Source organism: Agromyces sp. PvR057 (genome assembly GCF_040547485.1).
Taxonomy (GTDB): Bacteria; Actinomycetota; Actinomycetes; order Actinomycetales; family Microbacteriaceae; genus Agromyces.
Genome location: NZ_JBEPPT010000002.1, coordinates 55086 through 112756 on the forward strand (window position 1 = coordinate 55086; position 57671 = coordinate 112756).

Here is a 57671-nt window from a genome sequence, read left to right on the forward strand (position 1 = left end):
CTCGTGCCAGGTCCGGACCCCGATGAGCCGCCACTCGTGCCGCGAGATGCGGATCGGGGAGTCCTGGTGGGTCATCTGCGCCTTCCGCGATCAGCCGAGCTGCGCGTGCAGGAATGCCGCCACGCGCACCCTCATCGTCTCATCGAGGATGCCGATCGAGTGCTCGGCGCCGGTGCTCACCGCGAGTTCGGCGGAGACGCCGGCCTCGGTCAGGCTCGAGACGAAGCGCTGCGACTGGTCGAGCGGGATCACCTCGGCGTCGGCGTGGCCCACGAAGAAGGGCGGGTCGCTCCGGTCGATGTACGTCGAGGGGGACGCCTCCGCCGCCTGCGGGCACGCGTCGTCGTCGGCGCCCGAGCCGCAGCCGAGGTATTCGGCGACGATGCCCTGCAACCACGGCGAGGCGCCGTCGCCCGCGAGCTCGGCCGTCGTCAGGTCGACCGGACCCGAGATCTCGGCGACCGCCGCCACGCGCGAACCCGTGTCGAGCGGGCCCTCGCCGCGCGTGCCGAGCAGGGCGGCGAGGTTGCCGCCGGCCGAGCCGCCGAATACGCCGATGCGCGACGGGTCGAGGTCGAACCGCTCGAGCTGCTCGGGGTCGCGCAGCCATTCCACCGCGAGGGCCACGTCGTCGATCGCCGCCGGGAAGTGCACGTCGGGCACGAGACGGTAGTTGACGGATGCCGCGACGAAGCCCTCGCTCGCGAGCCAGAGGCAGACGTTGCGCCAATCGGCGTTCGCCTTGTCGCCGCGCGCCCAGCTGCCCCCGTGGATCGAGACGACCGCGGGCAGCAGGCCCTCGTCGTCGGCCGCGAACGCGGCGGCTGCCGCGGACGGACGGCAGATGTCCAGCGTCAGCACGGTGCCGTCGTCCTGCACGGCGTACTCGAGGTCCTCGTCGACGCGGATGCCGCTCGGGGCGTCGAACGTGCGGATGCCGACCTGCGCGATGGTGCCGGAGAGCTCGCTCGCGGCATCCGCCCCACGCGGGTCGATCTCGCGCAGTTCGCGGTGGAATCCGGAGAGCGCGGCCACGCCGACGACCGCCACGAGGGCGGCTGCGGCGGCCACCAGGATGCGTCGTGCGCGCCTGCGAGGACCGCCTGCGGTTCGGGTCGAGGTCACGGCGGGCTCCGGTCAGGGGTGGAGTGATGCTACCCCGCGCGCGGCCTGCGGCCGAATCGAAGCCGAGCGCGCCTCAGGATCCGCGGGAGGTCGGGGTTCGGACAGGGCTCGGATGGTGGCGCGCGGCAGCGGGTTCCGGCCGCTGCTCGGCGGTTTCCCAGCGGTATCCGCTACGCTGGAACCGTCGGTTCTGGACACCGCGCATGTCGCGCGGATGGGTTTGTGAGTCCAGGGGCCGGTTTCGGGGCAGTCGCCCTCGAATAGTCACCGTATGTGAACGGCCCCGGTCGACGATGTTCCGGGTTCTCAGCGCGCCGCCCCGCGGCGGATCTGCCATGTACTTGAAGGAACCCAGAAAGCATCGCCATGCCCAAGAACAAGAAGCCCGCCGGCGGACGCCCCGCCAAGAACTTCGACCCCTCGTACGCGAGCGGCGGAAAGGGCCGCCCGGCACGCGCCGGCGGCACCAAGCCCGGCTCGCGCAGCGCCGGACACCGCGGCTACCGCCCCGAAGAGGCCGACGCCCCCCGCGCCAAGGACCGCTGGTCGCGCGACGAGCGCGTCGCCACCGGCCGGAGCCCGCACCGCGCCGACCGTGACGGTCGCGACGCCGGCGCCACCCGTGCGCCCCGCGAGGGCGACCGCAACGACCGCCCGGCGCGTTCGTTCGACCGTGACGACCGTGCTCCCCGCTCGTTCGACCGGAATGACCGCAACGACCGCCCGGCGCGTTCGTTCGACCGCGATGACCGTGCTCCCCGCTCGTTCGACCGGAATGACCGCAACGACCGTCCCGCGCGCTCGTTCGACCGCAACGACCGCCCGGCGCGTTCGTTCGACCGCGATGACCGTGCTCCCCGTCGCGACTCCGACCGCAACGACCGCCCGGCTCGTTCGTTCGACCGGAACGACCGCACTGACCGTCCGGCGCGTTCGTTCGACCGTGATGACCGTGCTCCCCGTCGCGACTCCGACCGCAACGACCGTCCGGCTCGTTCGTTCGACCGCAACGACCGTCCGTCGCGCTCGTTCGACCGCGACGAGCGTGCTCCCCGTCGCGACTTCGATCGCAACGACCGCCCTGCGCGTTCGTTCGACCGCAACGACCGTGCCGAGCGGCCTGCACGTCGCGACGTCGACCGCGCCGGGTTCCAGGACTCCGAGCGTCGTCCGTCGAGCTTCTACCCGGCCAAGGACGCCGGCAGCCGCTTCACCCCGAACGACGACGTCGTGCTCGAGCGCCTCGAGGCGGAGGCCATCCAGGCCGGTGACGTCGACGGCGTGACCTTCGGCGACCTCGGCCTCGGCCAGAACGTCGTGCGCGCGCTCGCCGAGCTCGGCGCTGCGGCGCCGTTCCCGATCCAGGCCGCGACGATCCCCGTCGTGCTCGAGGGTCGCGACGTGCTCGGCCGCGGCAAGACCGGTTCGGGCAAGACCATCGCCTTCGGCGCACCGACGGTCGAGCGCCTCATGACGCTCTGGGCCCAGAGCGGCAAGGCCGGCGGCAAGCGCCAGATGGGCCGCAAGCCCCGCGCGCTCATCCTCGCGCCGACCCGTGAGCTCGCCCTGCAGATCGACCGCACCGTGCAGCCCATCGCGCAGAGCGTCGGCCTCTTCACCACGCAGATCTACGGCGGCGTGCCCCAGGGCCGCCAGGTCGGCGCGCTGCAGCGCGGCGTCGACATCGTGATCGGCACGCCCGGCCGCATCGAGGACCTCATCGAACAGGGCCGCCTCGACCTCAGCGAGATCGCCATCACGGTGCTCGACGAGGCCGACCACATGTGCGACCTCGGGTTCCTCGAGCCCGTGCAGCGCATCCTCCGCCGCACCGCGAAGGGCAGCCAGAAGCTCCTCTTCTCGGCCACGCTCGACCAGGGCGTCGCGACGCTCGTCGACGAGTTCCTCGTCGACCCGGCCGTGCACGAGGTCGCCGGCGAAGACCAGGCCTCCTCGACGATCGAGCACCGCGTGTTCGTGATCGAGAACCGTGAGAAGCGCGACATCGTCGCCCAGCTCGCGAACCGCAAGGGCAAGACCCTCGTCTTCAGCCGCACGCGTGCGTTCGCCGAGGACCTCACCGATCACCTCGAGGACTACGGCATCCGCGCCGTGGCGCTGCACGGCGACCTCAACCAGTCGCGCCGCACGCGCAACCTGCAGCAGCTCACCTCCGGCAAGGTCGACGTGCTCGTGGCGACGGATGTCGCGGCACGCGGCATCCACGTCGACGACATCGACCTCGTGATCCAGGCCGACGCGCCCGACGAGTACAAGACGTACCTGCACCGCGCCGGCCGCACCGGTCGTGCCGGCAAGGAGGGCCGCGTGGTCACCCTGATCCCGCGCAACCGCCAGCGTCGCATGACCGACCTGCTCGACCGCGCCGAGATCGACGCGCCGTTCGAGTTCCTCGCGTTCGGCGAGGAGGCGTTCCCCGAGGACGCGCCCGGCTACCGGGCCGAGGCCGTCGAGACCGTCGAGGTCGAGGATGCCGCGCCCGCCGCCGATGACGCGCCCGCCGCGTCCGGCCAGGAGCAGCCCGACACGGCCGACACCCCCGACGTGCTCGAGGAGGCCGACGAGTCGATCGAATCCGACGACGAGCAGGCGGCAGCCGAGGCATCCGCCGCCGACGAGAAGTCGGCCGTCTGAGGCATCCGCCCTCCGCAGTGAGCACAGGCCCCCGTCCGATTCGGACGGGGGCCTGTTCCCTGCCCGGCGCGCGCCGCTAGCATGAGCGCGACACGCCCCGTCGCCGTGCTCCCACGGTCGAGTCCGGGAGCGAGACGTGGAGGGGCACGACATGGTCGACGACGGCAACCCGCAGCAGACGCCTTCCGAACCGCCGACGCCGCCGGATCCGGCCGCGAGCGCTCCGACGCCCACGGGGGCGGATGCCGCGCCGGCGACGGGGGCGGCCACGACCGTGACATCGACCGACACGGGTCCGTCGGCGCCGGACACCGGGAAGAAGCCCGCAGGCGTGAGCGCGGCGACGCTCATCTGGGTCGGGATCGGCGTGGTGCTCCTCTCGTTCGTCGCCGCGTTCCTCGGCTCACTGCTCGCGAGCTCCGCAAGCACGGAGGCGGCCGCGCCGACGCCGACCCCGGTCGTGGTCGACGACGCGGCGTACGAGGAAGCCCTCGAGGAGATCCTCCCTGCCGGTTCCGCCGTCCGCGCGGGCACCGGGGCGCCCGAGGCGGGCAAGGGCTACGAGGGGGACGTCTACATCGACATCTCCAACTCCGACGTCCACCTGTTCCAGGACGGGGACTGGACGCTGGTGGGGAACATCCGCGCCTCCGCCGCCGAGAACCTCACCGGCGCGACGGGTGCGCAGGGCGAGACAGGGGCGACGGGGGAGACCGGCGCGACCGGCGACACCGGCGACACCGGCGCGACCGGCGAGGCCGGCGCACCGGGCACGCAGGTCCTGCTCGGCGTCGGCGAACCCGAAGCGCCGACCTGCACCGCCGACGGTGTCGGCGACATCTACATCGACACGACGACGGTGGCGTTCTACCAGTGCGCCGTGCCCGCAGCCGAGCCCGGCGGCGACCCCGTGTGGGTGCTGTTCGGTCCGCCGCCGGCCGAGCCCACGGACGCGGCCGGGGAGTGATCCGCCCGCGGCACTGACCGTGCCCGCGTCCGAATGGACGCGGGCACGGTCGATTTCGCACGGCGGATCGGGCGGCTCACGGCACCGGGGCGCGGCGCGCCACTGGCCGGCCCGGCGGGCGCGCCGGAGCCGCTGACCGGAGTCCGCCCCCGCTCTGCGTGACGGGGATCGGCCCGGCGACCCATCGACGGAGGTCCATCGGACGCCCGGACGCGCTGGGAGCGCGCACGGTGGACCACTCGCCGACTCTGCAACGTTTACTTCAACCGACATCCGAAAATCACTCGACAATGACCGTCGGTCTTCGATATGTTGACGTCAACATCTGAATGTTGACGTCAACATTCCTGATCGGAAGAGACAACGGTGTCCACTCAACACACACGCCCGCGCGTCATCCCTGCCGCCATCGCCGCCGCAGCCGTCGTAGCGGGTTCGCTGCAGTTCATGCCGCTCGCCGCCGCCGCCGCCGAGGCCGACGTCGTGCTCACCCCGAACCCGGCCGTCACCGGTCCGGCGTTCGAGGGCTGGGGAACCAGCCTGGTCTGGATGGCCAATGCCACCGGCGACTACCCCGAATCGCTCCGAACCGACCTGATCGACTCGGTGTTCGGCGACGAGGGGATGAATCTCAACATCGCCCGCTACAACATCGGCGGCGGAAACGCCTCCGATGTGACCGACTACCTGCGGCCCGGAGGCGCCGTGCCCGGGTGGTGGAACGCCGACGCCCCGCTGTCCGACGCGCAGGGCGAGATCACGTCGAATCATGCCGACCGGGACCGGTACCTCGCCGCATGGACCGGCGACGCGGCATCCGACTACGACTTCGACGCCGATGCCGCGCAGCTCGCCTGGGTCGACCAGATCAAGGACCGCGTCACCAAGTGGGAGGCGTTCAGCAACTCGCCGCCCTACTTCATGACCGAGAGCGGCTATGTCAGCGGCGGCTTCGACGCGAACGCCGAGCAGATCAAGCCCGCGGCCGTCGAGAAGTTCGCCACCTACCTCACGACGGTCGCCGAGCACGTCGAGGACGCCCACGGCATCGAGTTCGACACGATCGATCCCCTCAACGAGCCGAACACGAACTACTGGGGCACGACGCTCGGCGCCGGTGGCGCGCCGACCGGCGGACGCCAGGAGGGCGCGCATGTCGGGCCCGCGATGCAGTCGCAGGTGCTGACCGCGCTCGACGCGGAGCTCGCCGACGGCGCCTCGACCGGCGCCGGCGTCTCGGGACCAGACGAGACCAACCCGGGGCGGTTCGTCACCGACTGGGACGGCTGGACGCCAGAGGCGAAGCAGGCCGCCGACCAGCTCAACGTGCACACCTACGGCACGGACGACCGCCTGCGCGTGCGCGACATCGCCAAGGCGGCCGACAAGCCGCTCTGGATGAGCGAGGTCGAGGGCAACTGGGGCGGCAACTCCTGGAACCCCGCCTCGATCGAGAACGGACTCGGCATCGCCCAGCACATCACCGGCGACCTGCGGGAGCTCGACCCGTCGGCCTGGGTGCTCTGGCAGCCCGTCGAGGACCTCTACAACATGCAGAAGCAGGAGAAGCTCAACTGGGGCTCGGTCTTCATCGACTTCGACTGCAACGCCGATGGGAACTCCGAGCGACGCCTCGCCGACGGCGACGCAGACCCGTCGTGCAAGGTCGTGACGAACTCCAAGTTCGACGCGATCCGCAACTTCACGCACTACATCGAGCCCGGCGACCGCATCGTTCCCACGAACGACGCGCAGACGACGTCGGCCGTGAAGGGCGACGGCTCGGGGGCCGTGCTCGTGCACACGAACACCTCGGGCGACGAGCAGACCGTGCGCGTCGACCTCTCGCAGTTCGGCGAGCTCGCGGCCGGCGCGACCGTGACGCCGATCATCACGACGGAGTCGCCGGCCGGCGACCCTTCGGCGAACGCACTCGTCGAGGGCGCCCCCGTCGCCGTCGACCACGCCACGGGATCCGCCGACCTCACGGTGCCCGCGAAGTCGATCACGACGTTCGTGGTGACCGGGGCCTCCGGCGCCGCGGCCGACGCGTCCGCCGTCCGCGACGGCGAGACCTTCCGCCTCGTGGGCGTGCAGAGCAGCAAGCCGCTCGCCGCGACATCCGGAAGCCCGGCCACCGTGCTCGGCGATGCGGCGGCAGCGGATGCCGACGCCACCCAGCTCTGGACCGCCACGCGCCTGAGCGAGGGCGACGGCACCACGAGCGACCGGTTCGCGCTGCGACTGGCCGACGGCCGGACGCTCGCGGCCAACTCGAGCGGCACCGAGCTGCGCACGCTGACCGACGAGGAGGCGCGAGCGGATGCCTCGGCGCAGTGGGTCGCGAACACCACCGACGGCACCACCTTCACCCTGCTGAACCCGGCGCGCGAGCGCGTGCTCGACGTCGCCGGACAGTCGACGGCGGCCGGGGCATCCGTCGGCCTCTGGACCTCGAACGGCGGCGGCAACCAGCGGTTCACGATCGTCGAGCCCGAGGGGCCGGTCGGGCCGACCTCCACGAGCTTCCGACCAGGGCAGGAGTGGCTCGACACGAACGGCAACGTGATCCAGGCGCACGGCGGCCAGGTCGTGCCGTCGACCGACGACGAGGGCGAGACGATCTACTACCTCTACGGCGAGGACCGCACGAACGGGTACCACTCCGCGCCCGGCGTGCACGTCTACAGCTCGTACGACCTCTACAACTGGACCGATCAGGGGCTCGCGCTGCGCGCACTGTCGTCGACGGCGCAGTTCGACGAGCCGTACTTCGAGGCGCTCTACGGCGACTACACGCAGGCGCAGAAGGATGCCGTCTACCGCGACCTCGGCACCACGCCGGTGTCGGGTGTGACGCCGCCGATCATCGAGCGGCCGAAGGTGATCTACAACGAGAGCACCGGCAAGTGGGTCATGTGGGCGCACATGGACGGACCGAGCGAGACCTCGACCGCCCAGTACGCGAAGGCCAAGGCGGGCGTGGCGATCGCGGACTCCCCCTTCGGGCCGTTCCGCTACATCGACAGCTCCTACCTGAACTCCTCGCCCGACGGCTGGGACACTCCGGGCATGGCGCGCGACATGAACCTCTTCGTCGACGATGACGGCACCGGGTACATCATCTACTCGAGCGAAGGCAACGGGACGATGTACATCTCGAAGCTGGATGCCGCATACACCGATCTCGCCACGCCGGCCGATGAGGCCGTCGAAGGGGTCGACTTCAACCGGATCTTCGTCGGCTGGTCCCGCGAGGCGCCGGCGATGTTCAAGCACGACGAGCGCTACTTCCTGCTCACCTCCGGGACGAGCGGCTGGTCGCCGAACCCGACGAAGTACGCCTCGGCGACGGACCTCATGGGCGACTGGACCGAGATCGGCGACCCGTTCCCGTGGTGGGCGCAGTCGAACTCGTGGAACACGCAGCCGACCTCGGTGATCCCGGTCGACCGCGAGCACGGCAAGTACATCTACATGGGCGACCGCTGGAACGGCGGCACCGACCTGAAGAACGCGCAGCTGGTCTGGCTGCCGCTGAACATGGGCGAGGGCGGCGACACCCTCTCGGTCGAGGTGTGGGACGAGTGGACCCTCGACGAGCTCGACCAGTGGGCGGCCTGGGAGGTCACGGGCGTGCCGACGAGCATCCCGCTCGGCGAGCCCTTCGACCAGGCGACGGTGACCGTCGAGCAGAACGGCGAATCGACCTCGCAGCGCGTGGTGTGGACCGTGGACGGTTCGCTCGACCTGCCGGGCGCGGTGACCGTGACCGGCACCCTGCCGGACTTCGGCGGCCGTACGTTCACCCGCTCCGTCGCGGTCGTGCCGGAGCACGTGCAGTACGCCGTCAACGCCGGCGGCCAGCGCACCGCCGACTGGACGGCGCTCATCGACACGGCATCCGCCGAGGCATCCGTGCTGAACAGCCGACCCGACCAGAAGTACGGCGTCGACCCCGCATCGCACGCGTCGTGGGGCTACCTCGGCGATGCGAACGCCTCCTCGGGCGACGAGGGCGGCGACATGTTCTCGACGCTCCGGTACGCGACCGGCGGCGCCGACCTCGCCTACCGGTTCGACGGACTCGCGCCCGGAACCTACACGGTGTACGCCGGATACGCCGACCCGTGGGCGCAGTGGGCACCCGATCGCGGCGCCGAGGTCACGGTGAACGGCGTCGTCGTCGAAGCCGACCACGACTACGACGACACGAACCAGACGGCCGCGTACGCCGGCGTCGCGGTCGGCGCCGACGGACGGATCGACGTCTCGTTGAGTCCGACCGGGGGCACCGACGTGCAGGTGAGCTGGCTGATCGTGACGGCGGACGAGCTCGCCACTCCGGCGCTCGACGTCGAGGTGACGGCGAGCACGCGCTGCGTCGCGAAGAAGGCCGTCGTCACCGCCCGGGTGCAGAACACGGCCGACGTGCCCGTCGCGGTGAACCTGGCGTCGGACTTCGGCTCCAAGTCGATCGCGTCGGTCGCGTCGGGCTCGAGCATCACGCACGCGTTCTCCACGCGTACCGCCACGCTCGCCGCCGGGTCGGTCACGGCGACGGTCACGGCCGTCATCGACGGCGCGACGGTCACGCAGGCGGTGGACGCCCCGTACGGGGCCGCGGACTGCCGCTGACGGCCCGGCGCGGCATCCGCCGGTCACCGACCCACCCGCAGACCCACCCGCAGACCCACCCGCAGACCCACCCGCAGACCCACCCGCAGACCCAAGACAGGAAGAGCAGGACATGAAGCACATCAGGAACACGGCGCGCGGTTGCGCGATCGGCCTCGGGGCACTGATGCTCGTGGGCGTCGCCGGCATCGCGGCGGCCGAGGAGAACCACGGCAGCGGCGAGGTCGACGTCCAGGTCGCGATCCCCGCGATCGAGGAACCGGGCGTGCTCGCGATGACCGTCGCGAGCGGCTCCACGGCGCTCGTCGAGGATGGATCGACCGACACCGTGCGGCAGTTCACGGGTGAGCTGCCGACGGTGACGGTCACCGACACCAGGTCCGCCGAGGAGATCCCGGATGACGCGTCCTGGTACGTGATCGGCACGTCGAGCGACTTCGTCGGCGACGCCGGGCAGCCGGTCATCGGGGCCGGCCACCTCGGCTGGGCACCGCACCTCGTCGACGGGGGCGAGTCGGGACTCGTCATGGAGGGCGAGCGGGTCGACACCGTCATGGACGCGTCCGCCGACGACCCGTTCGGCCTCGTCGACCAGGAGCTGCTCGCGATGGCGTGGGACTCCGAGGACGTCGCCGCCGAGGGGCAGTGGACGGCGAACGCCGACCTCTTCCTCCGCACGCCCGCGACGGTGGCGCCGGGCAACTACACCGCGACCGTGACGCTGTCGCTGTTCGAGTAGGCATCGTGCGTCGTTTCCTCCCCCGACGCCCGGCGGTGGCGGTCGCGAGTGTGCTCGTCGTCGCAGGCGCGCTCGCGACCTCGGCGGCCTCGCCGCCGTCCGCGTCGGCGGAGGAGCCGGCGCTCTCGGTGACCTGGTCGGTGTCCCCCGCGGATGCCACCGGGCCCGATGGGCGTTCCCGGGTCGAGCTCGAACTCGACCCGGGAGCGTCCGCCACCGAGCACCTCGCGGTGCACAACCTCGGAGATGAGGAGGTGACGTTCGCGATCACGGCCGCCGACGGCTACCTCACGTCGACCGGCCGTTTCAACATGCTGCCCTCAGGCCAGGAGTCCGTCGGCGCCGGGACCTGGATCTCGGTGGCCGACTCCGTCACCGTGGCGCCGGGTGCGACCTCGATCGTGCCGTTCACGGTCGACGTGCCCGCCGACGCGACGCCCGGTGATCACGCGGCGGGCGTCGCGGCATCCGTCCTGTCGACCTCGACCGGTGACGGAGCCAGGGTCGGCGTCGAGAGCCGCGTCGGATTCCGGGTGATGACCCGCGTGAACGGCGAACTCGCGCCGGCCGTCGCCCTCGCTGCCGAAGGCCGCTACGTCATCTCGTGGAACCCCTTGCAGCCCGGTCGGCTCGAAGTGACGGGCGTCGTCCGGAACACGGGCAACGTGGCGCTCGCCGTCACGGGCTCGGCGGAGTCCGGTGGCGACCGGATCACCGCGACCGGCTTCGCGGCCGACGCATCCGGCGCGGCCGGCCCCGCGAGCGCCGACCTGCTGCCGGGGGAGGAGCGCGCCCTGGCCTTCGCCATCCCCGCCGTCTGGCCGCTGGGTCCCGTGAGCGTTCCGGTCGCCGTCGAGGCCACCGCCGTCGGACCCGACGGAAGCGAGGTCGCGGTGCAGCCCGCCGCCGAGACCGTGGTCGTCTGGGCACTGCCGTTGCCGCAGCTCGTGCTGCTGGTCGCGCTGGCCCTCATCGTGCTCGGGCTCGCGCTCGGCCGTCGCCGACGCGCAGCGACCGTCGGCCGGCTCGTGGCGGACGCCCGCGAGGCCGGTCGCAGGGAAGCCCTCGACGGGGTCTGATCCTCGGCGTTCAGGATCCCCAGTGTCCCGTGCGGGTTGCGGGGAGCCGTCGGAGTTGCGTAGCCTCAATTCCCAACCGAACAATCGGTCAGGAAATCGGGCGACGCCGTCCGGTTCCGGGTCCCTTCCCCCAGCACGCCAGAACAACGGAGTTCGCATGTCGACCGAAACCAGAGAGCGCACGCAGACCGGGCGGATGCCCGCCGAGGAGCGGAGGGTGCTCGCCGGCACCCTCGTCGGCACCTCGATCGAGTGGTACGACTTCTTCATCTACGCGCAGGCGGCCGGCCTCGTGCTCGCCCCGCTCTTCCTCGCACCGGTGGCCGAATCCAACCCCGGCCTGGCGCAGGTGCTCTCGTTCGCCACGATCGGCATCTCGTTCCTGTTCCGCCCGCTCGGCGCGATCGTCGCCGGTTACCTCGGCGACAAGCTCGGCCGCAAGCGGATGCTCGTCTTCACGCTCATCATGATGGGCCTGTCCACGTCGCTCATCGGCTTCCTGCCGACCTACGCGGCGATCGGCATCGCGGCGCCGATCCTGCTCATCCTGCTGCGCGTGCTGCAGGGGTTCTCGGCCGGTGGCGAGTGGGGCGGTGCCGCGCTCATGGCCGTCGAGCACGCCCCGAACGGCCGGCGCGGATTCTTCGGCGCCTTCCCGCAGATCGGCGTGCCCGTCGGCATGATCCTCGCGACGTTCACGCTGTGGGTGCTCACGAGCTCCATGTCGCCCGAGGCGTTCATGGCGTGGGGCTGGCGCATCCCGTTCCTGCTCTCGATCGTGCTCATCGCCGTCGGCTACGTGATCCGCCGTGCCGTCGAGGAGAGCCCGGTGTTCGAAGAGCTCCTGCGTCGCCGCAAGGAGTCCTCGACGCCGCTGCGACAGCTCTTCCGCGGCAACACCAAGCAGGTCATCCTCACCGCGGTCATCTTCATCGCGAACAACGCCGCCGGGTACCTGCTCATCGCCTACTTCGCGACGTACGCGGTGACGGCCCTCGGCATGGATCGCCCGACGGTGCTGCTCGCGACGACGTTCGCGTCGTTCGGCTGGCTGGTCTTCACGCTCTGGGGCGGCCGCGTCTCCGACCGGCTCGGCCGGGTGCGCACCTTCCAGATCGGCTACGTGATCCTCGCGCTGTGGGCTGTTCCGATGTGGTTCCTCATCGACACGGGTGACGTGGTCTGGTACTTCGTCGCGCTGTTCGTCATGACGATCGGCCTCGGTCTCTCGTACGGCCCGCAGGCCGCCCTCTACGCCGAGATGTTCCCCGCGAACGTGCGCTACTCGGGCGTCTCGATCGGCTACGCGTTCGGCGCGATCCTCGGTGGCGCGTTCGCCCCGATGATCGCCGAGGCGCTCATGACCACCACCGGCCAGTCGTGGACCATCGGCCTGTACATCGCGATCGCGAGTGTCATCTCGCTCATCGGCGTGTCCCTCGTCAAGGAGACCAAGGGGCGCGACCTGCTCGAGTGAGGAGCGGATGCCGTGGGCAGGAGGCGCGTCCGGGTCGGACGCGTCTCCTGCTGCTTCCGGCGTTCCGGCGTTCCCGCGTTCCCGCGTTCCCGCGTTCCCGCGTTCCGGCACTCCGGTTCGCCGAGGGAGGCCGTTCGCAGATCGACTGGCGGCGCGGCGCGAGACCGTGCCATAATTACTTCCTGAACGGTCGGTCACTAATTCGATCGGACAACGACGTCAGGAGAGCAGATGGCCGAGGCCTACCTCGTCGGGGGCGTGCGCACGCCCGTCGGTCGATACGGGGGCGCGCTCGCGGGCGTGCGGCCCGACGACCTCGCCGCGCTCGTCGTCGGTGAACTCGTGCGCCGGGTCGGCCTCGACGCCGCAGGCGAGCTCGGCGCGATCGACGAGGTCATCCTCGGCGCCGCGAACCAGGCCGGCGAGGACAACCGCAACGTCGCGCGGATGTCGGTGCTGCTCGCCGGGCTCCCCGACGAGGTGCCGGGGGTCACCGTCAACCGACTCTGCGCCTCGGGCATGTCGGCCATCACGATGGCCGCCCAGGCCATCCGCGCCGGCGACGCCGACCTCATCATCGCGGGCGGCGTCGAGTCCATGACCCGGGCGCCATGGGTGCAGGCGAAGCCCGAGAAGGCGTGGGCGCGTCCGGGGGCCGCCTACGACACCTCGATCGGCTGGCGGTTCCCGAATCCAGACCTGCTCGCCCGCGACAAGGCCACCTACGCGATGCCCGAGACCGCTGAAGAAGTCGCCAGGATCGACGGCATCACGCGCGAGGAGGCCGACGCCTTCGCGCTGCGGAGCCAGCAGCGCGCCGCCGCCGCGATCGCCGCTGGCCGGTTCGAGGCGGAGATCGTGGGCGTGCCCACGCACCGCGGCGAGGTGCTCGTCGACGAGGGTCCGCGCCCCGAGACGACGCTCGAGGGGCTCGCCCGTCTGCGTCCGGTCGTCGCCGGCGGCTCGGTCGTCACGGCGGGCAACTCCAGCGCACTGAACGACGGCGCCTCCGCGATCCTCGTCGCGAGCGCCGAGGTGGTCGAGCGGCTCGGACTCACGCCCCGTGCCCGCGTCGTCGTCGGCGCCTCCGCCGGCCTCGCACCCGAGATCATGGGCCTCGGACCCGTTCCGGCGACCGAGAAGGCGCTCGAGCGCGCGGGCCTCGACCTCGACGAGATCGGCTCGATCGAACTCAACGAGGCCTTCGCGACGCAATCCCTCGCCTGCATCCGCCGTCTCGGACTCGACCCCGAACGCGTCAATGCCGACGGCGGGGCGATCGCCATGGGGCATCCGCTCGGCTCATCGGGCTCGCGACTGATCGTCACCCTGCTCGGCCGCATGGAGCGCGAGGGTTCGCGATACGGGCTCGCGACCATGTGCGTCGGGGTCGGCCAGGGCTCGGCCCTCATCGTGGAGCGCCTCTCATGACGGATGCCGCAACCGGCCGCCAGGCGCACGCAGCCGCCCCCGACGACTCGCCCCTGCGGATCGAACGTCGAGCCGACCGGGTGATCGCCACGCTCAACCGGCCCGAGGTGCGCAACGCGATCGGCCAGCGCACCATCGACGCCCTGCACCTGCTGTGCGCCGAGCTCGAGGCGATCCCGCGCATCCTGATCCTCGCGGGCACGGGGGGCGTGTTCGCCTCGGGCGCCGACATCGCCGAGCTGCGCGAACGTCGCGCCGACGACGCCCGCAGGGGTATCAACGCGAACGCGTTCATCCGCGTCGCCGAGTTGCCGATGCCGGTCATCGCCGCGCTCGACGGGTACGCCCTCGGCGGCGGTGCCGAGCTCGCGTACGCGGCCGACATCCGCATCGCCACGCCGTCGCTGAAGATCGGCAACCCCGAGACGGGGCTCGGCATCCTCGCCGCGGCCGGAGCGAGCTGGCGGCTCAAGGAGATCGTCGGTGATGCGCGTGCGGCCGAACTGCTGCTCACCGGGCGCACCGTCGAGGCCGACGAGGCGCTCGCGATCGGGCTCGTGAGCTCGCTGCATCCGCAGGATGCGCTGCTCGATGCCGCGCACGCGATCGCCGATCGCATCGCCCGCAACGACCGCGACGCGACCATCGCGACGAAGCGCGTGTTCCGGGCGCCGCGCGCGCAGCATCCCGCCGTCGACCTCGAGGCCCAGGCCGCGCTCTTCGAGAGTCCGGAGAAGTTCCGCCGCATGACCGAGTTCCTCGAGAGGAAGCAGAAGTGAGCGAGCGCCTGACGAACGCCGGAGCCCCGCGCGACGTCGGCGTGCTCGGCGGCGGCCGCATGGGCGCGGGCATCGCGCACGCGTTCCTGCTCGCCGGCTCCCGGGTGACCGTCGTCGAACGGGACGCGGATGCCGCGGCCGCGGCGAAGGCGCGCGTGCTCGAGTCCGTCGCGGCATCCGTCGCCCGAGGCACCGCAGATGAGGGTGCCGAGGCGATCGGATCCCGATTCGCCGTGAGCACCGAGGTCGGATCGTTCGCGGGCTGCGGGCTCGTGGTCGAGGCCGTTCCCGAGCAGCTCGAGCTGAAGGTCGACGCCCTGACCCGCGTCGAGGCGGTGCTCGCCGACGACGCCGCGCTGGCCTCGAACACGTCGTCGATCTCGATCGACGAGCTCGCGACGCTGCTCGAGCGCCCCGATCGGTTCCTCGGCATGCACTTCTTCAACCCCGTGCCGGCGTCGACGCTCGTCGAGGTCGTGCGTGGACGGGCGACCGAGGCGACCCTCGTCGACGCGTCGCGCGAGTGGGTGCGCGCCATCGGCAAGACGGCCATCGTCGTCGCCGACGCACCCGGGTTCGCCTCGTCGCGCCTCGGCGTCGCGCTCGGGCTCGAGGCGATCCGCATGCTCGAGGCCGGCGTCGCCACCGCTGCGGACATCGACCAGGCGATGACGCTCGGCTACAAGCATCCGGTCGGACCGCTGCGCCTGACCGACCTCGTCGGCCTCGACGTGCGGCTCGGCATCGCCGAGTACCTCGCCGCGACGCTCGGCGATCGCTTCGAACCTCCCGCCCTCATGCGCCGCATGGTCGCCGAGGGCAAGCTCGGCCGCAAGACCGGCGAGGGCTTCTACGTGTGGGACACCCCGTGAAAGGAATCCAGATGACCGAGATCCTGCCGAGCTACGTCGAGGGCGCGTGGTGGACGCCGGATGCCGCGGGGTCACCCGACACGGCACCGGCGACCGAGGTGCGCGACGCGTCGACCGGCGAGGTCGTGGCGCGGGTCTCCACCGCGGGCCTCGACCTCGGCGCGGCGCTCGAGTACGCCCGAACCGTCGGGCAGCGGTCGCTCGGAACCCTGACCTTCCACCAGCGCGCCGTGCTCCTGAAGCATCTGGCGCTCGCCCTCACGGAGCGCAAGGCCGAGCTCTACGAGCTCTCGAGTCGCACCGGCGCGACGACCAAGGACTCGTGGGTCGACATCGACGGCGGCATCGGCGTGCTCTTCGCGTACTCGTCGAAGGGTCGGCGCGAGCTGCCCAACACGCAGGTCTACGTCGACGGGGGCGTCGAGCAGCTCTCGAAGGACGGCTCGTTCCTCGGACGGCACGTCTACACGCGCCTGCCCGGCGTCGCCGTGCAGATCAACGCGTTCAACTTCCCGGTGTGGGGGGCGCTCGAGAAGTTCGCGCCCGCGTTCCTCGCGGGCGTGCCGAGCCTCGTCAAGCCCGCGACGCCGACCGGATACCTCGCCGAGGCGTTCGTGCGCATCCTCGTGGAGTCCGGCCTGCTGCCCGACGGGTCGCTCCAACTCGTGTCGGGCAGCGTGCCCGACCTGTTCGACCACCTGCGGCTCGGCGACCTCGTCGCGTTCACCGGTTCCGCCTCGACGGCCGAGCGCCTGCGCGCCAACGACTCGGTGCAGACGGGCGGTGTGCGCTTCACGAGCGAGACGGACTCGATCAACGCCTCCGTGCTCGGTCCGGATGCCGTCGCCGGCACGCCGGAGTTCGACGCGTACGTCACGCAGCTCGTCGCCGAGATGACCACGAAGGCGGGGCAGAAGTGCACCGCGATCCGCCGGGCCGTCGTGCCCGCGGCATCCGTCGACGGCGTCATCGAGGCGGTGCGGGCGCGCATCGCCGAACGCATCGTGATCGGCGACCCCCGCGTCGAGGGCGTGACCATGGGGCCGCTCGCCTCGCTCGAGCAGCGCGACGAGGTGCTGCGCCAGGTGCGCCGGCTCGCGGGCGAGGGCGGCGAGGTCGTGATCGGCTCGACCGACGCCCCGAGCGTGCGGCTCGCCGACGGCTCGACGGGCGAGGCATCCGACGGCGCGTTCGTCTCGCCGGTGATGCTGCGGTTCGCGGATGCCGCGAGCCCGGCCCTGCACGAGGTCGAGGCGTTCGGGCCGGTGACCTCGATCGTCGGCTACGACACCGTCGACGAGGCGGTCCGGCTCGTGGCGCGCGGCGGCGGATCGCTCGTCACGAGCGTCGCGACGCACGACCCGGCCGTCGCCGTGGCCCTCGCCTCGGGCATCGCGGCCTACAACGGACGCCTGCTGCTGCTCGACCGCGACGACGCGCGCACCTCGACCGGCCACGGCTCGCCGCTGCCGAACCTGGTGCACGGCGGACCCGGTCGCGCGGGCGGCGGCGAGGAGCTCGGCGGCATCCGCGCGGTGCTGCACCACATGCAGCGCACGGCGGTGCAGGGCTCTCCCGAGATGCTCACGGCCCTCACGGGCGTGTGGCATGCCGGTGCCGCCTCGACGCCGTATGCGGATGCCGGCGAACCGCACCCGTTCCGCAAGTCGCTCGCCGAGCTGCGCATCGGCGACCAGGTCGTGTCGGGCTCGCGCACCGTCACGCTCGAGGACATCGAGACGTTCGCGCACTTCACCGGCGACACGTTCTACGCCCACATGGACGAGGCCTCGGCCTCGGCCAACCCGTTCTTCCCTGGCCGAGTCGCGCACGGATACCTGCTCGTGTCATGGGCGGCCGGCCTCTTCGTCGACGCCGCGCCGGGCCCGGTGCTCGCGAACTCCGGACTCGAGAACCTGCGCTTCGTGACACCCGTCTCGCCGGGCGACGCGATCCGCGTCGAGCTCACGGCGAAGCAGATCACGCCGCGCGAGACCGACGAGTACGGCGAGGTGCGCTGGGACGCCGTGCTGCGCAACCAGCGCGACGAGCTCGTGGCGAGCTACGACGTGCTGACCCTCGTGGCGAAGGAGCTCGAGCCGGCGGCCTAGCCGTCAGCGCGGAGCCACTCAGCCGCGGAGCGCGAGCACGAACGGCAGCACCGACGTGGCGCCGGCCAGCCGCAGCTCGCGAGCCGCGACGGTGAGCGACCACTTGCTGTCGGCGAGGTCGTCGACGAGCAGCACGCCGCCGCTCGGCACATCGATCCCCGCGGTGGCGAACCGCTGCCAGACTCCCGCCAGGCGGAACGCGCTGTTGCCGCCCGGCTGCCCGCTCGGGCCGCCGTTCGAGGGCTCGAGCGCGCCGAGGTAGGGCAGCCGGCCGATGCGCGCGATGCCCTCGGCGAGCGAGCGCACGAGTTCGGGGTGCGAGCGCGACGGCATCGAGACGACGGCGACGGGACGCTCGGCCCAGCCCCAGTCGGCGAGCACGCGCACGCACGCGTCGAGCATCTGCGGGGTGACGGGTGCGTCGGGCGCGCCGGCCGCGAAGACCTCGCGGAGCGTGCCGCCCCATCCGAGATCGGTGAGCCTCGCGAGCGCCCGGCCCTCGCCGGCCTGCTCGCCGGGGGCGATGCGCCCCTTGACGGGCACGCCGAGCCGGTCGGCGCCCGTCGGCCAGGCCTTGCGGGGCTCGACGGCGACGCCGACGCGATCGAGGGCTCCGGATGCCGCCTCGGCCGCGCCCTCGGCGAGGTCGCCGGGGTACCAGACGCCGGCGCAGTTGTCGCAGCGGCCGCACGGCGCCGCGGTCTCGTCGTCGAGGGAACGCTGCAGGAACTCCATGCGGCATCCGTCGGTCTGCTCGTAGTCGATCATGTGCTGCTGCTCGGCCTCGCGCTCGGCCGCGATGCGCGCGTACCGCTCGGCGTCGTACGTCCACGGCTGTCCCGTGGCGACCCACCCGCCCGACACGCGGCGCACCGCGCCGTCGACGTCGAGCACCTTGAGCAGGAGTTCGAGTGGCGTGCGGCGGATGTCGACCCTGGCCTCGAGCGCAGGAGTCGAGAGCGGCACGTCGGAGAGCTCGCCGATGACCCGGTGCGCACGCTCCTCATCGGGCATCGACGCCGTGGCGAAGTAGTGCCAGATGGCGCGATCCTCAGTGCCGGGCATGAGCAGCACGTCGGCGCTCTCGCTCGCACGGCCGGCACGGCCGACCTGCTGGTAGTAGGCGACGGGTGACGACGGCGCGCCGAGGTGCAGCACGAACCCGAGGTCGGGCTTGTCGAACCCCATGCCGAGCGCGCTCGTGGCGACGAGCGCCTTGACCTCGTTGCGCTTCAGCATGCCCTCGGACTCCTCGCGCTCGTCGGAGTCGGTCTGCCCGGTGTAGGCCCGCACCTCGTGCCCGCGCTCGCGGAGCACGCGGGCGATGTCGGTCGCGGCCGACACCGTGAGCGTGTAGATGATGCCCGAGCCCGGCAGGTCGTCGAGGTGGCTCAGCAGCCACGCGAGGCGGCTCGACGAGTCGGGCAGCCGCAGCACGCCCAGCCGCAGCGAGGTTCGGGCGAGCGGCCCGCGGATGGTCAGCACCCCCTCGCCGGCCCCGCCGTCGACCGCGGTCGAACCGAGTTGCTCGGCGACATCGGCCACGACGCGGCTGTTGGCGGTGGCCGTGGTCGCGAGCACCGGCACCGAGGGCGGCATCTGCGCGATGAGCTCGCGCAGGCGGCGGTAGTCGGGCCGGAAGTCGTGCCCCCAGTCGCTGATGCAGTGCGCCTCGTCGACCACGAGCATGCCCATGCGCTGCACGAGCGCGGGCAGCTGCTGCTCGCGGAACGACGGGTTGTTCAGGCGTTCGGGGGAGACGAGCAGCACGTCGACCTCGTCGGCGTCGAGCTTCGCCAGCACGTCGGCCCACTCGTGCGCGTTCGTCGAGTTGATGGCCACCGCACGCACGCCGGCGCGCTCGGCGGCCGCGATCTGGTCGCGCATGAGGGCGAGCAGCGGCGAGACGAGCACGGTGGGCCCGGCGCCCTCGCGGCGCAGCAGCAGCGTCGCGACGAAGTACACCGCCGACTTGCCCCACCCGGTGCGCTGCACGACGAGCGCCCGCCGGCGACCCTCGACGAGCGCCCGGATCGCCTCGAACTGGCCGTCGTGGAATGCCGCGTCGTCGCGCCCCACGAGTTCGCGCAGCGCGTCGAGCGCCGCCGCGTGCAGGTCTGAGGGCGCGGAGTCGGCAGGGGTCATGGGCCCACTCTGTCGGATGCCGCCGACAACCGCCTGTGCGGCCGGCCCGATCAGGCCAGCAGGTCGGCGATGCGGTTCGACGTCGGCATGCGGAGCCCGTCGAGGGCGACCGCGACGACGTCGTCGGCGAGTCGGTCGGCGGTCTCGGCGCCGCCCGGGCGGTACCACTCGACGAGCGAGTTGATCATGCCGAACGTGAGCCGCGAGACGACGCTCGCGTCGAGGTCGCTGCGGAGCGAGCCCTCGGCCTGCGCCTCGGACACGAGGGCGGTGACCCGGCGGTCGAAGGCGCGCCGACGTTCGAGCGCGCGCCGCTCGACCTCGGTGTTGCCGCGCACCCGCAGCAGCAGCGTGACCGACGGCAGGCGGTCGACGAGCACGTGCACGGCCCCGCGCAGCACGAGGTCGAGCCGGTCGGCAGCACGGCCGCCCGCGGCATCCGCGTCTTCGAGCACGCCCTCGAGGGCGGACAGCGCGGAGTCGAGTGCCCGGTCGAGGATCTCGTCCTTCGAGGTGAAGTGGTGGTAGATCGCCGACTTCGAGAGCCCGAGCCGTTCGGCGAGCACGCCCATCGAGGTCGCGTCGTAGCCGTACTCGTTGAAGGCGGCGACGGCGACGTCGAGGATGCCCTGCTGGTCGTAGCCCGGGCGCCCGCGTCGGAGTGAGGTGTTCTCTGGCATCGCCATCAGTCTCCCACCCGAACGGTCGGTTGGCCCGCAGCGCGGTCGAGCGGATGCCGCGTGCCGGCGCGGATGCGTGCCGGTGCGGAGCGCGAGCCGATGTCGGTGCCCGCTGCCAGACTGGCGTCGTGACCAGGAGCATCGGAACCCCCGGCGGCACGCCCGAGCGGCCGGCGCTGTTCTTCGCCGATGCCGCGGAGTTCCGCGCCTGGCTCGAGGCCAACCACGAGACCGCGCCAGAACTCTGGATGGGCCTCAACAAGAAGCACGTCGAGCGGCCCGGCCTCACGTGGGCCGAGGCGGTGCCCGAGGCGCTGTGCTTCGGGTGGATCGACTCGATCGCCCAGCGCATCGACGACGACGCCCGTCGCCAGCGGTGGAGTCCTCGCAAGCCGGGCAGCATCTGGTCGGCCGTCAACGTCGCGCATGTCGAACGGCTCATCGCCGAGGGTCGCATGCACCCGGCGGGCCTCGCGGCCTACGAACGTCGTCGCGCCGACCGCACGGGCGTCTACTCGCACGAGCGCGTCGATCAGCAGCTGCCGCCAGAGGCCGCCGCGCGACTCGAGGCCGACGCCGCGGCATCCGCCTTCTGGCATGCGGCCACGCCGACCTACCGCCGCATGGTCACGCACTGGGTGCTCACCGCGAAGCAGGAGGACACGCGCGAGCGGCGCCTCGCGCAGCTCATCGACGACAGCGCCGCCGGCCGTCTGGTGCCGTTCCAGCGGTACGGCGAGACGCCCAGGTGGGTCGAGCGGGCCGGGCAGGCGGCGCGCGACGCGGGCGGCCCATCGCCGATCGAGTAGCGGAGCGTCGCGAGATCCTGTCGGTGCTGGTCTCGATACGCTCCTTCGCGGCTCCTCGACCGACGGCTCACGCCCCGCGCAGGTCGTAGACGCGCTTGTACTTGCCCTCGCTGCGGGGAAGCGTTCCCGGCTCCTCGAGCCTGACCTCGACGGTCGAGCCGATGAGCACCTTGATCCGCTTCGCGAGCACGACGGAGGCCGCCTCGCAGACCGCGCGCGACAGGTCGGGGTGCCGCTCGATGCGCACGGCCATGGCGTCCATGCGGCCGTTGCGCGTGAGCTCGAGGATGAAGTGCGGCGTGAGCTGCTCGATGCCGAGCACGATCTCCTCGATCTGCGTCGGGAAGAGGTTCACGCCGCGCAGGATGATCATGTCGTCGTTGCGGCCGGTGATCTTCTCGATGCGGCGCATCGCGGGGCGGGCGGTGCCGGGCAGCAGGCGCGTCAGGTCGCGCGTGCGGTAGCGGATGACCGGGAACGCCTCCTTCGTGAGCGACGTGAACACGAGCTCGCCCATCTCGCCGTCGGCGAGCACGTCGCCGCTGTCGCCGTCGATGATCTCGGGCAGGAAGTGGTCCTCCCAGATGTGGGGGCCGTCCTTCGTCTCGAGGCACTCGTTGCCGACGCCGGGACCCATGACCTCGCTGAGGCCGTAGATGTCGAGCGCGTCGATGCCGAGGCGCTGCTCGAGTTCGTGGCGCATCTCGTTCGTCCACGGCTCGGCGCCGAGCACGGCGACCTTGAGCGACGTCGAGCGCGGGTCGATGCCGGCCTCGACCATGGCGTCGGCGATCGTGAGCAGGTAGCTCGGCGTGCAGAGGATGGCGTCGGGCTCGAAGTCGGTGATGAGCTGCACCTGGCGTGCGGTCTGCCCGCCCGACATGGGGATCACGGTCGCGCCGAGCGCCTCGATGCCCGCATGCGCGCCGAGGCCGCCCGTGAACAGGCCGTACCCGTAGGCGTTGTGGACCTTCATGCCGGGGCGGATGCCGCTGGCCCGCAGCGATCGCGCGATGAGCTGCGCCCAGCGTTCGAGGTCGCCCTTCGTGTAGCCGACGACGGTGGGACGCCCGGTGGTGCCGCTCGACGCGTGGATGCGCGCGACCTGCTCCATGGGCACGGCGAACATGCCGAAGGGGTAGGTCTCGCGCAGGTCGGCCTTGGTCGTGAACGGCAGCCTCGCGACATCCGCCAGCGTCCGGATGTCGTCGGGGTGCACGCCCGCCTCGTCGAACTTGCGCGTGTACAGCGGCACGTTCTCGTAGGCGTGACGCACGGTCTGCTGCAGGCGCTCGAGCTGCAGCGCCTCGAGTTCGGCGCGCGTCATGCGCTCCTCGGCATCGAGGGCGTCGGATGCCGCGGGCACGAGTCCGGAGACGCTCGCACGGGCGGTCGTGGTGGTCGTGCTGGGGGAGAGGGTCGTCGTCGACACGTGGTGCTCCTGGGGTTGCAGCGGGCGCGGGTTCAGCGGGTGCGATTGGTGGAGATGGAACGGCCGCGGAACTCCGCGACCGGGTCGCCGTGCTCGTCGACGACCGAGACGTCGTAGAGGCCGGTGCGGCCGCTGCGGGTGCGCCGCACCGCGGTGGCGGTGAGCGTCTGGCCGGCGACGGTCGACTTGAGGAAGGTGATGTCGGCGCCTGCGGCGACGGTGACGAGGTCGTCTTCGTTGCAGGCGATCGCGAAGGCCGTGTCGGCGAGTGCGAAGACGAGCCCGCCGTGGGTGATGGCGAAGCCGTTGGTCATGTCCTCGCGCACGCGCATGGAGACGACGGCGTGGCCCGGGTCATCGCGCAGCACCTGCATGCCGAGGGCGGCGGAGGCACGGTCCTGCGCCATCATCTCGCGGTTCGCGCGGGGCGCGGTCGCGGCATCCGTCATCTGCAGCTCCTCATCGAGTCCATGCGTTCGCGCGCCGTTGCCGTCGCGCCTGAACTGAGCATATACTAACTGAACGATCGGTTGGTATTGTTCTTCCGAGAACACCGGATGCCGCCGGCACCCGCGACCGCGAACACACAGGAGTCGACGATGACCTCACCCGCTGACCTCAGCGCGGTCGAACGCGAGCCCTCGGCAGAGCAGGCGCAGTTCGACGACCTCATCGCCGCGGACTCGCGCATCGAGCCCCGCGACTGGATGCCGGAGGCGTATCGCAAGACGCTCATCCGCCAGATCAGCCAGCACGCCCACTCCGAGATCATCGGCATGCAGCCAGAGTCCAACTGGATCACGCGCGCGCCGAGCCTCAAGCGCAAGGCGATCCTGATGGCCAAGGTGCAGGACGAGGCGGGCCACGGGCTCTACCTCTACTCGGCCGCGCAGACGCTCGGCATCACGCGCGACGAGATGATGAACCAGCTCATCGAGGGTCGCGCGCGCTACTCGTCGATCTTCAACTATCCGACGCCGACCTGGGCCGACATGGGCGCGATCGGATGGCTCGTCGACGGCGCCGCGATCTGCAACCAGGTGCCGCTCTGCCGCGCGTCGTACGGCCCGTACGGCCGGGCGATGGTGCGCATCTGCAAGGAGGAGTCGTTCCACCAGCGGCAGGGCTTCGAGATCCTGCTCGAGCTCATGCAGGGCACCGACGCGCAGAAGCAGATGGCGCAGGACGCCGTGGACCGCTGGTACTGGCCCGCGCTGCAGATGTTCGGCCCGCCCGACGACCAGTCGCCGAACTCCGCGCAGTCGATGGCGTGGAACATCAAGCGCTTCTCGAACGACGACCTGCGCCAGCGCTTCGTCGGCATGCTCGTGCCGCAGGCCGAGGTCATGGGCGTCACGCTGCCCGACCCGAACCTGGCGTGGAACGAGGAGACCGGCGAGTACGACATGAGCGAGATCGACTGGACCGAGTTCGAGGAGGTGCTCGCCGGCCGCGGCCCGGCCAACGCCGAGCGCATCCGCCGACGCCGCGAGGCCCACGACGAGGGCGCCTGGGTGCGCGAGGCGGCAGCCGAGTACGCCCGCAAGCAGTCCGAACGGCAGCTCGCGGCATCCGGGGCGGTGGCGTGATGAGCACCCCCGGCGAGATGGGAACCGAGCCCTGGCCCCTCTGGGAGGTCTTCGTGCGCGCGAACCGCGGCCTGAGCCACGTGCACGTCGGCTCGCTGCACGCACCCGACCCCGACATGGCCGTGCGCAACGCGCGCGACCTCTACACGCGTCGCAACGAGGGCGTGTCGATCTGGGTGGTGCCCGCCGACGCGATCACCACGAGCGACCCCGACGCGAAGGGCGCCTTCTTCGAGAGTCCCGCCGGAAAGAACTACCGCCACGCCGTCTACTACACGAAGAGCGAAGGGGTGAAGCACCTGTGAGCCACGACGTTCACGACTCCGACGCGCACGGCTCGGTCACGGTCGACGAGCTCGCGCTCGCCGAGGAGCTCGCCGGTGCCGGCATCCTCGGCTCTGGTCGGGTCGCGTCGGCGGATGCCGCGGAGTACGCCATGCGCCTCGGCGACGACGCCCTCGTGCTCGCCCAGCAGCTCGGCATGTGGATCACGCGCGCCCCCGAGCTCGAGGAGGACGTCGCCCTCGGCAACATCGGCCTCGACCTCATCGGCCACGCCCGCTCGCTCCTGCACTACGCGGGGACCGCGACCGGGCGCAGCGAGGACGACCTCGCCTACTGGCGCGGTGAGCCCGAGTTCCGCAACGCGTGGCTCTTCGAGCAGCCGAACGGCGACTTCGCGCACACGATCGCGCGCCAGCTCGTCGCCTCCCTGTACCTGTACGAGCTCTACGGCGCGCTCGAGGGCTCGACCGACGAGACGATCGCGGCCATCGCGGCGAAGTCGGTCAAGGAGGTCGACTACCACCGCGACCACGCCGTGCAGTGGGTGCTGCGCCTCGCAGGCGGCACCGACGAGTCCCGCCGCCGCATGATCCTTGCGGTCACCGACACCTGGCCGTACGTCGACGAGCTCTTCGCCGACGACGCCCTCGTCGAGCGGCTCGCCGCCGACGGCGTGGCGGTACTGCCGTCGACCCTGCGCCCCGCGTTCGAGACGGCCGTCGACGCCGTCTTCGCCGAGGCGGAGCTCGAACGTCCGACCGGCCGCACGGCGTTCATCGCCTCCGGCGGCGGCCGAGACGGCCGGCACACCGAGCACCTCGGACCGCTCATCGCCGAGATGCAGGTGCTCGCCCGCCAGCACCCGGGGGCGTCGTGGTGACCGCGCTCGCCCGGCCCGCGGCATCCGCTCGTCCCGACACGAGCGCCACTCGCCCGACCCGACCGGCGGACCTTCGGGCATGGGAAGTCGCGGCGACCGTGACCGACCCCGAGATCCCGGTGCTCACGATCGAGGACCTCGGGGTGCTGCGCACTGCGTCGGTCGACGATGAGGGCGCGGTGCGCGTGCAGCTGACGCCGACGTACAGCGGGTGCCCCGCGCTCGACGCCATGCGCGACGACGTCGTGCTCGCGCTCACCCACGCCGGCTACGACGAGGTGCACGTCGACCTCGTGCTCGCCCCCGCGTGGACGACCGACTGGATGACCGAGACGGGCAAGGAGAAGCTGCGTCGCTACGGCATCCAGGCTCCGACCGGTCGCGCCGCCGCGCGCGATGCCGGCCCAGTGCGGCTGCAGCTCGCGGTCAAGTGCCCCCGCTGCGACTCCCTGAACACGCGTGAACTCGCCCGCTTCGGCTCGACCTCGTGCAAGGCGCTCTACGAGTGCCGCGACTGCCTCGAGCCCTTCGACTACTTCAAGGTGCTCTGATGGCCGCGCGCAACCTCGGGTCGACGACGACCCGACCGACGGATGCCGCGGCCGAGGCGTTCCTCGCCTCCACCGTGGGCGGCGGCCACCTGTCGAAGCGGCGCCGCGCGAGGTTCCACCGCCTCGAGGTCGCCGAGGTGCGTCCGCTCACGGCCGACGCCGTGGAGGTCACGTTCGCCGTGCCGGCCGAGCTCGCCGACGAGTACGCCTACCTGCCGGGGCAGTACGTGGCCCTGCGCACCGAGCTCGAGGGGCACGAACGCCGCCGCAGCTACTCGATCTGCCGCCCGCCCGAGCGGTCGGCCGATGGGAGCACCACCATCTCCGTCGGCATCAAGCGCGACCTGGGCGGCATCTTCTCGACGTGGGCGAACGCCGAGCTCAAGGCCGGCGACGCCCTCGACGTGATGAGCCCGCAGGGCACCTTCACGTCGACCCTCGACGCACTCGACGGCAAGCACGTCGTGGCGATCGCCGCAGGATCGGGCATCACGCCGCTCATGGCGCTCGCGCACACCGTGCTGGCCCGCTCCGAGACATCCGAGTTCGAGCTGGTCTACACGAACCGCTCGACCCTCGACGTGATGTTCCTCGAGGAGCTCGCCGAGCTGAAGGACCGCTACCCCTCCAGGATCGCGCTGCACCACGTGCTCTCGCGCGAGCAGCGCACCGCGCCGCTGCTCTCCGGCCGCATCGACGCCGAGAAGCTCGGCACGATGCTCGACGTGCTCATCCGCCCCGAGACGGTCGACGAGTGGTTCCTCTGCGGACCGTTCGAGCTCGTGCAGCTCGCCCGCGACACCCTCGCCGAGCGCGGCGTGCCGGCCGAGCACGTGCGGTACGAGCTCTTCACGACCGATGCCGATCGGGTGGAGCCGCAGCGCGGCCGGCCCGTCGAGGTGCAGCGGGGCGAGCGAACGTTCGCGATCGAGTTCACCCTCGACGGGCAGTCCTCGAGCGTCGAGAGCCCGGTCTCGGCCCACGAGTCGATCCTCAACGCGGCGCTGCGCGTGCGACCCGACGTGCCCTTCGCGTGCGCGGGCGGCGTCTGCGGCACCTGCCGTGCCCGACTGGTCGACGGTGACGTGACGATGACCGAGAACTACGCGCTGGAGCCCGACGAGCTCGAGCGCGGGTACGTGCTGACGTGCCAGTCGCACCCGACCTCCGACCGCGTCACGGTCGACTACGACGTGTGATCCACGGGGGCCTGCGAGCGATCGCGCGTCGCCCATCCGCAGCACCAGCATCGAGAAGGGATCGAGGATGATCGAGATCATCGTGGCCGACGGCGTGGCCGAGATCGTGCTGAACGCCCCCGAGAAGCTCAACGCGCTCGACGAGCAGGCGCTCGACGAGCTCGCGGGAGCCTACGCCGAGGCCGAGCGCCTCGCGTCGGCGGGCGAGGTGCGCGCCCTCGTGCTGCGCGGCGAGGGGCGCGCATTCTGCGCCGGCCGCGACATCTCGGGCGTCGATCCGCGCGACGACGACGTGCTCGGTTACCTCGGCGGGCGCGTGCAGCCGCTGCTCGAGCAGATGGCCGCATTCCCGGCGCCGACCTTCGCCATCGCGCACGGCGCCTGCCTCGGTGTCGGCCTCGGCCTGCTCGTGGCGAGCGACATCGTCTACGTCGCCGACACGGCGAAGATCGGCTCGCCGTTCGCCAACCTCGGGGCGACCCTCGATTCCGGCGGGCACGCGCTCTTCGTCGAGCGCCTCGGCGCGCACCGCACCATGGACCTCATCGTCACCGGCCGCCTGATGTCCGGCGCCGAGGCGGTCGCGGCGGGCCTCTTCTCGCAGGCGTTCCCCGCCGACCAGGTGACGGATGCCGCCCGCGCCGCGGCCCGCGCCGCGGCATCCGGGGCCACGCAGGCGTTCATCGCCTCGAAGGCGCTCGTCGCCTCGCTGCGCGACGACCGGCTCGGACTCTGGGCCTCGATGGCCGACGAGAACCGCGCCCAGGCGGCGCTCTGCGACACCGACGACTACCGCGAGGGCTTCGCCGCGTTCCAGCAGAAGCGTCGGCCGGCCTTCACCGGACGCGCCTGACCCCTGCCCGCGCCGACCGACCGCGGCGACCGACCGCGGCGGCCGGGGTGCCTTAGGCCGCCGCACAGGAATAGGGCGGATGCCCGATACACGCCGGGTACCTCAGCGACGAACGTCGACTCCAGACGAACAAGGAGTCGACATGATGATCTCGGAACTCAGCCATCTCCACCTGCAGCGAGCCGAGGAGGAGCGCATCACGCGTGAACTCGAACGTCGGCGCGTGCAGCGCGAGCGCGAACTCGAAGACGCATGGGGTGCGGATGCCGCCGGCGGGCGTGCGCTCGACGGCGGGCGTCCGGCGGGCCGAACGTGGTGGGCGGGGCTCCTGCACCCGCGCGCCAGGCACGCCGCGAACGCCTCGCATGGGCACGTCAACGCCGCCTGACGGATCTCGCCCACAGGCGGCACGCCGCCGAGCGACGGCACGGCCTTCCGGCCGCGCCGTCGCTGCACTTGACCGGCGCCGACGGCTCGGACACGCTGAGGGCATGAGCGAATCAACGCGCGGCTCCGCCCGTGGGGCGGCCTTCTGGATCTGCTATGCGATCACGCTGATCAGCGCGGCCGCGAGCGTGACGTTCGCGATCATCGCCGTGGTCGACGCGGGAGCCGATGCGACGAACGCGCTCTACGCGGCATCCCGCAGCACCGCCCTCGTCGTGCTCGCGCTGGTCGCACCCCTGTTCAGGTCGGATGCCGCGCTGCTCGCCATCGCCGTGGCGATGACCATCGTGCAGGGCATCGACGCGTTCATCGGCGCGCTCCAGGGCGACGTCGCACTGACCATCGGGCCCGCCGTGTTCTGCATCGCCACGATCGTCGCCGCGACCTTCCTGGCGCGGAGCGACCGCATGCGCGACCGCGACTGATCATGCCGCACCGGTACCCCCTGCACACCGACGTCGAGGCCCGCTGCCTCTGCTGCGAGAGCATGCAGCACTTCCTGTTCGCCTCGCCCACCGACCACGTCGTCTGCGAGCACTGCCGCCGGCACCTCGGCGACGACAAGGCCGAACGGCGCGATCGCGAGCACGTCGCGCTCTGGCGGAGCATCGTCGCCGCCCGGGATGCCGCGGCCGCCGAGGCGGGAGAGTCCGCCGAGCAGGCGGCCGCCGAGGCGGCGAGCACGATCGCCGGACTCGCCTCGGAGCGCGATCAGCTTCGCGTCGGCGCGATCGACGGGTCGGGCGAGACCGGGGCCGCGCTGCGCCGAGACCTCGAGGGCGAGCTCGTGCGCCGAGCCGAACGTGCGACCGAGCTGACGAATCGGCGCCTCGACCGCGCGATGGTCGCCCTGTGGCGCCTGCAGGCGTTCCACCACCCCGACCCTCGCAAGCCGGGCACCTGCTCGTGCGGCAGGGCGCTGCCCTCGTGCCCCGAGAGTCGCGTGCTCGAGGGCGTGCGCCAGGAGATGCGCGACTGGGAGGCCCGCAACCTCGCGCTGCTGCGCGACGGCAAGCGGCACGGACTGCCGGCGGAGCACCCCGAGGTCCCCACGGCAGCGGGCAGCGGCAGTGACCGCGACGGCCGCCCCAGCCGCCGCTGAGGCTCAGCGCGCGCCCTCCTGGTCGTGCGCGGCGATGTCGCGGTCGAGTTCGTCCTCGATGAGCAGGTCGCGGCGCACGTGGTCGCTGCGGTAGGCCGCGCGCCCGAGCATGTGCGCGGTCATCGGCTGCGTGAGCAGCTGGAACGTCATGATGAGCACGACGGTCGTGAGCACGCCCCACGTGGGCACCTGCACGATGATCGCGACGAGCACGGCCGCGAGTCCGAGCACCTGCGGCTTCGTCGCGGCGTGCAGGCGCGTGAGCACGTCGGGGAAGCGCACGATGCCGATGCCGGCGGCCATCGACAGGAACCCGCTCACCACGACGAGCAGTCCGACGGCGATCTCGGCGGCGCTCACGAGGCATCCTGCTTTCCCATGTACCGCGCGATCGAGATCGATCCCACGACGGCGAACATCGCGAGCACGAGCAGCACGACGAGGGTGTCGGTGTGCTTGTTGATCGCCATCTCGGCGCCGAGCGCGCAGATCGCGATGGCGAGCAGCACGTCGGTGGCGAGCGCGCGGTCGAGGATCGAGGGGCCCTTGATGATGCGCACGACGGCCGCGATCGCGCCGATGCCGAACATGATGCCCGCGACGATGCTCGCGAGCGTGAGGAAGCTCATCGGTCCTCCTTCGAACGGATGTCTCGGGGCCGACCGCCTCGGCGATCCGCGCGTCGGGCGCGTCGGGCCTCGCGAACCGACGCGGCCTGCGCGTGCGTGCCGATGGCGAGCACGATGCGCTCCTCGGTGCCGAGCACGTCGCGGTGGGTGCGTTCGAGGTCGGCCGGGGTGCGCGTGCCGAGCGCGTGCAGGTAGAGCAGGCCGCGTTCGCGGTCGATGTCGACCACCACCGTGCCGGGCACGACGGAGATGGCCTCGGCCGTGAGCGTCGTCACGAGGTCGGATCGCGTCAGCAGCTGCACGGCGATGATGGAGTTCATCGGCTTCCACCACGGGCTGATCGAGTACCACGCGACCTGCAGCGACGCGACGACGACGTCGAACATCATGCGGAGGCCGAGCAGCAGCCCCCGCCACGGGTTGAAGCGGCCGCTGAGCAGCACGGGCGGCAGGTAGAGCGTGCGCGTCACGAGCACGGCGAGCACGATGCCCGAGACGACCGTGAGCAGGTCGATGTGGTCCCAGAGGAAGCCCCAGAGGGCCACGAGCGCGACGAGCAGCGGCAGCTGCCGCCAGACGCTCCACCAGCGGTTGACCGTGGGGACCGAATCGGTCGTCGGGCCGGTCGTCACTGAACACCCCCCGGGAACACGAGCGAGACGTAGACCGACGGGTCGACGAGGTTCTCGGCCGCGCGGTCGGCGAGCCCGAACAGCGGGCCGGCGAACACGGTGAGCAGCACCGTGACCACCACGAGCACGGTCGTCGCGGCGACCATGAGCCGCGGCGTCGTCTTCGTCGCGGTGACCGTGGCGCCCTCGGGGGCCTCCAGCACGGATCCGAGCAGCACCGACTCGTAGCCGTCGAGCTCCTCGCGGCCGCGCCAGAACGCCATGTTCCAGAACCGGGTGAGGGCGTACAGCGTGATGAGCGAGGTGACGGCGCCCGCGGCGATGACGACCCAGACCAGCCACGCGGTCGCCGGGTCGGCCGCCGCCTGCTCGCCGCCGGCGAGGAAGAGCCCGGTCTTGCCGAGGAAGCCCGAGAACGGGGGGATGCCGCCGAGGTTCAGCGCCGGGATGAAGAACAGGATCGCGAGGAACGGCGAGGCCTTGAGCAGCCCGGCGAGCCGGTTGATCGAGGTCGCCCCGCCGAACCGCTCGATGAGCCCGGTCGTGAGGAACAGCGTCGTCTGCACGGTGATGTGGTGCACGACGTAGTAGATCGTCGCGGCCATGCCGAGCTGCGTGCCCAGCGCGATGCCGAAGATCATGTAGCCGATGTGGCTCACGAGCGTGAACGAGAGCAGTCGCTTGATGTCGGCCTGGGTGAGCGCGCCGAGGATGCCGATGACCATCGTGAGCCCGCCGACGACCATGAGCAGCAGCGAGAGGTCCTGCTCGGAGAAGATCACGGTCTCGGTGCGGATGATCGCGTAGACGCCGACCTTCGTGAGCAGGCCCGCGAACACGGCGGTGACGGGTGCGGGGGCCGTCGGGTACGAATCGGGCAACCAGAACGACAGCGGGAACACGGCCGCCTTGATGCCGAACGCGATGAGCAGCAGCAGGTGCAGCATGAGCTGCACGTCGTCGGGCAGCGCGCCGATGCGCACCGACAGCTGGGCGATGTTCGCGGTGCCCGTCGCGCCGTAGATGAGCGCGATCGCACTGAGGAAGAAGAGCGAGGAGACGAGGCTCACGATGATGTACGTGACGCCCGCGCGGATGCGTTCGCCCGTGCCGCCGAGCGTGAGCAGCACGTAGCTCGCCGACAGCAGGATCTCGAACCCGACGTAGAGGTTGAACAGGTCGCCCGCGATGAACGCGTTGAACACGCCGGCCGACAGGATCAGGTAGCTCGGGTGGAAGATCGACACCGGCGTCTCGCGATGGCGATCGGCGACGCCCTGCCCGACGGCGTAGACGAGCACCACGAGCAGCACGATGGCCGACACGAGCAGCATGATCGCCGAGAGCCGGTCGACGACGAGCACGATGCCGAACGGCGCCGGCCAGGCTCCGACGTTCACGGCGATCGGCTCGCCGGCGTCGACGGTCGCGAGCAGGATCGACGCGATCACGACCACGCCCGCGAGCACCGCGGTGCTGACGAGCATCTGCGCACGCCGGTGGCGTCCGAGGATCAGCGCGGATGCCGCGCCCAGCAGGGGCAGCAGCACCACGAGGGGCACGAGCGCGGCGGTCATCGGTCGGCCTCCCCGTCGGTGCGGTCATGGGCGGTCGGGTCCTGTTCGGCCCGGTCGCGCGCGACCGCCTCGAACTCGAGGTCCTCCTCGGGCTCCTCGTCGCTCGCCTCGATGAGCTCCTGGATCGCGGCGTCGTCGGCGGCGGAGATGCGGATGAGGTCGGCCGCCTCCTCGGCGTCGTGCAGGTCCTCCTCCTCGTCGTCGACGAGGTCGCCCTTCGCGCCGAGCTGCGCCAGCCACCATGAGCGGTAGATGAGGGCGAGCATGAACGCCGTGATGCCGAGGTTGATGACGATCGCGGTGAGCACGAAGGCCTGCGGCAGCGGGTCGGAGATCTCGTCGGCGTCGACGCCCTCGCCGAGGATCGGTGCGAGCCCGGGGGCGCCGCTCATGAGGTAGATGAGCACGTTCACGGCATTGCCGACGAGCAGGAACCCGATGAGCACGCGCGTGAGGCTGCGCTCGAGCATGATCGAGATGCCGGCGCCGAACATGACGGCCATGAGCACCACGAGGGTCAGCGAACCGGTCATGCGCGCACCCCCTCGGTGGGAGCGGGCTCGGGGTCGTCGACGTCGTCGTCGGCGTGCTCCTGCTGCCGGTCGACCTCGCCGCCGAGGGAGCGGAGGATGTCGAGCACGAGCCCGACGACCACGAGGTACACGCCGATGTCGAAGAGGGTCGACGTGCCGATCGAGATCGTGCCGAGCACGGGCACCTCGGTCTCGAACCAGGCCGACTCGAGCGGGACGCCGCTGAAGAACAGCGAGGCCGTCGCCGTGCCCGCGGCGAGCAGCAGGCCGGTGCCGAGCAGGCGTCCGGCGTCGACCGGCGCGGCCTCGCCGAGCTCGTAGCGCCCGCCGGCGAGGTAGCGCGCCACGAGCGCGAGCCCGGCGAGCAGGCCGCCGGCGAATCCGCCGCCCGGCGCGTTGTGGCCGACGAAGAGCAGGAACACCGAGACGACGATCGCGGGGTGGAAGAGCAGGCGCACGAGCACCTCGATGAGGATCGAGCGGTTGCGCGGCGAGATCGTACGGCCCGCGAGCAGCCACGTCTGCCTGGTCGATGCGGCCTCGGCCGCGGCATCCGTCTCGCCGTCGGTGTTCGCGAGGCTCGTGCGGGGGGCGCGGATGCTCGAGGCCGCCTCGGGCAGCGGGCGCATGCGGTCGCGCCGGTCGAGGCCGAGGTCGCCGTCGTCGAGTCGGGGCGCGCCGCCGGTGCGGCCGGAGACGAAGATGAGGCTCGCCACGCCGGTGGCGACGGCGACGAGCACCGAGATCTCGCCGAGGGTGTCCCACGCGCGGATGTCGACGAGCATGACGTTCACGATGTTCTTGCCGTGCGCCTCGAGCGAGAGCGCCGGCAGGCCGCCCGCGATGGTCGGCTCGACGCGTGCGCCGAGCGCGACGAGCCCGATGACGCCCATCACGAGGCCCGCGACGCCGCCGATGATGCCGCGGGCGAGCTTGTGCACCGGCGGGTTTCGCTGGGCGATCTGCTTCGGCAGCCGCCGCAGCACGAGCACGAACACGACGATCACGATGGTCTCGACGAGCGCCTGGGTGAGCGCCAGATCGGGTGCGCCCGACATGCCGAACAGCAGCACGAGCCCGTACCCGGTCACGCTCACGAGCAGCACCGCGGTCATGCGCTGGCGCACGACGACGGCCGCGATCGCCGCGACGCACATCACGAACGCGATGAACGGCTGCGACGAGAAGTCCCAGAGGCGGATGTCGGACGGCCACTCGGAGTTCAGGATCGTCGCCGTGCCGAGCCCGCCGATGAACACCGCCACGATGATCGTGAGGTACCCGGGCAGGCCGCGGGACTGGATCGCGGTCGTGACGGCCGCCGCCATGCGGTCGACCGCCGACACGATGCCGAGGTAGCCGCGGCTCGAGTCGACCATGGGCACGACGGCCGCCTGCAGTCGCGCGACCTCGCGCCTGGCCCACACGAGCAGGCCGCCGACGGCGAAGATGCCGAGCGAGATGAACAGCGCCGGCTCGAAGCCGTGCCACAGCGCGAGGTGCGTGTCGTGGCCGCCGGGCAGCTCGTCGGCGTAGGCCGCGAGCAGCGGCTCGATGAACGGGATCGCGAACGCGGCGACGAGGCTCGCGACGGCCAGCGTCGCCGGGGCGATCGCGATCGCCGCGCCCGGCGCGTGCAGCGGCGTCGGCGGCACGTCGGGCTTCGTCGAGAACGCGCCCCAGAGGAAGCGCGCGGTGTACGCGAAGGTGAGCACCGACCCGGCCACGGCGCCGATCAGGGCGATCCAGGCCCAGATCGCGATCGATCCGCCCTCGGCGCCGGCGTCGAGGAACGCCGTGAGCACGCCCTCCTTCGCCACGAACCCGAGCAGGGGAGGGATGCCGGCCATCGACGCGGCGGCGAGGGCCGCGATCGCGGCGACCACCGGCATCCGTCGCCCGAGGCCCGAGAGCCTGCGCCAGTCGCGGGTGCCCGCGGCGTGGTCGACGATGCCGACGGTGAGGAACAGCGTCGCCTTGAACATGGCGTGCGCGAGGAGCAGGGCGACGCCCGCGAGCGCGGCGTCGCGCGTGCCGAATCCCGTGACGAGCACGAGGAACCCGAGCTGGCTCACGGTGCCGTAGGCGAGCAGCAGCTTCAGGTCGTACTGGCGCAGGGCGCGCCATCCGCCGACGAGCATCGTGAGGACGCCGAGGCCGATGACGATCGGATGCCACACCGAGAGGTCGGCGTAGCCCGGCGCGAGTCGCGCCACGAGGTAGACGCCCGCCTTGACCATCGCCGCCGCGTGCAGGTAGGCCGAGACCGGCGTGGGCGCCGCCATCGCCGCCGGCAGCCAGAAGTGGAACGGCACGAGCGCGCTCTTGGAGATCGCGCCGACGAGCACGAGGGCGATGCCCCATTCGGCGGCCGCGCCCGTGACCGGGTTCGCGATGAGCTCGGAGAGCGAGGTCGTGCCGCCCTCGACGGCGAGGAGCACGAGCCCGACGAGCATCGCGAGGCCGCCGAACGTCGTGACGGTGAGCGCCTGCAGCGCAGCACCGCGGCTCTCCTTGCGCCCCGTGTAGTGGCCGATGAGGAGGTACGAGAGCACGCTCGTGGCCTCCCAGAACGTGAACAGCACGAACACGTCGTCCGAGGTGACGAGGCCGAGCATGACGCCGGCGAACGCGAGGAGCAGCGAGGCGAAGCGGCCGAGGGCCGGCTCGTCGTCATTGAAGTACCACGTGCAGGAGAGCAGGACGAGCGCGCCGATGCCCGTGACCACGAGCGAGAGGATGAGGGCGAGCGCGTCCATGCGGAAGCTCAGGGCGATGTCGAGCTCGGGGATCCACGAGATCGACTCGACGACCGGCGTGCCGGCGAGCACGCCGGGCATCCAGGTCAGCAGCAGGACGAACGCCGCGGCGGGCACCAGGGCGATGACGGCGAAGACCCGGCGACCGAGGCGTCTCGTGAGCCACGGCGTGATGACCGAGACGGCAGCGAAGATCGCGAGGCTGGAGATCATCCACCCTCCTCACGCTTCAGTTTCCGTCACAGTCCGTCCGGACAGTTTACCGGGGCCTTCAGCGCCATCGGTCCGATGCCGCGAAACACATGGCCCGCGAGGGATGCCGCTCGACGGCCCGATGCCGGAGGATGGACGGATGCCGATCCTCATCACCGCCGACGAACTCGCCTCGCGCCTCGCCTCGGACGCGCCCGACCGTCGAACGGTCGTGCTCGACGTGCGGTGGACCCTCGCGACACCCGACGGCACCGAGGCATACCGGGCGGGGCATATCCCCAGCGCCGTGTACGTCGACCTCGACACCGAACTCGCCGACCACGAGGTCGTCGGCGTGGGCCGGCACCCGCTGCCCACCGCGGACGCGCTCACCTCGGCGATGCGCCGCTGGGGCCTCCGCGAGGGCGACACCGCGGTCGTGGTCGACGACCTCGGCAACCAGTCCGCGGCGCGCGCCTGGTGGCTGCTGCGGTACGCCGGGTTCGACGACGTGCGCATGCTCGACGGCGCGCTCGGCGCCTGGCTGTCGGCGGGACATCCGCTCGAGACGGGCGACGTCGTGCCCGAGCCCGGCGACGCCACCGCGCGCTTCGGGTCGATGCCCGTGCTCGACATCGACATGGCCGCGTCCCTGCCAGGGCGCGGCGTGCTGCTCGACGTGCGCGCGGCCGAGCGCTACCGCGGCGAGGTCGAGCCCGTCGACCCCCGGGCCGGGCACATCCCCGGCGCACGTTCCGCGCCGACGGCGACCTCGCTCGACGCCGACGGGCGGTTCCTGCCGGCCGAGGTGCTGCGTGCGCGATTCGCCGAGCTCGGCGTCGAGCCCGGGGTCGACGTCGCGACGTACTGCGGTTCGGGCGTCACGGGCGCGCACGCGGTCGCCGCGCTCGCCATCGCGGGCGTCGACGCGGCGCTCTTCCCCGGCTCGTGGAGCCAGTGGTCCAATGACGCCTCGCGACCGGCGGCGACGGGCGGCGAGCCGGGCTGACCGGTCGCGCCCTCGCGCGACCGCGCGGTCAGGCCGGACGGTGCCCGACGCCGATGAGGGTCGAGACGTCGACGCGCGCGATGTCGCGCTCGGCCAGGATCGCGAGGAACCTCGTCGCCACGGCGTCGCGCGCCTCGTCGTCGAGGTCGGCGATGAGCCTGGCCCTCGACATGCCGACGACGAGTCGCCAGGCGAGGTCGTCGTCGAGGTCGAGGTGCCGCGGCACCGACTCGGCGCGCGTGCGCTCGAGGCCCAGCCGGCCCAGCCACTGGGCCAGCGCGCCCGGGGTCTCCGGCAGCACCGGCTGTGACCGGTCACGGAACGCGGCGACCGCCTCGGCTCCCGCCTCGCCGCCCTCGGCCTCCACGGCGTCGCAGAGCGCCTTCGTGAAGTCGCGGAACGCGGTCGGCGCCCACAGCGTCACGGCGAACCGTCCGCCGGGCTTCGCGCGCTCGATGAGGCGCTGGGCGGCGGCCTCGGCGTCGCCGAGGAAGAACACGCCGAGCACGCACTGCACGAGGTCGTATCCCGTCGGCTCCCACTCCAGCACGTCGGCCGCGTGCAGCCGCAACTGCGGCAACGGCGCCGACTCCCGCTCCGCGCGCTCGCGGGCGAGCTCGATCATCGTCTCCGACAGGTCGACCGCATCGACGACGCCCGCGGAGCCGACGAGCTCGGCCGACGGCAGGGCCGACGCACCGTCCCCGCAGCAGGCGTCGAGCACGAGCTCGCCGAACTGCGGTGCCGAGCGCAGCACCGTGGCCATCGAGATCGGATCCCACACCACGGCATCGAGATCCGCGAACGCCGAGGCATGCTCGACGAAATGCCGGACGGTACCCCGAACGTCAGACTGTTCCCCCATGTGGCCATTCTGTCGGTGATCGGGCCGGATATCCGGAATTCAGGCAATCGAAAGCACGAACGTGCAGACTGGAACCCTCCAACGTTCCGATCGAAACGAGAAGACCCCCTCATGAATCGTGCCCTGCGCCGCATCGCGCCCGTCGCACTCGCCACCGCAGCCGCTGCCCTGCTCCTCGCCGGCTGTGCGGGCGGCGGCGACCCCGAAGCCACGGACACGCCCGCGGCGGCCGACTGCATGGACCTCTCGGCGGGCGAGCTGAGCGACGGCGTCAAGGTCGAGGGCGACTTCGGCGGCGTTCCCACCGTCACGTTCGACACGCCGCTCGAGGCCGAGGAACTCGAGCGCACGATCGTCACCGAGGGCGACGGCGAGGTCACCGCGGCCGGCGACAGCGTCAACGCCGTCGTCAGCGCCTTCGCCGGTTCCTCCGGCGCCCAGCTCTTCTCGCAGCCCGCCACCATCACGGCCGGCGGCGAGGGCGTGTACGAGGCCTTCCTCGCCGGCATCGACTGCGTGCCCACCGGCACTCGCACGGTCACGGTCGCCCCGGCCTCCGCGCTCTACGACGGCGAGGGCAACGAGAACGTCGGCCTCGCCAAGGGCGAGAGCGTAGTCATCGTGGTCGACGTCAAGGAGCCGCTGAAGGCCAAGGAGTGGACCGAGGACGTGCCAGAGGTGACGTTCGGCGCCGAGGGCGAAGCCCCGACGGTCACGCTGCCCGACACCGCGCCTCCGACCGACTTCCAGATCAAGGTCCTCGAGGAGGGCGACGGCGACGTCGTCGCGACCGGTGACACCGTGACGCTGAACTACCAGGGCACCAGCTGGGACACCGGCGAGGTCTTCGACCAGAGCTACGGCGGCGACCCCGCGCAGTTCTCGACCGACCAGGTGATCCAGGGCTTCGGCGCCGCGCTCGTCGGCCAGAAGGTCGGCACCAAGCTCATCGTCTCGATCCCGCCGGAGTACGCCTACGGCACCGACGCCGCCGCCGCCGAGCTCGGGGGCCAGACCCTCGTGTTCCTCGTCGAGATCCTCGACACGGCGCCCGCCGCGTAGGCGACGTCCGAACGACGAACGGGCCGCAGCGAGTGATCGCTGCGGCCCGTTCCGCGTTCCCGGTGAAGGTCGCCTGAAGGGCTACGCCACGGGCGACGCCGACGCCGCGGCATCCGTCGCCCTGATGCGCCGCACCGGACGCTGCAGGCCGCGCGCGACGCCCGTGCGCTCGAGCCGGCGGGCGATGAGCAGGCCCAGCCAGACGCCCGCGAGGTTGGAGAGCACCGAGAGCACGGGATAGGCGATCTGCGCCCACAGCGGGAACCGGTCGACGCCGAGGAACGGCATCGAGTAGAGCGCGTACGGGAGCGCGAACGCGGCGGCGCCGACGTAGAAGATCCACGGGCGGAACGAGCGGTACAGCCCGATCGCGAGCGGGATCTCGACCATCGCGCCGATCATGAGGCAGGTGAGGATCGCCGACGGGCCCTGCGGCGTGAGCACCGCGTTGATGAGGCCCGCGATCAGCGAGGTGAGCAGGCCGACGCCCGGCTGGCGCAGCAGCGCGAGCGCGATCACGAACGGGATGCTCCAGACGCCCGCGAACGCGGCGTAGAGCAGCGGCACCGCCGGTGCGAGCGTCGTCGAGAGCACGAACGCGGGAACGAGCACGAGGCCCGCGGCGGCGCCGATCGCGGCGCAGGTGAGCAGCAGGCGGGTGGGGACGTTGAGGCGCATGGCTCAGGCTCCGATCAGCTGGGAGGTCTCGACCGCGGGGGCGCCTTTCGGCAGGCGCCAGTAGCCGCAGAAGCTCACGTCGGTCTTCGCCCATCCGCGCTCGTTCACGAGCAGCCGGCGGATGCCGGTGGCGAGCCCCGACTCCCCGACCGCGTAGGCGTGGGTGACGACGTCGCCGGGCAGTTCGAGGCCGGCGACGGCCGAGTACGCCGCTGCGCCGGGTCGCTCGTCGTGCTCGCGCACGATCCAGTGCACGACGACGTCGGCCGGGGTCGGGAACCGCTGCACGTCGTCGGCATGCGGCACCTCCACGATCGCGACGCCGCGCGCGTCGGCCGGGAGCGACGCGCAGACGCCGGCGACCGCCGGGACGCCCGTCTCGTCGGCGACGAGGAGGAACCACGCCGCGGTGTCGGGCGCGTCGAAGCCGTAGCCCTCGTCGAGGATGCCGACGCGGTCGCCGACCTTGCACGTGTCCGCCCATGAGGCGGCGACGCCCTCGAGGCCGCCCGTCTCGGGGTTCTCGTGCAGCACGAAGTCGATGTCGAGCTCGGCGCCGCGTTCGTCGGTGGCCGGGCGGTACTCGCGCACCGTGTAGTTGCGCATCGTCGGCCGCACGGCCTTCGGCGTGCGGAGCAGCTGCGCGTAGCCGAGGTATCCGTCGCGATCGGGCAGCCGCACCTCGTCGGAGCCCTCTGGCGGCAGGAACAGGCGGAACCACTGGTCGTAGCCGCGCGGCGTGAAGCGGTCGATCTCGGCCCCGCCGACGGTGATGCGCGTGAACGACGGGCTCACGCGCCTGGTGGCGAGCACCTCGAGCTCGATCGGGGCGGTGCGCTCGGTCTTCACCTGGCGGCTGTGCGTCTTGGCCATCTTGGCTCCTTCGGGAGTCGTGGGTCGTGGGTGAGGGTCGGGGGTCGGGTCGGGGGTGCCTCGGCCGCTGTCACAGCCCGACCTCGGTGCGGTCGGAGGTGACGCCGCCGAGTCCGGCTTGCAGCGCCCACCAGTAGATGGCGACCGAGACGGCCCAGAACGCGACGACGAACACCGTGTCGCGCACGCGCCAGCGGCTGATCGTGCGTTCGGTGCGGGTCGCGTGGGCGCCGAACGCGCGCGCGTCCATCGCGAGGGCGACGCGCTCGGCATGGCGGATGGCGCTCGCGAGCAGCGGGATCGCCGTGCCGATCGTGCGGCGGACCGCCGCGATCGGCCCGCGCCCGGCATCCGTTCCCCGCACGCGATGCGCGGCGCGGATCACCTCGAGCTCGTGCCCGAAGCGCGGCACGAACCGCAGCGCGGCGAGGGCCGTGTAGCCGATGCGATACGGCACGCGCAGGTTCTGCACGAGCGCGCGCACGAGCTCCGGCCCGCTCGTGGTGAGGCCCGCGATGAGCGAGAGCATGAGCAGGGCGGCGATGCGCAGGGCGGTCGCGAGCCCGACGAGGTACGCCGCGAGCGTGAACTGCCAGTCGCCGATCTCGAAGATGACGACGGATGCCGCGGCGCCGGCGCCCGAGATGCGCTCGGGGTCGACCCAGAGACCGAAGCTGAGCCCGAGCACCGCGATCGCGACCGGGACCCCGAGGAGCAGCACCGCCAGCGCGCGACCCGAGAGCCGGGCGCCGATCACGAGCAGCGCGAGCGCGAGCACGATGAACGCGGTCGGGATCGCGAGGCCGCGCGTGAAGATCAGCGCGAGCATCACGGGCAGCGGGGCGGCGAACTTCGCGAGCGGGTTGAGGTGGTGCAGGAACCGGATGCCGGGGGCGGGCGCCTGCTCCGCGTACGGGTCGCGCGGGCGTGCACTCGCAGCTGTGTCGGGGGTGACGGATGCGGCAAGGGTCGCCGGCGCGGCCGTCGCCGAGGCGCTCGCCGCAGCTGTCGCGCGTGCCGCGGCCGCGGCGGCGTCGGGCGTGAGGTCGGGCGTCACGGCGCTCATGCGGCGGCCTGACGGGCGACGGGCAGCTGCGACATCCGGGTCACCGCGTGCCATTCGGGGTGCGAGGCGAGGCCGCGGGTGGCGCGGGCGAGGGGCGGATGCCGCAGCCCGGCCGCCTCGATGAGCGGACCCGCGAGCACCTCGGCGGTCGGGCCGACGCCGAGCAGGCGTCCGTCGCGCATGACGGCGACGTGCGTGGCGTGGTCGGCGACGAGTTGCAGGTCGTGCGTGACGACGAGCACGGTCGTGCCCTCGGCGTTCAGGCCGCTCAGGATGTCGAGCAGCTCGGAGGCGCGGGCGCGGTCCTGGCCGAACGTCGGCTCGTCGAGCGCGAGCACGGGGGCTCCGGCGACGAGTGCGGTGCCGACCGAGAGGCGGCGCTTCTGCCCGCCCGAGAGGAGGAACGGATGCCGGTCGCGGTGCTCGGTCAGGTCGAAGCGGGCCAGCATGCGGTCGACCTCGAGGCGCCGGGCCTCCTCGTCGACGCCCTGGAGCCGCAGCCCGAGCTCGAGCTCCTCGGCGACCGTGTGCGCGACGAACTGGTGCTCGGGGTTCTGGAACACGAAGCCGATCTGCCGGGCGCGGGTGCGCGCGTCGGCCCGGGACGGGTCGATGCCGAGCACGTCGACGCTGCCCTTCGGCGACGGGATGACGCCCGCGATCGCCTGGAGCAGCGTGGTCTTGCCCGCGCCGTTCGTGCCGACGATCGCGAGGAAGTCGCCGGATGCCACGTCGAGGTCGACCCCGTCGACGACCACGGGTCCTCGGCGGCCGCCGCGCCGCACCGAGCAGTCGCGCACGGTGATGGCGGGGGCGGATGTCGCGGCGGACGGGTCGACGGCGATGGCGGGCGACGGCAGCACGTCGACGGCGTCGAGCGCGGCGGCGAGCTCGGAGGGGCTCAGCGGCAACGGATCGAGCACGACGCCCGCGTCGCGCAGGCGCAGGGCCGCGAGGGTCGAGACCGGCAGCCAGACGCCGAGCTCCAGCAGCTGCTCGGCCCGGTGCGTCAGCACCTCGCGCGCCGGGCCGTCGATGACGAGCCGCCCCGCGGCGTCGAGCACGATCACCCGGTCGACGATGTCGACGGCCGCGTCGAGGTTGTGCTCGACGAGCACGATCGCGTGGTCGCGCTCGCTCGCGAGGTCGCGGAGCACCGCGTAGACCTCGTCGATGCCCGCGGGGTCGAGGTTCGCGGTGGGCTCGTCGAGCACGAGCACCGGTGCGGCCAGTGCGAGCGCGCACGCGACCGCGAGGCGCTGCCGCCCGCCTCCAGAGAGCACGTCGGGATTGTCGGCGCGGCGCTCCCAGAGGCCGACGAGCTTCAGCGCGCGCTCGGCGCGCTCGAGCACCTCGGCGGCCGGCACGAGCTGGTTCTCGGGGCCGAAGCAGACCTCGTCGAGCAGGGTGCCGGTGACGACCTGCGCGTCGGGGTCCTGGAACACCATCGCGACGTGCTCGCTGAGCTCGGCGACGGTGTGCCCGGCGCTGTCGAGCCCGGCGACGCGCACCATGCCCTCGAGGGCTGCGGGCACGGCGTGCGGAATCAGCCCGTCGAGTGCGAGCGCGAGCGTCGACTTGCCGCACCCCGACGGCCCGAGCAGCAGCACGACCTCGCCCGGGCGCACCTCGAACGAGACGCCGCTGGGCGTCGACCGCTCGGCCCCGTCGTGGCGGATGCTCACGGCGTCGAGGGCGATGAGGGGTGCGGTCACGTGGGGTCCCGGAGATCGGCCGGAGCGGCGGTGGGTCCGCAGCGGCAGTGGTCCGGAGCGGCGGTGGGTGGGGCGCGCCGAGCGATCGGCTTAGGAGAGCCTAACCTTTCCATCCGTCCGCCGCGACACCGCGTGCCCGAGTACCGCGGCCTCGAGCTCGCCCTCGATGAGCCCGAACGTGTCGTAGCCCGAGATCGCGTCGGCGAGGTCCTGCGCCCGGTCGGTGAACGCGTGGTCGGCGAGCACCCGGTCGACGCCCTCGCGCACGGCCGCTGCGGTCGGCGTTCCGGTGCGGAGGTTCACGCCCACGCCCGACCACTCGACGCGCATCGAGACCTCCGGCTTGTCCTCGGTGTCGCCGGCGGCGACCATCGGAACACCGTGGCTCAGCGCGAACTGGGTTCCGCCGTAGCCCGCGTTCGTGACGAAGACGTCGGTCTTCGTCATGAGCTCGTCGTAGGGCAGGAACTCGGCGGCCCTCGCGTTCGCGGGCAGCTCGCCGAGCTCCGCGACGGGGCGTCCGCCGGTGGAGACGACGACGAGCACGTCGCGGTCGGCGAGGCCGTCGAGGGTCGGCCCGATCAGCCGATCGAGGTCCTTGTTGTCGATCGTGCCCTGCGTCACGTGCACGACCGGACGGGAGCCGTCGAGCTCGTGCCACCACTCGGGCAGCGTTCCGCCCGCCGGGGCGGGAGGCAGCACCGTGCCCACGAACCGGACGGTCGGCGTCAGGTCGCGACGCGGCGGCTCGAAGCCCTCCGGGCCGAGCTGCAGGAAGCGCTCGTGCACGCGCGACAGGTCGAGCACGAACGACGGCAGGCTCGGGCGTCCGAGGGAGTGCATCAGCTCGTTCGCGAGTCGCTGGGTCCCCCGGAACGCGACGCGCTGCACGAGCACGTTCAGCAGGCGGTTGCGGATCCGGCCGAGCGCGCCGGGCTTGGGCAGGAGCCCGAGGCCGTAGGGGGCGACATCCGCGCTGGACTGGCTGAAGGGGAGCACGCCGACGGCGAGCACCGGGGGATGCGTGCCGCCGTCGCGACGCCCGTCGAGCAGCAGCGGCAGGACGCCGGCGAACGCGGACTCCACGAGGATCGCGTCGGGCGCGCACTCGTCGATCGCCGCCTCGACGGCCGCGAACTGGTCGGGCACGGTCCTGACGAAGATCGTCTGCACGTCGTACTGCAGCTTGGCGATGCCTCGGTGCCGGTCGCGATCGGGCAGGTGGTCCTGCATCTCGCGGTCGTCGTAGTCGGCGATGCCGCCGAGCGGGCGGTGGGTCGCGCCCGCGGCCTCGACCGCGTCGCGGAAGCGGGACCCCGTCAGCACGGTGACGGTGTGGCCTCGACCGACGAGGTCGTGGGCGATGGCGATGATCGGGGCGACATGGCCCTGGATCGGATTGGAGCAGAGCAGGTAGTTCGACATGTGGATCTCTTCGACGGATGCGGCGAACCGAGCGGATGCGCCCGGCGCATGCCGGTGAACACCCGGCACGAGGGGCGACGCTAGCGAGCCGCGAACCGCGCCCGCCAGCGATTCGAGCCGATCTCGGTGCTGGCACGACCGGGAATCAGGGCGGGCACCGAGAACACCCCACGCCGTGGCGGCGAAGGCCCGCGGGAATGCCCGGTCCAGCTGCGGTGTTGTACCAATGTCCGGGTGCGGAAGACCCCGCGCCGGAGGGAGGACAACGTGGGAATCAGTTACGTCGAGTTCGAAGACGAAGCCGGGGTCCTGCGTCGCTACCGCAAGCACGCGAACGGCCGTGGCCTCGTCTCGACGACGGCGAAGGTCGACCAGAGCGCCTTCGTCGACCCGACGGCGTACGTCGACCCCGGGGCCGAGGTGCAGCGCGGAGCGCGCATCGAGCACGGCGGGTGGGTCGAAGCAGGCGCGATCGTCGCCGAGCGCGCGGTCGTGGGCGTGAACGCCCGCATCGGCCAGCGCGCGGTCGTCGGCCGCAGCGCCGTCGTGGGCCCCTTCGCCCAGGTCGGCCGCGAGGCGCGCGTGCAGAACGCGGCCAGGGTTCCGCGCGAGTACGTCGTCGAGGCCGGCGCCGAGTACACGGCATCGGGCGACGACCTGCGGCGCCTCGGCCTCGCGGCCTAGGCCCGTATCAGAACGATCCGAAGGACGAGTTCCAGTGGTGGGCACGCGCGCCCATGACCGCCGGAACTCGTCCTTTCGCGTGCCGGCGGCGACGTCGCGCCGCCTGAGCGCGCCTACTCGGCCGGCGCCAGGAGTTCGCCCGCCAGCAGCTCGAGCGTCTGCTCGCGGCCCGGCGCGGCATCCGTCGGCTCACCCGCGAACGAGCCTGAGATGGGCGAGACCATGATCTCGTCGATGCCGTGGCGGGTCGCGAGGGTGCGCAGCTCGGATGCCGCGGCCGCCGCGTCGCCGATGATCCAGCGTCGCTCCATGCCGGCGATGAGCTCCTCGACCATGGAGTCCGCGGGGGCCGACTGCGCCTCCTCGACCGTCTCGAGCTCGCGCATCGGGCGATTCGTGCGCAGGCGGGCCATGGCGCGCAGTTGCGGCAGGGCGCGGGCGCGCGCCTCGTCGGACGTGGGCGCGACCGAGACGTTCGCCGTGAGGAAGGTCTGCGGCGTCGGGTGCGCCTCGCTCGGCTGGTACTCGCTGCGGTACAGCTCGAGCGCACGCTCGAGGCCCTCGCCCGAGAAGTGGTTCGCGAACACGTAGGGCAGCCCGAGCGACGCGGCGAGCTTCGCCGAGTAGTCGCTCGACCCGAGCAGCCACACGGTCGGGACGCCCGCAGCGGCCGGCGTCGCCGTGATGGCGTACTCGCGTCCGCTCGTGAGGCGCAGCGTCGCGCCGTCGGGGGAGACGAGGCCCAGGATGTCGGCGATGTGATCGGGGAACCGGTCGACGTCGGCCGTCGGGCCCGAGATGCGCAGCAGCTGCGTGATGACGGGGTCGCTGCCGGGTGCGCGGCCGAGGCCGAGGTCGATGCGACCCGGCGCGATGGCCTCGAGCGCCGCGAACTGCTCGGCCACGACGAACGGCGCGTGGTTCGGCAGCATGACGCCGCCCGACCCGACGCGGATGCGCTCGGTCTGCGCGACGGTCGCCGCGATGAGCACGGGCGGCGTGGTCGAGGCGACGGAGCGCATGTTGTGGTGCTCGGCGAACCAGTAGCGGGTGTACCCGAGCCGGTCGGCGAGCTTGGCGAGACCGACGGATGCCGCGACGGCCCCCGCACTGGTCTGGCCGCTCCGGACGGGAACGAGATCGAGCACGGACAGGCGCAGTGTTTCAGACATCGTCAAGGCCAACCGGCGGGCGCGGTCGGGTATTCCGGATGCCGCGGCATCCGTTCGCCCGTTCGATCGCGAGCGGGGTGCTGCGGCGTCCGAGCGTGCTGGATCTTCGCGGGATAACCCTGAGGATCTCGCAGGGATGCCACTGGCGCGCGGAGCACGGCCGGATCGTTCACTGGTTCTTGCGTTCGTGCGTGCCGATGGGAAGTCCCGCGGCCGTCCGCCCCACCGAGTGGGGCCAGGGCCCGCGGCGCATCCCCATCGAAAGGAACCACCACTGTGAACACCCCTCTGTCCGGCGCCGTCTCGAGCGCCGCCGTCCCTGCGGAGTCCGTGTCCTCCGTCATCGACTCCCCGAGCGCAGGCACCGCACCCGCAGTGCCGGTCGTGCCGGTCGCCGCGTTCGGGCCGGTCGCCGACCTCGCGTCGGCGCGCGTCCGCCACGAGATCCGCGAGCTCGCAGCCCGCCTCGACGGGCGCCTGACCGTTCCGGGCGACCCCGGCTGGGACGACGACCGCGCCGCCTGGAACCTCGCGGTCGACCAGCGCCCCGCGGCCGTGGTCGTCGCCGCGAGCGCCGCCGACGCGGTCGAGACCGTGCGCGCGGCTGCGGCCGCCGGGCTCGGTGTCGCCGCCCAGTCCACCGGCCACAACGCGGCTCCGCTCGCCGCGCAGCCCGATTTCGACGAGGTCGTGCTGCTGCGCATGCACGAGCTTCGTGGCGTCGAGATCGACGCCGAGGCGCTCGTCGCCCGCATCCAGCCGGGCGCGCAGTGGGGCGACGTGGTCGCCGCCGCGGCGCCGCACGGCCTCGCCGCGCTCGCCGGCTCGTCGCACGACGTCGGCGTCATGGGCTACACCCTCGGCGGCGGCGTGAGCTGGCTCGCCCGCTCGCACGGCCTCGCCGCGAACCAGGTGCTCGCCGCCGAGATCGTGACCGCCGACGGTCGCCTGCGCCGCGTCGACGCCGAGCACGACGCCGACCTGTTCTGGGCGATCCGGGGCGGCGGCGGGGACTTCGGCGTCGTGACCGCGCTCGAGTTCCGCCTGTTCCCGATCGCCGAGGTCGTCGCGGGCATGATGCTCTGGCCGCTGGATGCCGCGGACGAGGTGCTGCAGACGTGGGCCGCCTGGACGGGCGGACTGCCCGACAGCGTCACCTCGACCGCGCGCGTCATGCGCCTGCCGGCCCTGCCCGAGCTGCCGCCGTTCCTGTCGGGCCGTTCGATCCTCCTCGTCGAGGCCGTCTGCCAGGAGTCGCCGGAGCGAGCCGACGAGCTGCTCGCCCCGCTGCGTGCGCTCTCGCCCGAGCTCGACACCGTGCACCCGCAGCCCGTCGCGGAACTGCTGGCGCTGCACATGGACCCGCCGGAGCCCTCGCCCGGATTCGGCGACGGCATGATGCTCTCGGAGCTCGCGCCCGCGACCGTGCGCGCGTTCCTCGACGCGGTCGGCCCCGGCGCCGACACGGCACTGCTCGTGGCCGAGCTCCGTCACCTCGGCGGTGCGCTCGACCCCGACACGGCCCTTGCGCTCGCCGCCGAACGCGGTGTGCCCACTCCGGGCGTCGTCGCCGGCTTCGACGCGCAGTACCTCGTGTTCGCCGGCGGCATCCCGATGCCCGGTCTCGGCGAGGCGCTCGTCGCCTCGCTCGGGCGGCTGTTCTCGCGCATCGAGCCGTGGCGCGCGCCGGTGGAGTACCTGAACTTCGCCGAGCACGCGCGATCGGCCGAGCAGCTCTGGGGCGAGCGGGTGCACCGCCTGCGCGCGGTGAAGCTCGCCGTCGATCCCGAGGGTCTGATCCGCTCGAACCACCCGGTTCGGCGCTGAACGCGAGGCGGGCGCCGGGTCGAGACCGACCCGGCGCCCTCGCGTGCCGCCTGCCATCCCTCTTCTCCTTTTCCTGCTTCTCACCTTTTCAGGACCACATCGGCCATACGTGCAATATGCAGCCATGACCGCTGTGGTCCTGAAAAGGGCGACGGCGTCGCGACGGCTGGCGGGATCGGGCGGCGGCGCCCGGCGCTCGCCCGGCCAGGCAGCCATCCGACGGCTCAGGGTCCATTCGGGGGATTCCCCCAGTGACGACGACCATCCGGCGGAGTAACGTGTCGAGCCGGATACGGGCCGGGGTGGACCGATCCCCAACGGATCGAGGGACCGATGAGCCGACTCGGCGACAGACTTGCGACCTTCGGCGGGGCGAGGCCGGACGCACTCGCGCTCGCGCCAGGCCAGCGCCAGCGGTACCTCGCGATGGGGCTCGTGCTCATCGCGACCGCGGCCGTCTCGGCTGCGGCGGCCTCGTTCGCGCTCGCGATGGCGCTGAAGACGCCGACCTGGGTCGCCGTGATCGTCGGCCTCTGCTGGGGCCTCGTGATCCTCGCCATCGACCGCATGCTCGTCGTCGGCATGCCAAGGCAGCCCCGCGCATCGGCGAACCTGCTGCTCGCCATCCCGCGGGTCGCACTGGCTCTCGTGATCGGCGTCGTCGTCGCGACCCCGCTCACGCTGCAGGTGTTCGAGCGCGAGATCGCCGCCGAGACCGAGGTCATGGTGCTCGAGGCGAAGCAGGCGTTCGAGGAGGAGCTCGCGGCGGACCCCCGATACGACGAGATCCCGGCCCTCACCGAGAGCGTGGCGGCGCAGCGCGCACTCATCGCCGACGGCGGTCGGGCCGCGCTGGCGGCCGATGCCGACTACGTCGCCGCCCAGGCGGCGACCGCTGCGGCGCAGGCAGCCTACGACGAGGCGAACCGCGTCTGGCTGGCCGAGCTCGACGGCACCGGAGGCACCGGCATCGTCGGCGACGGTCCCATCACGCAGTCGAAGAAGCTCGACCGCGACGGCAAGCTCGCGGCCCTCGACGCCGCCAAGGCCGCGGAGGCCGACGCGAAGGCCCAGGCGGAGGCGCGCATCGAGGCGGGCTCGGTCGAGGCGGTCGGGCAGGCCGAGCAGACGCTCGCCGCCGACAGCGCGGAGCTCGCCCGCCTGACGGCGGCACGCGACCTCGAGGCCGCCCGCTACGACGCGGCCGCCGACCAGAGCACGGGCATGCTCGCCCGCCTCGACGCGCTGTGGCGGATCGGCGAACGAAACAGCCTGCTCGGGTACGCGCACCTCATGATCGCCCTGCTCTTCGTGTGCATCGAGCTCATGCCCGTGCTGACGAAGACCCTGCAGAACCTCATGGCGCCGACCGCCTACGACGAGGTCGCGACGATCACCGACGACACGATCGTGGCCGCCGAGCGCGAGCGCGCGGCAGAACGGCTCCGCAGCGCGCGCGACGAGTCGGCGCCGAGGCTCGACGTCGCCGAGTACCGCGCGGGCCTCCGCCGGGAGTCGGGCCGACGGGTCGCGGACGCGTTCGTCGCGAAGCAGGAGGAGGCCGAACTCGCCGCCGTCGACGAGTGGGCCGATCAGCGGGCGCCGTTCATCGCGGCGCGCGCGGTGCGCGAGTGGGAGCAGGACGCCGACGGTGCTCCCATTGCCACGGCCCCGAAGCTCGGCTGAGGCAGTCCACCTTTTCAGGACCACATCGGTCATACCTGCAAGATGCAGCCATGACCGCCGTGATCCTGAAAAGGTGGTCAGGCTTCTCGGCTGGGGGTGTCGCATGGCTCCTGTGCTTCATAGGCTGGGGGTCTGCGACATCGTCGTCGCACGATTCCACGGGGGAGGAAACGAATGACGGTTCACCACGAGCTGCCCACGGGCGCGGATTTCGCGACGCTGGCGGGTCCGCATCATCCGGCCATCACGATCTATGCAGCAACCTCACCGGTGGTGAACGAGCGCGAACGCGCCGAGGTCTCGGTCAAGAGCGCCTTCGACCACGCGATCGACCAGGTGAAGCACGGTGGCGCCTCGACGGCCGACCTCGACGCCCTCCGCCGCGAACGCGACGGCGTGCTGGGCGACTTCGGCCTGTGGGGCGCGCTCTCGCGCTCGCTCGCGATCTTCATCGCGCCGGGCTTCACCGAGGTGTTCGTGCTGCCGAACCGTCTCGACGACGCCTGGCACGTCGGATCCCATTTCACGCTCGGCCAGTTGCTGCGCGCGCCCAGCCAGGACCAGGAGGCGTACGCGCTCACCCTCTCGTCGAACGAATGGGCGCTCTGGCATGCGACGCCCACCGCGCGCGCGACGCATCTCGAGACCGATCCGTCGCATCCGACGAACCTCGATGCGGCGACCAATCGCGAACCCGGCGAGAACAGCCCGCGCGGCGGGCAGCACGGCGACCGCGGCGAGGTCGGCGACGAGCGCGGCAAGAAGCTGCTCGACATCTACGCCAAGCGCATCGCCGACGCGACCAAGCACGAACTCGCCGCCGTCGACCCCGACGGACGGGTGCCACTCTTCGTCTTCGCCGCCGAGCCGCTGCTGAGCGCGTTCCTCGACCGCTCGCGCAACGGGCGCCGCATCGTCGGCGTTCCCGGATCGCCCGACCGGCTCGCTCCCGCCGAGATCGATGCGGCCCTGCGCGAACAGCTCGCCCGACTCAACGTCGCCGAGGCGTCGCAGGCGCTCGGCACGCTCGCCGAGGGCACCGCCGGGCGCGTCGAACGCGACCTCGCCGCGATCGCGAGGCTCGCGGCGGATGGAGCGGTCGAGACCCTCTGGTTCGACTTCACGACCTCGGTCAACGGCACGCTCGACCGCGAGACGGGGGCCGTCGAGTTCGCAGGAGCGAACGGCGACGGCGACGCGCTCGCCGACGGCACTCCCGCCGGCGACCTGCTGCCGCAGCTGGCGCTGCTCGTGATCGCCAAGGGCGGCCGGGTCGTCACCGTGCGTGGCGAGGACCTGGGCGAGGGATGGACCGGTCCGGTCGTGGCCGAGTTGCGGTTCGCGCTCGCCTGAGCGCGCGCCGAATCAGGGGCAGGGCAGGGCAGGACGGGAGACAGGGCGGGTCGGCCGGCTCCGAGACGCGGCCGACTACGACCTGGTGGCGGATGCCGCGGCCGGCTGCCGAGCGGCATCCGCTCCACCGCCCACCGCGAACCGGTCGAACTCGACCACCGGGATCGCGAACGGCTCGCGCCACGAGAAGCGCACGATGATCTCGGTCGCGCGCGCGTCTTCGATGATCGCCTCGACGGCCGTGTCGACGAGTACGCGACCGCTCCCCTTCGGTGCACGCTCGCGCAGTTCGAGCCACAGGCTCTCGGGATGCGGCACCACGCCTGGGTTCGTCGAAACGAGTGCGAGCTCCCATCCGGACGACGGGCACAGGCCGAAGCCCGTGACGCGGATCACGCGCCCCGTCGTGCTCGTGAAGGCGGTCGCGGAGAAGTCCCGAGGGGAGAAATCGCAGTGAAGGTCGCTCATCCGTCGGACGCTACGCACGACGCCGGGTCGCGGCATCAGGGACAGCGCTGAGATCGGGAGGCATCGGACGCGCGACGGCCGCCCGCGGCATCCGCCCCGTGGCAACCGGCTGCGCCGTCGTCGACGCCTAGGCTGGCTCGCATGCGTTTCGGAATGTTCATCCCTCAGGGCTGGCGCCACGACCTCGTCGACATCGACCCGGCCGAGCACTGGCAGACCATGCACGACCTCGCCGCGCACGCCGATGCGCCCGACTCCGGGTGGGAGTCGATCTGGGTCTACGACCACTTCCACACGGTGCCGGTGCCGAGCGAGACGGAGGCGACGCACGAGGCGTGGACCCTCATGGCCGCCTTCGCCGCGTCGACCTCGCGCGTGCGCCTCGGCCAGATGTGCACCTGCGTCGCCTACCGCAACCCGGCCTACCTCGCGAAGATCGCGGCGACCGTCGACCTCATCTCGGGCGGACGCACCGAGATGGGCATCGGCGCCGGCTGGTACGAGCACGAGTGGCTCGCCTACGGCTACGGGTTCCCCGATGCGCCGACCCGGCTCCGGATGCTGCGCGAGGGCGTCGAGGTCATGCACCAGGCATGGACCACCGGGCGTGCGAGCCTCGACGGCGAGTTCTGGCAGATCGACGACGCGATCGTGCAGCCGAAGCCGCTGCAGTCCGGCGGCATCCCCATGTGGATCGCCGGCGGCGGCGAGAAGGTCACGCTGAAGATCGCCGCGAAGTACGCGAGCTACACGAACTTCAACGGCGGCGCCGAGGTCTTCGCCCAGAAGAGCGAGATCCTGCGCGGCCACGCCGAGACCCTCGGCCGCGACTTCGATGCGATCGTGCGCAGCTCGAACTTCAACACGGTCGTCGGCACCGACGCCGCCGACGTGGAGCGCCGCCTCGCCGTCATCGAGGCGCGCGTCGCGCCGTACCTCGGCCCCGCTGGCACCGAGCGGTACCTGCAGGGCATGCACTCAGACGAGTCCCTCGTCGGCACGGTGAGCGAGGTCGTCGCCAAGCTCGAGCAGCGCCGCGAGCTCGGCCTTGGGTACGCGATCCACTACATGCCGGAGCTCGCGTACGACCGCAGCGGACTCGAGCTCTTCGAGGCCGAGGTCATGCCGGCGCTCGCCGACTAGGTTCCGCCGGGCGGCGGGGCAGCGACGTTCCGCCGGGCGGCGGGCCGACCAGGCTCCGCCGGGCGGGAGGGCCGACCAGGCTCTGCCGGGCGGCAGGAGATCGTGCGCTCGGGCGGTGGGAACGGCGAACGTCGTCCTCCGCTCGGCGCGTTCTGCTCCCGCGGGAGCGTGCGAACGCCCCGCGCGCCGAGTGGCGTGCGGGGCGTTTCGCGGCGTTCGGACGCGGTTACGCGGCGATGGCCTCGTCGAGCTTCGCGGCGAGCTCGGCGTCGGTCGGCTCGGTGAAGTGCGTGCCGTCGGGGAACACGACCACGGGGATCTGCGTGCGGCCCGAGATCGCCTTCGCGCGGTCTGCGCCGTCGAGCTCGACCTCGAGGTCGACGTAGTCGTAGTCGACGCCACGGCCGTCGAGCAGCGCCTTCGAGCGGCGGCAGTCGATGCACCATTCGGCGCCGTACATCGTGATGCGGGCAGGGTTCAGGTCAGACGAGGGGGAAGTCATACAGAGAACCTACGTTCCACGGCTGAGTGCCATTCCCAGCATGAATGGTCCCAGCATGGAATGACGGATGCCGCAACCGGGGTGCGCCGAACGCGGGCGCGGTGGCAGACTCGCCGCATGCGATTCGAGTCGACGATGTTCCAGACGGGCAACAACACCGGCATCGAGGTGCCCGAGCGCGTGATCGAGGCACTCGGCGCCGGACGCAAGCCGCCCGTCGTGGTGACCGTCAACGGTTACGAGTACCGAAGCACCGTCGCCGTGATGGGCGGGCGGTACCTGATCGCGTTCAGCGCCGACAAGCGCGCAGCGACCGGCATTCAGGGCGGCGACCCGATCGTGGTCGACCTCGAGGTCGACACGGCCCCGCGCACGGTCGAGGTGCCCGCCGATCTCGCCGCGGCGCTCGCGACCTCGGGATCGCGCGACGCCTTCGACGCGCTGTCGCCGAGCGCGCGCAAGGCGCACGTGACGAGCGTCGAGTCGGCGAAGACCGACGAGACCCGCCAGCGTCGCATCGACGCGATCGTCACCAAGCTCGCCTGACGAGCAGGCCCCCGCCGCCCTCGTGGGTCAGGCCACGGGCCTGAGTTCTGCGCCGCGCTCGGCACGCGGCCGGTCGGCGCCGACGAGCCGCACGAAGGCGCTGAGCTGCGCGACGCCGGCGGGCGTGTGCGGCAGTGCGTCGAGCAGCCCGGGGGAGTAGAGCAGATACGCCGCCCATTTCGCACGCGAGATCGCGACGTTGAGTCGGTTCTTCAGCAGGAGGAACTCCACGCCGCGCGGCGCCGAGGTCGCGCTCGACGCGGCGAGCGAGACGATCGCGACCGCCGCCTCTTGACCCTGGAACTTGTCGACCGTGCCGACGGGCACATCGGGGAACCCGGCGTCGTCGAGGGCCTGCCGCACGAGGGTGAGCTGGGCGTTGTAGGGGGTGACCACGATGAGGTCGCGCTGTTCGAGCGGGCGGCCGCGCGCGGCATCCGCATCGGTCGGATCGACCCACGTGCGCGCGAGCAGCGCCTCGACATGCGCGACGACGACGTCGGCCTCTTCGGCGGAGGCGACGGTGTTGCCCTCGTGCGCGACCGGCACCGGGACGAGCCCTGGGTGCACGCCGTCGAGAGAGCGGGTCGATGCGACCTCGTGCGAGTGCAGCTCGCCCTCGTAGGAGAGGCGCGACACCGGCGCGGCGACGGCCGGGTGCATGCGGCGGCTCTCGGCGAGGAAGAAGCCGTACTCGGCGGGCAGCACGTCGTGGCCGTCGGCGATCCAGCCGAGGGCCGAGGTGTCGACCGGCTCGAGGTGGATGCCCTGGCTCACCTGCGGCAGCTGCTGGGGGTCGCCGAGCAGCAGCAGGTTGCGGGCGGAGACCGCCGCGGCGATCGTCGAGGCGAGCGAGAACTGGCCCGCTTCGTCGATGACGAGCAGGTCGAGCGAAGCGCGGGGGACTCGCTCGTCGTTGGCGAAGTCCCAGGCGGTGCCGCCGATCACGAACCCGGTGCTCGCGTGCGCCTCGGCGAATTGGCCGAGTCCGTTGCGCTTCTTGTCGAGCCGCGTGTAGGCGTGATCGGCCGTGTCGCCGTCTTTCGGGGCCTTGCCGACGAGGTCGGGTGCGAGTCCGGCGCGGATCGTGGCGTCGAGCACGTTCTCGACCACGGCGTGCGACTGGGCGACGACGCCGACCTTCCACCCGTGCTGCGCGACGAGCGCGGTGATGACGTGCGAGGCGACGTAGGTCTTGCCCGTGCCGGGAGGGCCCTGCACGGCGAGGTAGGAGTCGTCGAGCTGCTGGAGGCCCGCCGTGACGGCGGCGACGTAGTCGTGGTGGGCCGCGAGGCCGGCGCTCGCGGCGAGTCCGAGACCGTCGCGCGTGCGCGGCGCGGTGCGGCGGAGGATGTCGACGGCGGGGTTCCTCGGCCAGCGCGGCCAGGTGCGGGCGACGTGCTCGGCCCAGCCGGCGATCGCGCCCTTCTGCCGGCCTGCGGCGGGAGGGGGCCCGGGGACGACGGCCATCGGAAGCTGCGACCACGTCTCGCCGTCGACCGCTGACTCCTCGACGACCACGCCGTCGTCGAGTACGTCGACGACCCTCACCCCGCGCGCCGTGCGGGCGCCTGGCCGTTGCGGCCGCCCGCCGCCGAACGGCGCGGGCGCGGCGTAGAGCACGTTGACCTCGCCGCCCACCGAGAACCGCGAACCGGGGGCGATGCGCCCGAGCAGCCGCACGTGGCGCCGTTCGACGCGCTTGCCCTCTTCGACGAACCACGGCTCGACCACGGCGGATGCCGCAGGGTCGACGACGAGCACGTCGCGCTGCTCCTCCCACGCCTCGAGCGGCTGCTCGAGGCGGAAGTAGTGCGCCCACCAGAAGCTCTTGGCCTCGCGGTCGTGGTAGTCGATCGCGGCGGCCGCGAGGGCCAGTGCCGTGTGGTCGGCGTCGCGCGAGGGGTCGTCTCGGGGACCGGCGAGCTGCTGCAGGTGCAGCGCGATCGGGGACGGCTCGGTGACCTTGCCCTCGGCCTTCAGCGCCTCGATCAGCTCGGACTCGGGCACGGAGGGGACGCCGGCCTCGCGGGCCAGGCCGAGCAGCCAGTCGCGGAGCCGCAGGGTCGACACGCAGTCGTAGCGGTTGTAGTCGGCGAGGTCGTCGAGCACGTGCTGCGCCGCCGCTGCCCCGGAGAGCCCGGTCAGCGGGTCGGTGCCGTCGTTCGTCGCGAGGTCGCGGGCCCGCACGTACTCGAGGATCGAGTCGCCGCCGGACTTCACCTCGGCCTCGCGCAGCTCGTCGCCCATGTAGAGCGGCTCGAGCTTCTTGATCGAGTACGAGCGGCTGCCGACGCGCACCGCGCGCTTCACGATGGGGTACAGGTCGACGAACACCCCGTCGCGCAGCAGCCGGTCGACCTCGACCTCGCGCACGCCGTGCCGTGCGGCGATCGAGAGCAGGTGCGCCTTCTCGTAGTTGGCGTAGTGGTAGATGTGCAGGTTCGGATGCGCTGCTCGGCGTGCGGCCACGAGGTCGAGGAACCGCTCGAGCGCGACCTTCTCTTCGGCGAAGCTGTGCGCCCAGAGCGGCGTGAACCGCTCGTCGACGTCGACCATGCCGAAGAGGTAGTCGATTCCCCAGTCGCGTGCGGGACCCTCGGTGTAGAGCGGATCGCCCTCGAAGTCGAAGAAGAGGTCGCCCGCGTCGGGCTCGGGGATCGCCGCGAGCGCCGAGGGGTCGCGCACGTCGACGGGCGGCGGCAGCGGCGGGTCTTCGGGGGAGCGGGTGCCCGCGGCATCCGCTGCCCTGAGCGCCGCTTCGGCCTGGAGCTGCAGTCGCGCCTGCACGCGCAGGTTGGCGAGGGTCGCGTCGAGCACGCCGGGCACGGGGGCATCGGATGCCGCGAGCGCGTCGATCGTCGTGATGCCCGCCTCGGCGAGCGGCGTGCGCTGCGTCACGCGCAGGCCGGCGACGAGCAGCACGTCGCGATGCGCCTGCACCTCGAGGTCGCAGGTGGCGCAGCGGCCGTCGAGCCCGTAGCGGGGGTCGCCCCAGGCCACGGGCCCCGTGTCGGCCAGGCGGTCGGCGATGATGCGCTCGAGTCGCTCGCGGCGCAGGCGGTAGACGGGCGCGACGTCGTCGAGGCGGTGCGTGCTCGTGGTGCCGTCGCCGAGCAGCAGCTCGACGGTCTCGGCCGTGGGCACGCCGATGCGGTCGAGCTGCTCGGCGTAGGCGGCCAGCTGCAGCAGCGCCGTGACCTTGGCACGGCGCGCGAGCTTGCTGTCCTGCACGAGGTAGCGGCCGTCGGGCTGCCGCACGATGAAGTCGGCGAACCCGATGAAGCCGTCGTCGGCGAAGGTCGCCTGGAACACGACCGGAGCGCCCGCGGCGAATGCGGCGTTCGTCGCCTCGACGGCGGCGTCGACGGCGGCCGCATCGCGCACCGAGGGCCGCTCGATCTCGACGACGCCGGAGCCGAACTGCACG

50 protein-coding genes (2 of these 50 cut by a window edge) are annotated in these 57671 nt (G+C 72.1%); 28 read left to right on the plus strand and 22 right to left on the minus strand.

Translation table 11 applies throughout. The features are described 5' to 3' along the window. Positions 1 to 75: the beginning of a YihY/virulence factor BrkB family protein gene (locus ABIC29_RS09515; protein WP_354244776.1), read on the minus strand. It extends 933 nt beyond the left edge of the window; only the first 75 of its 1008 coding nucleotides appear in the window; the start codon lies at positions 73 to 75; its stop codon lies beyond the left edge, outside the window. Positions 76 to 90: 15 nt separating this feature from the next. Further along, entirely contained in the window at positions 91 to 1125 is a 1035-nt protein-coding gene (locus tag ABIC29_RS09520) for an alpha/beta hydrolase fold domain-containing protein (protein ID WP_354244779.1), read from the minus strand. Positions 1126 to 1491: 366 nt separating this feature from the next. Between ABIC29_RS09520 and ABIC29_RS09525 the strand changes: the two genes are divergently transcribed. From ABIC29_RS09525 to paaZ, 10 genes are all read left to right on the plus strand, one after another. After that, positions 1492 to 3780, plus strand: coding sequence for a DEAD/DEAH box helicase (locus tag ABIC29_RS09525; RefSeq protein WP_354244782.1), 2289 nt, complete (start codon positions 1492 to 1494; stop codon positions 3778 to 3780). Between the two features lie 136 nt (positions 3781 to 3916). Further along, on the plus strand, positions 3917 to 4747 hold the full coding sequence (locus tag ABIC29_RS09530; protein ID WP_354244784.1) for a hypothetical protein: 831 nt from the start codon (positions 3917 to 3919) through the stop codon (positions 4745 to 4747). Positions 4748 to 5113: 366 nt separating this feature from the next. Continuing rightward, on the plus strand, positions 5114 to 9385 hold the full coding sequence (locus tag ABIC29_RS09535) for a family 43 glycosylhydrolase (RefSeq protein ID WP_354244787.1): 4272 nt from the start codon (positions 5114 to 5116) through the stop codon (positions 9383 to 9385). Positions 9386 to 9497: 112 nt separating this feature from the next. Further along, positions 9498 to 10124 (plus strand): hypothetical protein, encoded by a 627-nt coding sequence (locus ABIC29_RS09540; RefSeq protein WP_116084561.1) that lies wholly within the window; start codon positions 9498 to 9500, stop codon positions 10122 to 10124. A gap of 5 nt (positions 10125 to 10129) precedes the next feature. After that, the gene (locus ABIC29_RS09545; protein WP_354244791.1) at positions 10130 to 11203 is read left to right on the plus strand and encodes a WxL protein peptidoglycan domain-containing protein; all 1074 of its coding nucleotides are present in this window, start codon (positions 10130 to 10132) and stop codon (positions 11201 to 11203) included. Positions 11204 to 11360: 157 nt separating this feature from the next. Then, entirely contained in the window at positions 11361 to 12680 is a 1320-nt protein-coding gene (locus tag ABIC29_RS09550) for an MFS transporter (RefSeq protein WP_116084556.1), read from the plus strand. A 231-nt stretch (positions 12681 to 12911) separates the two neighbouring features. Next, positions 12912 to 14111: a thiolase family protein gene (locus tag ABIC29_RS09555; protein WP_354244794.1), complete on the plus strand. Its 1200-nt coding sequence runs from the start codon at positions 12912 to 12914 to the stop codon at positions 14109 to 14111. Next, positions 14108 to 14890 (plus strand): enoyl-CoA hydratase/isomerase family protein, encoded by a 783-nt coding sequence (locus ABIC29_RS09560; protein WP_116084551.1) that lies wholly within the window; start codon positions 14108 to 14110, stop codon positions 14888 to 14890. The genes ABIC29_RS09555 and ABIC29_RS09560 overlap by 4 nt, the downstream gene beginning before the upstream one ends. Then, complete coding sequence (locus ABIC29_RS09565; RefSeq protein WP_354244797.1) at positions 14887 to 15762, plus strand: 3-hydroxyacyl-CoA dehydrogenase family protein; 876 nt, start codon at positions 14887 to 14889, stop codon at positions 15760 to 15762. Before ABIC29_RS09560 ends, ABIC29_RS09565 begins: the two co-directional genes overlap by 4 nt. 11 nt (positions 15763 to 15773) lie before the next feature. Beyond that, positions 15774 to 17873, plus strand: a complete 2100-nt coding sequence (paaZ, locus tag ABIC29_RS09570) for a phenylacetic acid degradation bifunctional protein PaaZ (protein WP_354244800.1) — start codon at positions 15774 to 15776, stop codon at positions 17871 to 17873. An 18-nt stretch (positions 17874 to 17891) separates the two neighbouring features. Here paaZ and ABIC29_RS09575 read toward each other — a convergent pair whose 3' ends face one another. Further along, positions 17892 to 20018 (minus strand): RecQ family ATP-dependent DNA helicase, encoded by a 2127-nt coding sequence (locus ABIC29_RS09575; protein WP_354244803.1) that lies wholly within the window; start codon positions 20016 to 20018, stop codon positions 17892 to 17894. Positions 20019 to 20068: 50 nt separating this feature from the next. After that, a complete protein-coding gene (locus ABIC29_RS09580) occupies positions 20069 to 20698 on the minus strand; it encodes a TetR/AcrR family transcriptional regulator (RefSeq protein WP_116084923.1) in 630 nt (209 codons plus the stop codon). A gap of 128 nt (positions 20699 to 20826) precedes the next feature. On the opposite strand from ABIC29_RS09580, the gene ABIC29_RS09585 reads away from it, so the two are divergent. Continuing rightward, the gene (locus tag ABIC29_RS09585) at positions 20827 to 21507 is read left to right on the plus strand and encodes a YdeI/OmpD-associated family protein (protein WP_354244806.1); all 681 of its coding nucleotides are present in this window, start codon (positions 20827 to 20829) and stop codon (positions 21505 to 21507) included. Between the two features lie 67 nt (positions 21508 to 21574). Here ABIC29_RS09585 and paaK read toward each other — a convergent pair whose 3' ends face one another. Continuing rightward, on the minus strand, positions 21575 to 22834 hold the full coding sequence (paaK, locus tag ABIC29_RS09590) for a phenylacetate--CoA ligase PaaK (protein ID WP_116084920.1): 1260 nt from the start codon (positions 22832 to 22834) through the stop codon (positions 21575 to 21577). 137 nt (positions 22835 to 22971) lie between these two features. Beyond that, positions 22972 to 23388: a hydroxyphenylacetyl-CoA thioesterase PaaI gene (paaI, locus tag ABIC29_RS09595; protein WP_116084538.1), complete on the minus strand. Its 417-nt coding sequence runs from the start codon at positions 23386 to 23388 to the stop codon at positions 22972 to 22974. 150 nt (positions 23389 to 23538) lie between these two features. Between paaI and paaA the strand changes: the two genes are divergently transcribed. The 9 genes from paaA (at position 23539) to ABIC29_RS09640 (ending at position 29845) form a co-directional block, all read left to right on the plus strand. After that, positions 23539 to 24528 (plus strand): 1,2-phenylacetyl-CoA epoxidase subunit PaaA, encoded by a 990-nt coding sequence (gene paaA, locus ABIC29_RS09600; protein WP_354244809.1) that lies wholly within the window; start codon positions 23539 to 23541, stop codon positions 24526 to 24528. Continuing rightward, positions 24528 to 24833 carry a 1,2-phenylacetyl-CoA epoxidase subunit PaaB gene (gene paaB, locus ABIC29_RS09605; RefSeq protein ID WP_116084535.1) on the plus strand — a complete coding sequence of 102 codons (306 nt, stop codon included), beginning with the start codon at positions 24528 to 24530 and terminating at the stop codon, positions 24831 to 24833. The genes paaA and paaB overlap by 1 nt, the downstream gene beginning before the upstream one ends. Next, complete coding sequence (gene paaC, locus ABIC29_RS09610; RefSeq protein ID WP_354244813.1) at positions 24830 to 25693, plus strand: 1,2-phenylacetyl-CoA epoxidase subunit PaaC; 864 nt, start codon at positions 24830 to 24832, stop codon at positions 25691 to 25693. The genes paaB and paaC overlap by 4 nt, the downstream gene beginning before the upstream one ends. Then, positions 25690 to 26244 carry a 1,2-phenylacetyl-CoA epoxidase subunit PaaD gene (gene paaD, locus ABIC29_RS09615; RefSeq protein ID WP_116084915.1) on the plus strand — a complete coding sequence of 185 codons (555 nt, stop codon included), beginning with the start codon at positions 25690 to 25692 and terminating at the stop codon, positions 26242 to 26244. The genes paaC and paaD overlap by 4 nt, the downstream gene beginning before the upstream one ends. Beyond that, positions 26244 to 27443 (plus strand): 1,2-phenylacetyl-CoA epoxidase subunit PaaE, encoded by a 1200-nt coding sequence (gene paaE / locus ABIC29_RS09620; protein WP_116084531.1) that lies wholly within the window; start codon positions 26244 to 26246, stop codon positions 27441 to 27443. Before paaD ends, paaE begins: the two co-directional genes overlap by 1 nt. A gap of 67 nt (positions 27444 to 27510) precedes the next feature. Beyond that, positions 27511 to 28296, plus strand: coding sequence for an enoyl-CoA hydratase/isomerase family protein (locus tag ABIC29_RS09625; protein ID WP_116084528.1), 786 nt, complete (start codon positions 27511 to 27513; stop codon positions 28294 to 28296). Between the two features lie 142 nt (positions 28297 to 28438). Next, positions 28439 to 28684 (plus strand): hypothetical protein, encoded by a 246-nt coding sequence (locus ABIC29_RS09630; RefSeq protein ID WP_116084526.1) that lies wholly within the window; start codon positions 28439 to 28441, stop codon positions 28682 to 28684. A 103-nt stretch (positions 28685 to 28787) separates the two neighbouring features. After that, the gene (locus ABIC29_RS09635) at positions 28788 to 29168 is read left to right on the plus strand and encodes a hypothetical protein (RefSeq protein ID WP_116084523.1); all 381 of its coding nucleotides are present in this window, start codon (positions 28788 to 28790) and stop codon (positions 29166 to 29168) included. 2 nt (positions 29169 to 29170) lie between these two features. Next, a complete protein-coding gene (locus tag ABIC29_RS09640; RefSeq protein ID WP_354244820.1) occupies positions 29171 to 29845 on the plus strand; it encodes a hypothetical protein in 675 nt (224 codons plus the stop codon). A gap of 3 nt (positions 29846 to 29848) precedes the next feature. Here ABIC29_RS09640 and mnhG read toward each other — a convergent pair whose 3' ends face one another. From mnhG to ABIC29_RS09670, 6 genes are read right to left on the minus strand one after another with little or no spacing between them, the layout of a single operon-like run. Beyond that, a complete protein-coding gene (gene mnhG, locus ABIC29_RS09645; protein WP_116084519.1) occupies positions 29849 to 30205 on the minus strand; it encodes a monovalent cation/H(+) antiporter subunit G in 357 nt (118 codons plus the stop codon). Next, a complete protein-coding gene (locus tag ABIC29_RS09650; RefSeq protein ID WP_354244823.1) occupies positions 30202 to 30474 on the minus strand; it encodes an MrpF/PhaF family protein in 273 nt (90 codons plus the stop codon). The genes mnhG and ABIC29_RS09650 overlap by 4 nt, the downstream gene beginning before the upstream one ends. After that, positions 30471 to 31106, minus strand: a complete 636-nt coding sequence (locus tag ABIC29_RS09655) for a Na+/H+ antiporter subunit E (RefSeq protein WP_354244826.1) — start codon at positions 31104 to 31106, stop codon at positions 30471 to 30473. The genes ABIC29_RS09650 and ABIC29_RS09655 overlap by 4 nt, the downstream gene beginning before the upstream one ends. Further along, positions 31103 to 32683, minus strand: a complete 1581-nt coding sequence (locus tag ABIC29_RS09660) for a Na+/H+ antiporter subunit D (RefSeq protein WP_116084512.1) — start codon at positions 32681 to 32683, stop codon at positions 31103 to 31105. The genes ABIC29_RS09655 and ABIC29_RS09660 overlap by 4 nt, the downstream gene beginning before the upstream one ends. Beyond that, entirely contained in the window at positions 32680 to 33216 is a 537-nt protein-coding gene (locus tag ABIC29_RS09665) for an NADH-quinone oxidoreductase subunit K (protein ID WP_354244829.1), read from the minus strand. Before ABIC29_RS09665 ends, ABIC29_RS09660 begins: the two co-directional genes overlap by 4 nt. Further along, complete coding sequence (locus tag ABIC29_RS09670) at positions 33213 to 36188, minus strand: Na+/H+ antiporter subunit A (RefSeq protein ID WP_354244832.1); 2976 nt, start codon at positions 36186 to 36188, stop codon at positions 33213 to 33215. The genes ABIC29_RS09665 and ABIC29_RS09670 overlap by 4 nt, the downstream gene beginning before the upstream one ends. 139 nt (positions 36189 to 36327) lie before the next feature. Between ABIC29_RS09670 and ABIC29_RS09675 the strand changes: the two genes are divergently transcribed. Then, entirely contained in the window at positions 36328 to 37176 is an 849-nt protein-coding gene (locus ABIC29_RS09675) for a sulfurtransferase (RefSeq protein ID WP_354244835.1), read from the plus strand. Between the two features lie 28 nt (positions 37177 to 37204). On the opposite strand, the gene ABIC29_RS09680 is transcribed toward ABIC29_RS09675, so the two are convergent. Further along, positions 37205 to 38041 (minus strand): class I SAM-dependent methyltransferase, encoded by an 837-nt coding sequence (locus tag ABIC29_RS09680; protein WP_354244838.1) that lies wholly within the window; start codon positions 38039 to 38041, stop codon positions 37205 to 37207. A gap of 111 nt (positions 38042 to 38152) precedes the next feature. Here ABIC29_RS09680 and ABIC29_RS09685 point away from each other — a divergent pair, with 111 nt between their 5' ends. Continuing rightward, entirely contained in the window at positions 38153 to 39103 is a 951-nt protein-coding gene (locus ABIC29_RS09685; RefSeq protein ID WP_116084502.1) for an FKBP-type peptidyl-prolyl cis-trans isomerase, read from the plus strand. Between the two features lie 81 nt (positions 39104 to 39184). Here ABIC29_RS09685 and ABIC29_RS09690 read toward each other — a convergent pair whose 3' ends face one another. The 5 genes from ABIC29_RS09690 to ABIC29_RS09710 all read right to left on the minus strand — a co-directional run bounded on the left by ABIC29_RS09690 (position 39185) and on the right by ABIC29_RS09710 (position 44929). Then, a complete protein-coding gene (locus tag ABIC29_RS09690) occupies positions 39185 to 39781 on the minus strand; it encodes an ECF transporter S component (RefSeq protein ID WP_116084500.1) in 597 nt (198 codons plus the stop codon). Between the two features lie 3 nt (positions 39782 to 39784). Continuing rightward, the gene (locus ABIC29_RS09695; RefSeq protein WP_354244842.1) at positions 39785 to 40654 is read right to left on the minus strand and encodes a siderophore-interacting protein; all 870 of its coding nucleotides are present in this window, start codon (positions 40652 to 40654) and stop codon (positions 39785 to 39787) included. Between the two features lie 70 nt (positions 40655 to 40724). Further along, positions 40725 to 41720, minus strand: a complete 996-nt coding sequence (locus ABIC29_RS09700; protein ID WP_116084496.1) for an energy-coupling factor transporter transmembrane component T family protein — start codon at positions 41718 to 41720, stop codon at positions 40725 to 40727. Next, positions 41717 to 43435 (minus strand): ABC transporter ATP-binding protein, encoded by a 1719-nt coding sequence (locus ABIC29_RS09705; protein ID WP_116084494.1) that lies wholly within the window; start codon positions 43433 to 43435, stop codon positions 41717 to 41719. Before ABIC29_RS09705 ends, ABIC29_RS09700 begins: the two co-directional genes overlap by 4 nt. A gap of 90 nt (positions 43436 to 43525) precedes the next feature. Next, on the minus strand, positions 43526 to 44929 hold the full coding sequence (locus tag ABIC29_RS09710) for a glycosyltransferase (RefSeq protein ID WP_354244847.1): 1404 nt from the start codon (positions 44927 to 44929) through the stop codon (positions 43526 to 43528). Positions 44930 to 45127: 198 nt separating this feature from the next. Here ABIC29_RS09710 and ABIC29_RS09715 point away from each other — a divergent pair, with 198 nt between their 5' ends. Further along, positions 45128 to 45544 (plus strand): transferase, encoded by a 417-nt coding sequence (locus tag ABIC29_RS09715; protein WP_116084489.1) that lies wholly within the window; start codon positions 45128 to 45130, stop codon positions 45542 to 45544. Positions 45545 to 45657: 113 nt separating this feature from the next. Here ABIC29_RS09715 and ABIC29_RS09720 read toward each other — a convergent pair whose 3' ends face one another. Further along, a complete protein-coding gene (locus ABIC29_RS09720; RefSeq protein WP_354244850.1) occupies positions 45658 to 46716 on the minus strand; it encodes an LLM class flavin-dependent oxidoreductase in 1059 nt (352 codons plus the stop codon). Positions 46717 to 46992: 276 nt separating this feature from the next. Between ABIC29_RS09720 and ABIC29_RS09725 the strand changes: the two genes are divergently transcribed. The 3 genes from ABIC29_RS09725 to ABIC29_RS09735 all read left to right on the plus strand — a co-directional run bounded on the left by ABIC29_RS09725 (position 46993) and on the right by ABIC29_RS09735 (position 51582). Then, positions 46993 to 48543, plus strand: coding sequence for an FAD-binding oxidoreductase (locus tag ABIC29_RS09725; RefSeq protein WP_354244853.1), 1551 nt, complete (start codon positions 46993 to 46995; stop codon positions 48541 to 48543). A gap of 333 nt (positions 48544 to 48876) precedes the next feature. Continuing rightward, positions 48877 to 50229 carry a DUF4407 domain-containing protein gene (locus ABIC29_RS09730; protein ID WP_354244856.1) on the plus strand — a complete coding sequence of 451 codons (1353 nt, stop codon included), beginning with the start codon at positions 48877 to 48879 and terminating at the stop codon, positions 50227 to 50229. A gap of 174 nt (positions 50230 to 50403) precedes the next feature. After that, positions 50404 to 51582: a baeRF3 domain-containing protein gene (locus tag ABIC29_RS09735; RefSeq protein ID WP_116084482.1), complete on the plus strand. Its 1179-nt coding sequence runs from the start codon at positions 50404 to 50406 to the stop codon at positions 51580 to 51582. 75 nt (positions 51583 to 51657) lie between these two features. Here the strand turns inward: ABIC29_RS09735 and ABIC29_RS09740 are convergent, their stop codons facing one another. Next, a complete protein-coding gene (locus ABIC29_RS09740; protein ID WP_116084480.1) occupies positions 51658 to 52050 on the minus strand; it encodes a hypothetical protein in 393 nt (130 codons plus the stop codon). A 141-nt stretch (positions 52051 to 52191) separates the two neighbouring features. Here ABIC29_RS09740 and ABIC29_RS09745 point away from each other — a divergent pair, with 141 nt between their 5' ends. Then, a complete protein-coding gene (locus ABIC29_RS09745; RefSeq protein ID WP_116084477.1) occupies positions 52192 to 53193 on the plus strand; it encodes an LLM class F420-dependent oxidoreductase in 1002 nt (333 codons plus the stop codon). 226 nt (positions 53194 to 53419) lie between these two features. Here ABIC29_RS09745 and ABIC29_RS09750 read toward each other — a convergent pair whose 3' ends face one another. Then, positions 53420 to 53695 (minus strand): glutaredoxin family protein, encoded by a 276-nt coding sequence (locus ABIC29_RS09750; protein ID WP_116084475.1) that lies wholly within the window; start codon positions 53693 to 53695, stop codon positions 53420 to 53422. 117 nt (positions 53696 to 53812) lie between these two features. Between ABIC29_RS09750 and ABIC29_RS09755 the strand changes: the two genes are divergently transcribed. Continuing rightward, complete coding sequence (locus tag ABIC29_RS09755) at positions 53813 to 54241, plus strand: YdeI/OmpD-associated family protein (RefSeq protein WP_354244860.1); 429 nt, start codon at positions 53813 to 53815, stop codon at positions 54239 to 54241. A gap of 27 nt (positions 54242 to 54268) precedes the next feature. On the opposite strand, the gene ABIC29_RS09760 is transcribed toward ABIC29_RS09755, so the two are convergent. Further along, a protein-coding gene (locus tag ABIC29_RS09760; RefSeq protein WP_354244863.1) for a TM0106 family RecB-like putative nuclease crosses the window boundary here: on the minus strand, positions 54269 to 57671 show its 3' portion. The gene runs 197 nt beyond the window's last position; only the last 3403 of its 3600 coding nucleotides appear in the window; the start codon falls outside the window, past its right edge; its stop codon occupies positions 54269 to 54271.

Bases quoted from the DNA above. Each gene is read 5' to 3' on its own strand.
- paaE (WP_116084531.1), top strand. From the start codon at position 26,244: ATGGCCGCGCGCAACCTCGGGTCGACGACGACCCGACCGACGGATGCC.
- ABIC29_RS09635 (WP_116084523.1), top strand. From the start codon at position 28,788: ATGAGCGAATCAACGCGCGGCTCCGCCCGTGGGGCGGCCTTCTGGATC.
- ABIC29_RS09550 (WP_116084556.1), top strand. From the start codon at position 11,361: ATGTCGACCGAAACCAGAGAGCGCACGCAGACCGGGCGGATGCCCGCC.
- ABIC29_RS09685 (WP_116084502.1), top strand. From the start codon at position 38,153: ATGAATCGTGCCCTGCGCCGCATCGCGCCCGTCGCACTCGCCACCGCA.
- ABIC29_RS09650 (WP_354244823.1), bottom strand. From the start codon at position 30,474: ATGAGCTTCCTCACGCTCGCGAGCATCGTCGCGGGCATCATGTTCGGC.
- ABIC29_RS09580 (WP_116084923.1), bottom strand. From the start codon at position 20,698: ATGCCAGAGAACACCTCACTCCGACGCGGGCGCCCGGGCTACGACCAG.
- paaI (WP_116084538.1), bottom strand. From the start codon at position 23,388: ATGACGGATGCCGCGACCGCGCCCCGCGCGAACCGCGAGATGATGGCG.
- paaA (WP_354244809.1), top strand. From the start codon at position 23,539: ATGACCTCACCCGCTGACCTCAGCGCGGTCGAACGCGAGCCCTCGGCA.
- ABIC29_RS09690 (WP_116084500.1), bottom strand. From the start codon at position 39,781: ATGCGCCTCAACGTCCCCACCCGCCTGCTGCTCACCTGCGCCGCGATC.
- ABIC29_RS09695 (WP_354244842.1), bottom strand. From the start codon at position 40,654: ATGGCCAAGACGCACAGCCGCCAGGTGAAGACCGAGCGCACCGCCCCG.
- ABIC29_RS09755 (WP_354244860.1), top strand. From the start codon at position 53,813: ATGCGATTCGAGTCGACGATGTTCCAGACGGGCAACAACACCGGCATC.
- ABIC29_RS09700 (WP_116084496.1), bottom strand. From the start codon at position 41,720: ATGAGCGCCGTGACGCCCGACCTCACGCCCGACGCCGCCGCGGCCGCG.
- ABIC29_RS09750 (WP_116084475.1), bottom strand. From the start codon at position 53,695: ATGACTTCCCCCTCGTCTGACCTGAACCCTGCCCGCATCACGATGTAC.
- ABIC29_RS09730 (WP_354244856.1), top strand. From the start codon at position 48,877: ATGAGCCGACTCGGCGACAGACTTGCGACCTTCGGCGGGGCGAGGCCG.
- ABIC29_RS09630 (WP_116084526.1), top strand. From the start codon at position 28,439: ATGATGATCTCGGAACTCAGCCATCTCCACCTGCAGCGAGCCGAGGAG.
- ABIC29_RS09575 (WP_354244803.1), bottom strand. From the start codon at position 20,018: ATGACCCCTGCCGACTCCGCGCCCTCAGACCTGCACGCGGCGGCGCTC.
- ABIC29_RS09745 (WP_116084477.1), top strand. From the start codon at position 52,192: ATGCGTTTCGGAATGTTCATCCCTCAGGGCTGGCGCCACGACCTCGTC.
- ABIC29_RS09555 (WP_354244794.1), top strand. From the start codon at position 12,912: ATGGCCGAGGCCTACCTCGTCGGGGGCGTGCGCACGCCCGTCGGTCGA.
- ABIC29_RS09525 (WP_354244782.1), top strand. From the start codon at position 1,492: ATGCCCAAGAACAAGAAGCCCGCCGGCGGACGCCCCGCCAAGAACTTC.
- ABIC29_RS09740 (WP_116084480.1), bottom strand. From the start codon at position 52,050: ATGAGCGACCTTCACTGCGATTTCTCCCCTCGGGACTTCTCCGCGACC.
- paaK (WP_116084920.1), bottom strand. From the start codon at position 22,834: ATGACGCGCGCCGAACTCGAGGCGCTGCAGCTCGAGCGCCTGCAGCAG.
- paaB (WP_116084535.1), top strand. From the start codon at position 24,528: ATGAGCACCCCCGGCGAGATGGGAACCGAGCCCTGGCCCCTCTGGGAG.
- ABIC29_RS09675 (WP_354244835.1), top strand. From the start codon at position 36,328: ATGCCGATCCTCATCACCGCCGACGAACTCGCCTCGCGCCTCGCCTCG.
- ABIC29_RS09670 (WP_354244832.1), bottom strand. From the start codon at position 36,188: ATGATCTCCAGCCTCGCGATCTTCGCTGCCGTCTCGGTCATCACGCCG.
- ABIC29_RS09720 (WP_354244850.1), bottom strand. From the start codon at position 46,716: ATGTCTGAAACACTGCGCCTGTCCGTGCTCGATCTCGTTCCCGTCCGG.
- ABIC29_RS09625 (WP_116084528.1), top strand. From the start codon at position 27,511: ATGATCGAGATCATCGTGGCCGACGGCGTGGCCGAGATCGTGCTGAAC.
- ABIC29_RS09660 (WP_116084512.1), bottom strand. From the start codon at position 32,683: ATGACCGCCGCGCTCGTGCCCCTCGTGGTGCTGCTGCCCCTGCTGGGC.
- paaZ (WP_354244800.1), top strand. From the start codon at position 15,774: ATGACCGAGATCCTGCCGAGCTACGTCGAGGGCGCGTGGTGGACGCCG.
- ABIC29_RS09640 (WP_354244820.1), top strand. From the start codon at position 29,171: ATGCCGCACCGGTACCCCCTGCACACCGACGTCGAGGCCCGCTGCCTC.
- ABIC29_RS09735 (WP_116084482.1), top strand. From the start codon at position 50,404: ATGACGGTTCACCACGAGCTGCCCACGGGCGCGGATTTCGCGACGCTG.
- ABIC29_RS09560 (WP_116084551.1), top strand. From the start codon at position 14,108: ATGACGGATGCCGCAACCGGCCGCCAGGCGCACGCAGCCGCCCCCGAC.
- ABIC29_RS09680 (WP_354244838.1), bottom strand. From the start codon at position 38,041: ATGGGGGAACAGTCTGACGTTCGGGGTACCGTCCGGCATTTCGTCGAG.
- ABIC29_RS09540 (WP_116084561.1), top strand. From the start codon at position 9,498: ATGAAGCACATCAGGAACACGGCGCGCGGTTGCGCGATCGGCCTCGGG.
- ABIC29_RS09665 (WP_354244829.1), bottom strand. From the start codon at position 33,216: ATGACCGGTTCGCTGACCCTCGTGGTGCTCATGGCCGTCATGTTCGGC.